The 57,671-nt window shown below is 36.9% G+C and carries 51 protein-coding genes and 1 pseudogene; 36 read left to right on the top strand and 16 right to left on the bottom strand.

Annotation, left to right across the window (positions count from 1 at the left end):
- Positions 1–18: 18 nt before the first annotated feature.
- Together trpB and KH893_RS06685 are read right to left on the bottom strand one after the other, a co-directional pair.
- Positions 19–1,209, bottom strand: a complete 1,191-nt coding sequence (gene trpB / locus KH893_RS06690) for a tryptophan synthase subunit beta (protein WP_281165382.1) — start codon at positions 1,207–1,209, stop codon at positions 19–21.
- A gap of 309 nt (positions 1,210–1,518) precedes the next feature.
- Entirely contained in the window at positions 1,519–1,992 is a 474-nt protein-coding gene (locus KH893_RS06685; protein ID WP_281165381.1) for a nucleoside 2-deoxyribosyltransferase, read from the bottom strand.
- 132 nt (positions 1,993–2,124) lie between these two features.
- On the opposite strand from KH893_RS06685, the gene KH893_RS06680 reads away from it, so the two are divergent.
- The 4 genes from KH893_RS06680 to KH893_RS06665 all read left to right on the top strand — a co-directional run bounded on the left by KH893_RS06680 (position 2,125) and on the right by KH893_RS06665 (position 4,904).
- Positions 2,125–2,865 (top strand): deoxynucleoside kinase, encoded by a 741-nt coding sequence (locus KH893_RS06680; RefSeq protein ID WP_281165380.1) that lies wholly within the window; start codon positions 2,125–2,127, stop codon positions 2,863–2,865.
- Between the two features lie 110 nt (positions 2,866–2,975).
- Positions 2,976–3,911: a CPBP family intramembrane glutamic endopeptidase gene (locus KH893_RS06675; RefSeq protein WP_281165379.1), complete on the top strand. Its 936-nt coding sequence runs from the start codon at positions 2,976–2,978 to the stop codon at positions 3,909–3,911.
- Between the two features lie 20 nt (positions 3,912–3,931).
- Positions 3,932–4,390, top strand: coding sequence for a universal stress protein (locus KH893_RS06670; RefSeq protein WP_281165378.1), 459 nt, complete (start codon positions 3,932–3,934; stop codon positions 4,388–4,390).
- 52 nt (positions 4,391–4,442) lie between these two features.
- Positions 4,443–4,904: a YbaK/EbsC family protein gene (locus KH893_RS06665; protein ID WP_281165377.1), complete on the top strand. Its 462-nt coding sequence runs from the start codon at positions 4,443–4,445 to the stop codon at positions 4,902–4,904.
- A gap of 118 nt (positions 4,905–5,022) precedes the next feature.
- On the opposite strand, the gene KH893_RS06660 is transcribed toward KH893_RS06665, so the two are convergent.
- Together KH893_RS06660 and KH893_RS06655 are read right to left on the bottom strand one after the other, a co-directional pair.
- A complete protein-coding gene (locus KH893_RS06660; RefSeq protein ID WP_281165376.1) occupies positions 5,023–5,943 on the bottom strand; it encodes an L-lactate dehydrogenase in 921 nt (306 codons plus the stop codon).
- Positions 5,944–6,055: 112 nt separating this feature from the next.
- A complete protein-coding gene (locus KH893_RS06655; RefSeq protein WP_281165375.1) occupies positions 6,056–7,141 on the bottom strand; it encodes a PTS sugar transporter subunit IIC in 1,086 nt (361 codons plus the stop codon).
- 768 nt (positions 7,142–7,909) lie between these two features.
- On the opposite strand from KH893_RS06655, the gene mnmE reads away from it, so the two are divergent.
- The 9 genes from mnmE to KH893_RS06610 all read left to right on the top strand — a co-directional run bounded on the left by mnmE (position 7,910) and on the right by KH893_RS06610 (position 19,395).
- Positions 7,910–9,301, top strand: coding sequence for a tRNA uridine-5-carboxymethylaminomethyl(34) synthesis GTPase MnmE (mnmE, locus tag KH893_RS06650; RefSeq protein WP_281165374.1), 1,392 nt, complete (start codon positions 7,910–7,912; stop codon positions 9,299–9,301).
- Positions 9,302–9,324: 23 nt separating this feature from the next.
- Positions 9,325–11,232 carry a tRNA uridine-5-carboxymethylaminomethyl(34) synthesis enzyme MnmG gene (mnmG, locus tag KH893_RS06645; protein ID WP_281165373.1) on the top strand — a complete coding sequence of 636 codons (1,908 nt, stop codon included), beginning with the start codon at positions 9,325–9,327 and terminating at the stop codon, positions 11,230–11,232.
- 293 nt (positions 11,233–11,525) lie between these two features.
- Positions 11,526–12,632 carry a pyruvate dehydrogenase (acetyl-transferring) E1 component subunit alpha gene (gene pdhA, locus KH893_RS06640; protein ID WP_281165372.1) on the top strand — a complete coding sequence of 369 codons (1,107 nt, stop codon included), beginning with the start codon at positions 11,526–11,528 and terminating at the stop codon, positions 12,630–12,632.
- Positions 12,629–13,606 (top strand): alpha-ketoacid dehydrogenase subunit beta, encoded by a 978-nt coding sequence (locus tag KH893_RS06635; RefSeq protein WP_281165371.1) that lies wholly within the window; start codon positions 12,629–12,631, stop codon positions 13,604–13,606. Before pdhA ends, KH893_RS06635 begins: the two co-directional genes overlap by 4 nt.
- A 17-nt stretch (positions 13,607–13,623) precedes the next feature.
- Positions 13,624–14,922 (top strand): dihydrolipoamide acetyltransferase family protein, encoded by a 1,299-nt coding sequence (locus KH893_RS06630; RefSeq protein WP_281165370.1) that lies wholly within the window; start codon positions 13,624–13,626, stop codon positions 14,920–14,922.
- Between the two features lie 6 nt (positions 14,923–14,928).
- On the top strand, positions 14,929–16,332 hold the full coding sequence (lpdA, locus tag KH893_RS06625) for a dihydrolipoyl dehydrogenase (RefSeq protein WP_281165369.1): 1,404 nt from the start codon (positions 14,929–14,931) through the stop codon (positions 16,330–16,332).
- Positions 16,333–16,356: 24 nt separating this feature from the next.
- A complete protein-coding gene (lplA, locus tag KH893_RS06620) occupies positions 16,357–17,370 on the top strand; it encodes a lipoate--protein ligase (protein WP_281165368.1) in 1,014 nt (337 codons plus the stop codon).
- A 72-nt stretch (positions 17,371–17,442) separates the two neighbouring features.
- Positions 17,443–18,567, top strand: coding sequence for an SGNH/GDSL hydrolase family protein (locus KH893_RS06615; RefSeq protein ID WP_281165367.1), 1,125 nt, complete (start codon positions 17,443–17,445; stop codon positions 18,565–18,567).
- A 54-nt stretch (positions 18,568–18,621) separates the two neighbouring features.
- Entirely contained in the window at positions 18,622–19,395 is a 774-nt protein-coding gene (locus tag KH893_RS06610) for an epoxyqueuosine reductase QueH (RefSeq protein ID WP_281165366.1), read from the top strand.
- Between the two features lie 260 nt (positions 19,396–19,655).
- Here the strand turns inward: KH893_RS06610 and KH893_RS06605 are convergent, their stop codons facing one another.
- On the bottom strand, positions 19,656–21,029 hold the full coding sequence (locus tag KH893_RS06605) for a DHA2 family efflux MFS transporter permease subunit (RefSeq protein ID WP_281165365.1): 1,374 nt from the start codon (positions 21,027–21,029) through the stop codon (positions 19,656–19,658).
- A 280-nt stretch (positions 21,030–21,309) separates the two neighbouring features.
- Here KH893_RS06605 and KH893_RS06600 point away from each other — a divergent pair, with 280 nt between their 5' ends.
- From KH893_RS06600 to KH893_RS06580, 5 genes and pseudogenes are all read left to right on the top strand, one after another.
- Positions 21,310–21,579, top strand: a complete 270-nt coding sequence (locus KH893_RS06600) for an ACT domain-containing protein (protein WP_281165364.1) — start codon at positions 21,310–21,312, stop codon at positions 21,577–21,579.
- Positions 21,580–21,593: 14 nt separating this feature from the next.
- On the top strand, positions 21,594–22,937 hold the full coding sequence (locus KH893_RS06595) for a PFL family protein (protein WP_281165363.1): 1,344 nt from the start codon (positions 21,594–21,596) through the stop codon (positions 22,935–22,937).
- Between the two features lie 272 nt (positions 22,938–23,209).
- Positions 23,210–23,937: pseudogene (locus KH893_RS06590) on the top strand (DeoR/GlpR family DNA-binding transcription regulator).
- A complete protein-coding gene (gene pfkB, locus KH893_RS06585; protein WP_281165362.1) occupies positions 23,934–24,854 on the top strand; it encodes a 1-phosphofructokinase in 921 nt (306 codons plus the stop codon). Before KH893_RS06590 ends, pfkB begins: the two are co-directional and overlap by 4 nt.
- 33 nt (positions 24,855–24,887) lie before the next feature.
- Positions 24,888–26,819, top strand: a complete 1,932-nt coding sequence (locus KH893_RS06580) for a PTS fructose transporter subunit IIABC (RefSeq protein WP_281165361.1) — start codon at positions 24,888–24,890, stop codon at positions 26,817–26,819.
- Between the two features lie 167 nt (positions 26,820–26,986).
- Here KH893_RS06580 and KH893_RS06575 read toward each other — a convergent pair whose 3' ends face one another.
- Together KH893_RS06575 and thrC are read right to left on the bottom strand one after the other, a co-directional pair.
- Complete coding sequence (locus tag KH893_RS06575; protein WP_010581119.1) at positions 26,987–27,439, bottom strand: Lrp/AsnC family transcriptional regulator; 453 nt, start codon at positions 27,437–27,439, stop codon at positions 26,987–26,989.
- Positions 27,440–27,536: 97 nt separating this feature from the next.
- Entirely contained in the window at positions 27,537–29,024 is a 1,488-nt protein-coding gene (gene thrC / locus KH893_RS06570; protein ID WP_281165360.1) for a threonine synthase, read from the bottom strand.
- A gap of 191 nt (positions 29,025–29,215) precedes the next feature.
- On the opposite strand from thrC, the gene KH893_RS06565 reads away from it, so the two are divergent.
- The 12 genes from KH893_RS06565 to KH893_RS06510 all read left to right on the top strand — a co-directional run bounded on the left by KH893_RS06565 (position 29,216) and on the right by KH893_RS06510 (position 42,577).
- Positions 29,216–30,499 carry a homoserine dehydrogenase gene (locus KH893_RS06565; RefSeq protein ID WP_281165359.1) on the top strand — a complete coding sequence of 428 codons (1,284 nt, stop codon included), beginning with the start codon at positions 29,216–29,218 and terminating at the stop codon, positions 30,497–30,499.
- A 17-nt stretch (positions 30,500–30,516) separates the two neighbouring features.
- Positions 30,517–31,392, top strand: a complete 876-nt coding sequence (thrB, locus tag KH893_RS06560; protein WP_281165358.1) for a homoserine kinase — start codon at positions 30,517–30,519, stop codon at positions 31,390–31,392.
- Positions 31,393–31,589: 197 nt separating this feature from the next.
- Positions 31,590–32,237, top strand: a complete 648-nt coding sequence (locus tag KH893_RS06555) for a sugar transferase (RefSeq protein ID WP_281165357.1) — start codon at positions 31,590–31,592, stop codon at positions 32,235–32,237.
- 30 nt (positions 32,238–32,267) lie between these two features.
- A complete protein-coding gene (locus KH893_RS06550; RefSeq protein ID WP_281165356.1) occupies positions 32,268–33,047 on the top strand; it encodes a DUF4422 domain-containing protein in 780 nt (259 codons plus the stop codon).
- Between the two features lie 30 nt (positions 33,048–33,077).
- Complete coding sequence (gene glf / locus KH893_RS06545; protein ID WP_281165355.1) at positions 33,078–34,196, top strand: UDP-galactopyranose mutase; 1,119 nt, start codon at positions 33,078–33,080, stop codon at positions 34,194–34,196.
- Between the two features lie 172 nt (positions 34,197–34,368).
- Complete coding sequence (locus KH893_RS06540; protein WP_281165354.1) at positions 34,369–34,590, top strand: hypothetical protein; 222 nt, start codon at positions 34,369–34,371, stop codon at positions 34,588–34,590.
- 42 nt (positions 34,591–34,632) lie between these two features.
- Positions 34,633–36,249 (top strand): APC family permease, encoded by a 1,617-nt coding sequence (locus KH893_RS06535; protein WP_281165353.1) that lies wholly within the window; start codon positions 34,633–34,635, stop codon positions 36,247–36,249.
- Between the two features lie 132 nt (positions 36,250–36,381).
- A complete protein-coding gene (locus KH893_RS06530; protein ID WP_281165352.1) occupies positions 36,382–37,602 on the top strand; it encodes a hypothetical protein in 1,221 nt (406 codons plus the stop codon).
- A gap of 43 nt (positions 37,603–37,645) precedes the next feature.
- Positions 37,646–38,644: a glycosyltransferase gene (locus KH893_RS06525; RefSeq protein WP_486606292.1), complete on the top strand. Its 999-nt coding sequence runs from the start codon at positions 37,646–37,648 to the stop codon at positions 38,642–38,644.
- Between the two features lie 35 nt (positions 38,645–38,679).
- Complete coding sequence (locus KH893_RS06520) at positions 38,680–39,840, top strand: glycoside hydrolase family protein (protein WP_281165350.1); 1,161 nt, start codon at positions 38,680–38,682, stop codon at positions 39,838–39,840.
- A 252-nt stretch (positions 39,841–40,092) separates the two neighbouring features.
- Entirely contained in the window at positions 40,093–41,520 is a 1,428-nt protein-coding gene (locus KH893_RS06515) for an oligosaccharide flippase family protein (protein WP_281165349.1), read from the top strand.
- A 55-nt stretch (positions 41,521–41,575) separates the two neighbouring features.
- Positions 41,576–42,577: a glycosyltransferase family 2 protein gene (locus KH893_RS06510; protein ID WP_281165348.1), complete on the top strand. Its 1,002-nt coding sequence runs from the start codon at positions 41,576–41,578 to the stop codon at positions 42,575–42,577.
- 3 nt (positions 42,578–42,580) lie between these two features.
- Here KH893_RS06510 and KH893_RS06505 read toward each other — a convergent pair whose 3' ends face one another.
- Positions 42,581–43,339, bottom strand: a complete 759-nt coding sequence (locus KH893_RS06505) for a glycosyltransferase (protein WP_281165347.1) — start codon at positions 43,337–43,339, stop codon at positions 42,581–42,583.
- Between the two features lie 106 nt (positions 43,340–43,445).
- Positions 43,446–44,312, bottom strand: coding sequence for a DegV family protein (locus KH893_RS06500; RefSeq protein WP_281165346.1), 867 nt, complete (start codon positions 44,310–44,312; stop codon positions 43,446–43,448).
- A 449-nt stretch (positions 44,313–44,761) separates the two neighbouring features.
- Here KH893_RS06500 and KH893_RS06495 point away from each other — a divergent pair, with 449 nt between their 5' ends.
- Positions 44,762–45,622, top strand: a complete 861-nt coding sequence (locus KH893_RS06495; RefSeq protein WP_281165345.1) for a fructosamine kinase family protein — start codon at positions 44,762–44,764, stop codon at positions 45,620–45,622.
- Positions 45,623–45,688: 66 nt separating this feature from the next.
- On the opposite strand, the gene KH893_RS06490 is transcribed toward KH893_RS06495, so the two are convergent.
- From KH893_RS06490 to KH893_RS06475, 4 genes are all read right to left on the bottom strand, one after another.
- Positions 45,689–46,396 carry a LutC/YkgG family protein gene (locus KH893_RS06490; RefSeq protein ID WP_281165344.1) on the bottom strand — a complete coding sequence of 236 codons (708 nt, stop codon included), beginning with the start codon at positions 46,394–46,396 and terminating at the stop codon, positions 45,689–45,691.
- Positions 46,386–47,879 (bottom strand): LutB/LldF family L-lactate oxidation iron-sulfur protein, encoded by a 1,494-nt coding sequence (locus KH893_RS06485; protein WP_281165343.1) that lies wholly within the window; start codon positions 47,877–47,879, stop codon positions 46,386–46,388. The genes KH893_RS06490 and KH893_RS06485 overlap by 11 nt, the downstream gene beginning before the upstream one ends.
- A gap of 15 nt (positions 47,880–47,894) precedes the next feature.
- Positions 47,895–48,662 carry a (Fe-S)-binding protein gene (locus KH893_RS06480; RefSeq protein ID WP_281165342.1) on the bottom strand — a complete coding sequence of 256 codons (768 nt, stop codon included), beginning with the start codon at positions 48,660–48,662 and terminating at the stop codon, positions 47,895–47,897.
- A 261-nt stretch (positions 48,663–48,923) separates the two neighbouring features.
- Positions 48,924–49,478 carry an NADPH-dependent FMN reductase gene (locus KH893_RS06475; protein ID WP_281165341.1) on the bottom strand — a complete coding sequence of 185 codons (555 nt, stop codon included), beginning with the start codon at positions 49,476–49,478 and terminating at the stop codon, positions 48,924–48,926.
- 347 nt (positions 49,479–49,825) lie between these two features.
- Here KH893_RS06475 and KH893_RS06470 point away from each other — a divergent pair, with 347 nt between their 5' ends.
- The 4 genes from KH893_RS06470 (at position 49,826) to KH893_RS06455 (ending at position 53,057) form a co-directional block, all read left to right on the top strand.
- On the top strand, positions 49,826–50,887 hold the full coding sequence (locus KH893_RS06470) for an LLM class flavin-dependent oxidoreductase (protein ID WP_281165340.1): 1,062 nt from the start codon (positions 49,826–49,828) through the stop codon (positions 50,885–50,887).
- Positions 50,884–51,525 (top strand): NADPH-dependent F420 reductase, encoded by a 642-nt coding sequence (locus KH893_RS06465; RefSeq protein WP_281165339.1) that lies wholly within the window; start codon positions 50,884–50,886, stop codon positions 51,523–51,525. The genes KH893_RS06470 and KH893_RS06465 overlap by 4 nt, the downstream gene beginning before the upstream one ends.
- Before the next feature lie 154 nt (positions 51,526–51,679).
- Positions 51,680–52,357 (top strand): VIT1/CCC1 transporter family protein, encoded by a 678-nt coding sequence (locus KH893_RS06460; protein ID WP_281165338.1) that lies wholly within the window; start codon positions 51,680–51,682, stop codon positions 52,355–52,357.
- 4 nt (positions 52,358–52,361) lie between these two features.
- Positions 52,362–53,057 carry a VIT1/CCC1 transporter family protein gene (locus tag KH893_RS06455; protein WP_281165337.1) on the top strand — a complete coding sequence of 232 codons (696 nt, stop codon included), beginning with the start codon at positions 52,362–52,364 and terminating at the stop codon, positions 53,055–53,057.
- 105 nt (positions 53,058–53,162) lie between these two features.
- Here KH893_RS06455 and KH893_RS06450 read toward each other — a convergent pair whose 3' ends face one another.
- Complete coding sequence (locus tag KH893_RS06450) at positions 53,163–53,924, bottom strand: tyrosine-protein phosphatase (RefSeq protein ID WP_281165336.1); 762 nt, start codon at positions 53,922–53,924, stop codon at positions 53,163–53,165.
- A gap of 49 nt (positions 53,925–53,973) precedes the next feature.
- Positions 53,974–54,666 carry an aspartate/glutamate racemase family protein gene (locus KH893_RS06445; RefSeq protein WP_281165335.1) on the bottom strand — a complete coding sequence of 231 codons (693 nt, stop codon included), beginning with the start codon at positions 54,664–54,666 and terminating at the stop codon, positions 53,974–53,976.
- A gap of 346 nt (positions 54,667–55,012) precedes the next feature.
- Here KH893_RS06445 and glpK point away from each other — a divergent pair, with 346 nt between their 5' ends.
- Positions 55,013–56,527, top strand: a complete 1,515-nt coding sequence (gene glpK, locus KH893_RS06440; RefSeq protein WP_281165334.1) for a glycerol kinase GlpK — start codon at positions 55,013–55,015, stop codon at positions 56,525–56,527.
- Between the two features lie 160 nt (positions 56,528–56,687).
- Here glpK and KH893_RS06435 read toward each other — a convergent pair.
- Positions 56,688–57,671, bottom strand: a 984-nt coding sequence (locus KH893_RS06435) for an IS110 family RNA-guided transposase (RefSeq protein WP_281165333.1), incomplete at its 5' end; no start/stop codon positions are given.

The raw sequence follows: 57,671 nt of genomic DNA, 5'->3' as shown, positions 1-57,671 counted from the left end.
TTCAGCTTAGTTTGGAAATTAAATCTTCCTTCCTAGATAATGTGCAACCTGGTTGACATCTTTGTCACCACGACCGGAAATGTTGATAATCACGATTTGTTCAGGATTCATTTTTGGCACCATTTTAACAGCTTGGGCCACAGCATGAGAGCTTTCCAAAGCAGGGATGATTCCTTCTGTTTTCGATAACAAGACGAAAGCATCTACAGCTTCTTGATCGGTAATTGGGTAATATTCAGCACGTTTAGCATCTTTTAAATAAGAATGCTCGGGACCAACACCGGGATAATCAAGGCCGGCTGAAATTGAGTAAGCTGGCAAGACATTTCCTTGATCGTCTTGCAAAACATAAGAACGCATACCGTCAGAGATGCCAATCTTGCCATTAGTCATAGTTGCGGCATTTTCGGGGGTATTGACGCCTTTACCGGCCGCCTCAGCTCCAATCAGCCGGACTTGCGAATCGGCAATGAATTCTGCAAAAGCACCAATAGCATTTGAACCGCCACCGACGCAAGCAATTACTGCATCTGGCAAGCGGCTTTCTTTTTCTAAAATTTGCTTTTTGGCTTCACGACTGATTACACTTTGAAAGTCTTTGACCATCATTGGATAGGGGTATGGGCCGACTGCTGAGCCTAAGACATAATATGTGTCAGCTAAATGCTGGGAAAAGTAGGCAAAAGCAGCATCGACAGCATTTTTTAAAGTTCCATTGCCGGCATGAACAGCGTGAACTTTAGCTCCAAGCAGATTCATTCGAAAAACATTTAGTTTTTGGCGCTCGACATCCTCAGCACCCATGAAGATTTCACATTCCATCCCAAATTTAGCAGCAGCAGCAGCGGTTGCAACACCATGCTGGCCAGCACCAGTTTCAGCAATAACTTTATTTTTGCCCATTCGTTTGGCTAGTAAAATTTGACCTAGAACGTTATTTAATTTATGGGCACCCAGATGATTTAAATCTTCACGCTTGAGATAAATCTTGGCACCTTTTAAATATTTAGTCAGCGATTCTGCAAAGTACAGAGGAGTTGGCCGACCTGAGTAGTCTTTAAGATAATAAGCCAATTCTTGTCGAAACTGAGGATCATCCTTAAATTGATTATAAGCTGTTGCAACTTGATTCAAAGCTTCTTTAACTTGATCAGGTACAAATTGACCACCAAATTCACCAAAGAATCCTGTTTTTGTTTGTTCTGTCATACTAGACACTCCTTTTATAATTTTTACTGTTGAGGTAGAGAGTCTAGTCAGATAAAAAAAGTTGACACACATCACTACGACGGTGTCAACTTGGTAAAATACCCAATTCCGTAAATAGAAGACCCCGGCATAGACTCTCTAAAAATCAAAATTTGATTCTAGCGAGTCACAGCCGTTAATTATGACGTTACTCGCTTAACTATGCCAAAGTTGCCAGTTTTTACGTGAAAATGTCATTTTTGTCTTCCTTTCTATCTTTGATGCTCTTATTATTAATGACTTCTTATTAAAAGTCAAGCAAAAGTTAATTTAAATGACCGGACGTTTAGCTGGTTTAGATTTAAGGTCATTAAAATTGTAACTACTTAATTCTTGTAAACCATTTTGACTAGCATCAAAATAAGCTGTTAAGCTTTGGGCAATCATTAAATTGAGATTCTTTTGTGGGTCAAATTGAATCACCACAATTGGCGTGTGATTTGCAAAAGCCACGCCAATTTCAAACATCGTACCCGAATCGCCTTCGTTATCACCAGTTTCTAATTTATAGTCCAAAATTGCAACGAGAACATCAGCTCGATAAATTTGACGAATATCAGAAGCAAAAACATATTGCTGCCAAGCACGACTGCCAAATTTTTCTTCTTCAAATTGGTGTTCTTGCGGTAAAAAAATGTTTTTCGAATCAATAGTGGAATTTTTTTCGAGTGCGGTTTTAACCAGTTGAATTCGTTGCTGTTGTTGATCACTAAAAAAAGGTGCTGCTAGATAAATTTTATTCACTTTACCAACCTCACTTTGAATTTATAAGATAACAAATTTATCATACTATACTTAACAAGCTAATGCTTTATTTTTTTGCTTAGGCAGCGTATGATGATAAATGGTCAATTAAGAAAGGATGGAGCAGTTATTTTGATCACATTATCTGGAATTATTGGTTCAGGCAAGTCAAGTTTAACGGGAATTTTGGCTAAAGAACTAGGAACTAACGCATTTTTTGAGCCAGTTGAAGATAATCCGGTTTTGCCACTGTTTTATAAGGGAAATGAAATAGCTGCCCAAAAAAGAGCAGCTGGAGATTTAGAAGCGACCAATCCATATGCCTATTTGTTGCAAACATATTTTTTAAATCGTCGTTTTAAGATGATCAAAGAAGCCATGCAAAATGATAACGATATTCTAGATCGATCAATTTATGAAGATCAGATATTTATGAAAATGAATACCGATTTGGGAAATGCCACCCAAGTTGAATATCAGATTTATAAAAGCTTGTTGGACAATATGATGGAAGAGCTACCTTATGCAGCAAAGAAAAAATCACCGGATTTGATGATCACGATTAAAGTATCTTATGAAACGATGATTCAGCGGATCAATAAACGAGGACGTAAATACGAGTTAGTTACGAAGGATCCTTCATTGGTTGTCTATTATCAGCGGTTATTAAAATATTATGATCGATGGATGAAGAGCTATGACCTTTCACCGCAATTGATTATTGATGGTGATCGATTTGATTTTGTAAGAAATCAATTAGATCGGGTTCAGGTACTCGAGAAAATTGAAAAGAAACTTTTAACATTAGGCAAGATTTCAAATGATCAAGCTGAAAAACTATTTCATCAACATCAACAAGAAATAAAAGCTTAAGGATCAGCAGGGGAAAGTTAATTACCCCTGCTTTTTGGTTTTTTATCAATAAACGACTAGCCTCAGGACCTAAAAAATATTATACTTTTATTAAAACTGAGGTGGAAATTTTGCAATGGATTAAACGTATTTTTAATAAGAAAAGTTTCTTGCAAAAAAAAATCACTAAAATTGTTGGGATAACACTGATTTATTATCTAATTTTTCAAGTTAGTGCCAGCGGAGTTTTTCTTTTTTTAAAGCGCTTTTTAAATTGGCCGCTTCATCGTTTGAATCAAAGTGGCTGGCCGTATTTAGTAGCAATTTTATTTGGTTTTATTTTTATTGTTTTGACTTCTTCAAAACAAGATTGGCGAAGGTATTGGCAAGTTGGGTCCCGAAAAATGACTGGCAAAACTTTTTTTAGCTTAATTGCAATTTTGTTAACTGGCCAAATCGTAGCAAGTCTTTTTGCCCAGCTTCTAGAAAGCATTTTTCAACTTTTCGGTCTGAGTGTCTTAGAACAGTTAAAAGATGCGACCCAACAGAGTGAGAGTTTCTCAATGCTGTTGTATGCTGCTGTTTTTGGCCCTTTGATTGAAGAATTAGTTTTTCGCGGTTTTGTTTTGAAAAACTTAGACAAAATTAATTCAGTCTTAGCAGTTTTGGGTTCAGCTTATTTGTTTGGCTTATACCATGTTAATTTTGTTCAGAGTCCATTTGCCTTTTTGATTGGATTAGTTTTAGGATACACTGCATTAACTTATGGCCTTTTTTGGTCGCTGCTCCTGCATATATTTAATAACTTTGTTTTAGGGGATTTCTTAAATCAGATTTTACGTTTATTGCCAACAATAGTGGCTAATGAAATCAGTAGCGGGCTAATTTTATTCGGCGGGATAATGGGGATCTTAATTCTTTTAGCGAAAAAGCAACTGATTAAAGATTGGTTTTCAAAGATTAAACTTTCTCGCAAGTTTATTAAGCTATATTTTGGTAATCATTTGGTGATCCTGATCACTGTCAGTGTCATTATTATGGCTTGTCTAAGTCTGAGTCGAGTCTAATTAGAGAGAAGGAAAACAATATGATAAATTATCAACGTATTTTAGTGCCAATTGACGGGTCAAAAGGTGCAAAAATTGCCTTAAATAAAGCAATCAGAATCGCTAAAGAAAATTATGCTCATTTGGATGTTTTAAAGGTAATGGATATAAACTCATTGGATTTGGGTAATCCAGGTATGATTTTAGATGGCGAGCAAGTTTATCAATTGGAACAATCTAATGAGTCCTATTTAACAAAGCTTAATGAAGAACTGGTAAAAAAATACGCTTTGAATTCAAAGCAGTTTCAGGTGCATTTACGCTTTGGCAATCCTAAAGTGGTCATTGTTCAAGACTTTCAGCCAGAATACCAAAATGATTTGATCATTATTGGTTCAACTGGAAAAAACTTCTTAGAGCGATTGGTCATGGGATCAGTTGCGGCATTTGTGGTTCGCGAAGCAAAATGTGATGTGTTACTAGCTCGCAGTGAGAAATAAGTATTAAAATATAATTGTAACTTAATTTGGTTTTAGTTTAGGGGGAGTTTTAATGTCATTTGCAAAAGTCAAAGCTTATTTTGAAAGTCAGCAATTAGCAGATAAATTGTTTCGCTTACCAGCTTCTGGAGCAACGGTTGCTGAGGCTGCTGAAACATTGGATATTTTGCCTGAGCAGGTCGCTAAGACCTTAGCTTTTAAAGTTAACGGTCAGCCATTGGTCGTGGTAATGGCTGGGGATGCTAGGATCGATAATCATAATTTCAAGTCTGAATTTGGCGCTCGGCCGCGTATGATACCGGCTGATCAAGTTAATGGCTTAATTGGTCATGAGGTTGGCGGTGTTTGCCCGTTTGCTTTAAACTCAGGCGTAGATGTTTATATTGATCAGAGTTTGGAAAATGATCCTGAAGTTTTTCCAGCGGCCGGAGATCAGTTTCATGCAGCTCGTTTAACATTGCCTGAGTTGCTTAGTTTAAGCCATTATCAACGCTGGGTCAAAGTAACAAAATAAAAACTATTTGACATTAGTTGAATAAAAGTCAAAAGGAACAGGTTCAGACAATTTCGTCTGAACCTGTTCCTTTTGACTGGATTCGCTATTTTATAAATGAAAATGCCCACACAGATAATTACAAAGTAGCGAATTTTTCTTTGATTGTGGAAGCTGAATTTGCTAATTTTGCTTCTTCTTCAGCGGTCAGTGGAACGTCAATGACTTCCTCGACCCCATTTTTTCCGATAATTGCCGGTTGACCAATGTATGAATCGTACTTCTGATTATAATAAGAACAAGGACACATTAGATGAGCATCATCTAGAACAGCTCGACTGAGTTTGATCGCACAAGTGGCAATTGCATAACTGGTATAGCCTTTACCAGCGTATACATCCCAGCCTCCAGCTTTAACATGTTCTTCTAGTTCCGATAATGGCAGGTTTTTCTTTTTAGCAAGCGGTAGCAAATCTAAACCGTTGACTTTAACTGTTGACCAAGCAATAAATTGTGAATTGCCATGTTCACCAAAAACATAACCACTTATATTCTTGGGATCAACGTCAAATTGTTCAGCGACAACTCGCTGCATTCTAGCGGTATCTAAGAAGGTTCCGGTTGCCATTACTTGTGATTGCGGCAAGCCAATTTCTTTTTGCAGGTATTGAGCAATCGCATCACAGGGATTCATTGTATCAATTAGTACGCCGTGAAATCCACTAGCTTTGATTTTTGGAGCAATATCTTTAACGATTTCACGAGTATCATTAAATTCAGCCCAACGATTATTTCCAGTTTGATTTTTCAAAGCTAAAATATTACCGGCAGTTACAAATAAAATGTCAGTATCTGCTAGTTCGTTGTAATCTTGAATCTTAATTTTTGGTCGGGTTTCTAGCCGAGCTGTTGCATCTTGCAAATCGAGCTGTTCTGCTCGAGCCTTTTTTTCATCCTTATCGATTAGTACTAGTTCGTCCGCATCACCTTTAGTTACTAGAGCGAAGGCAACAGTTGAACCAACATGGCCAACACCTAGAACAGCATATTTTCTTCCCATGAATAATCCGTCTCCTTAATTTGTTCATCTGATATTAAAAAATTTCAAAGTCATTCAATTATCTGATATTAAATAAATTTTATTTCCCCTATGAAATAAAATTAAATGCTCACTAAACAATTTCCAAATGCAGTTGGTTGTCTTTGATCAAACCAGCTTTTTTCATCATGCCATAAGTGACTAATGAAATGGCAGCTGGCAAAACCACACCAGTAAACATATAAACTGCAAATGATCCCCATCCTTGAGCAGCATATGCTAATGGTGCAATAAATGAGTTCAATCCTAAGCCAGCTAATTTATAAGTTGAACGAAAACCAAACAAAATAATGGCAACTGGAGCACAGATAATCGCTGACAACAATGAAGGAACTAACAATAATGGATTGACTAGCAAGTTTGGAAATTGAACTTTAGGAGTCATTACACCTTGAGCAATATTAGCCCCTAGGTTATTTTGACGAAATGACATTGCTGTGAAAGCTACGAATTGTGAAGTTGTTCCAATCAAAGCTGCTGCTGAAGAGATTGGATCAAGTGTTAAAGCAATTGCTAAGGCAGCTGATGAAGCTGGTGTCATTAAGAACAAGGCCCAGACCAATGAAACAGCGATTGAACCCACAAATGGATTAACTTGCATACTTTTAGCAATCAAAGCACTCACTTTTAACAATAATGGTGTTGTAACAGCAGCTAAGCCTAAGCCACAGATACCACCGATCAAAGTGGCAGCTAAAGGTACCAGCATCATATCTAGAGGTGTCTTACCAGTTAAGTATTTACCAACTAAAGCCGCAATTAGGCCAGCTAAAACAGCACTTACTGGCTGACCGGTTGAAATCACCGCACTGCCAGCAGCTTGAGCAAGAGTTGAACCAGTTGCAGTAGTTCCGTTAACGGCAGCATTAGTAAAATGAACAGCATTCGCTCCAACAGTTGATGAAATCATGGCACTAAAAATAACTAATGAATTAGTGTTAAGCTGTGAAGCAATTGCAACGCCTAAAGCTGGAGCTAGCAAATCATTAGCCATAATCCCAACTTGATAAAGTGCATTCCAGTGAATAAATGAAGCTAGAGTTTGGATCAGCAAGCCAATCCCCAAAGTAACCAGAATAGCATTCGCAATGGCCGCGCATACTCGATAGGCGTATTCTTTAACAGTTACATTGTGGTCAGATTGAGTAGTATTTTCCATAGAAAGAACTCCTTTTGTAATTGTTTTAAAATATGATGTAGTAGTAGTTAAAATTATGATACGTTGAAGCTGTATAAAAAATAAGAAATGAAGAATTATTCCCCCTTTAAATTAAAAGTTGATGGCAATTGAAATGTAATAAAAAAGCACCCATCATTTTTAAATAAAACGATGGATGCATATAATAAAAAAATTCCATCGCCTTAAATTAATTTCTTAAGCGCGATGGATTCAAATCTCAATTACATACTAACTAGCCGAGACATTGAATAGCACATCGCGCGTGCTAATAATGACTAGGCTCACTAGGTATTCAACTACGATTGTGTTGAAATTAGGTTGACAACTTCGCAACATGCTATTCGACTCCCTTCAAATTAGACTCAACTTTTACTTGATACTCATTATTATAATGGCAAAAATTAAAATTGCAAGGTTTTTTTAATGAAATTTTTATTTTTTCATAAATTTAATTGAAAAAACTTTGAAAACAGTGTGTGTTTAAAGTGCAATCCTTTGGGCGAAAATTAGAACTAGACAAACTGCCAAGATCAAACAATTTTTAAAAGGATAGAAAGCAAAATTGGGTTTAGATTGCTGGAGTTTGACATTTTAGAAATTTGCAAGTATATTAGAGTCAATCATTCTTATCTTAATTGATAAAGTAGTCAAAGTGCTTTATCCACGCGATTAATTATTTATTCCGTGGACTAGCGCTTTTTTTCTTGTCTAAAACTAAATAAAATAATTTTATAGGGGGTTTTATAAATGAATGAGGTTACAGAATTTGATACGATTGCTGCAATTTCAACACCTCCTGGCGAAGGAGCAATTTCAATTGTGCGGCTTAGTGGTCAAACAGCGGTTACAATCGCGCAAAAGATTTTTAAAGGAAAGAATTTAACCAAGGTTCCAAGTCATACGATTAATTACGGACATATTGTTGATCCTGAAAATACGCAGGAAATCGATGAAGTAATGGTTTCGGTTATGCGAGCTCCTAAGACTTTTACGCGAGAGGATATAGTAGAGATCAATTGTCATGGTGGAATCGTTGCAACCAATCAGATTTTGCAGTTAGTACTTAGTAATGGAGCACGACTAGCTGAGCCTGGCGAATTTACTAAACGGGCTTTTTTACATGGCAGAATTGATTTATCGCAGGCTGAAGCAGTGATGGATTTAATTCGCGCTAAAACTGATCGGTCAATGAAGGTTGCTTTAAACCAATTAGATGGAAGCTTGGGGCATTTGATCAAACATTTTCGACAGGATATTTTAAATGTGCTAGCTCAAGTTGAGGTCAATATTGATTATCCTGAGTATGATGATGCTGAAGTGATGACTGCAAAATTATTACAAGAAAAAGCAACTGATTTACGGGCGCGAATCACGCAGCTTTTAGCAACCGCTAAACAAGGGAAGGTTTTAAGAGAGGGGTTGTCAACAGCGATTGTTGGTCGGCCTAATGTTGGTAAATCAAGCTTATTGAACCACTTATTACATGAAGAAAAAGCAATTGTAACTGATGTGGCAGGCACAACACGTGATGTAATCGAAGAATATGCCAATGTTAATGGTGTTCCACTTAAGCTGATCGATACGGCTGGAATTCGTCAAACCGAAGATAAAGTTGAAAAGATAGGTGTTCAGCGTTCTAAGAAAGCAATCGACCAAGCAGATTTGGTAATGGTGATTTTAGATGGCAGCCAAGTACTGACAACTGAGGATCGGCAGCTGCTAGCACTGACAGCTGATAAAAAACGTTTGATTATTGTAAATAAAGCTGATTTGCCGCAACAGTTGCCGGAAACAACTTTAAAAGAACTAGTTGGTGAACAAACAACTGTTTTGCAAGCTTCGGTTTTGAAAAACCAAGGCCTTGATCAATTGGAAAAAGCGATCGCAAATTTGTTTTTTGCAGGGATTGAAAATAGTCAAACCACAGTTTTAGTCACTAATGCTCGTCACATTGCACTTTTGCAACAAGCTAAACAAGCTTTGAATGATGTATTACAAGGATTAGCTGCGGGAATGCCAGTTGATTTAGTTCAAACTGATATGACGACTTGTTGGGAGCTATTAGGAGAAATTACTGGTGATAGCTATCAGGATGAGCTATTAGATCAGTTATTCAGCCAATTTTGTCTAGGAAAGTAATAATTATAAAATAGGAGATCAAAATGGAAGTCAAGCAATATCAAGGACAGAATTATGATGTGATCGTAGTTGGAGCTGGACATGCTGGTTGTGAGGCTGCACTAGCAGCAGCGCGGATGGGCAATGAAACATTGCTGATCACAATCAATTTAGAAATGACGGCCTTTATGCCATGTAACCCGTCGATTGGCGGTCCGGCCAAAGGAATCGTTGTGCGTGAGGTTGACGCACTTGGTGGTGAAATGGGCCGTAACATTGATAAGACATATGTTCAAATGCGAATGTTGAATACGGGTAAAGGTCCAGCTGTCAGGGCATTGCGAGCTCAGGCTGACAAACGAATGTACTCAATTGAAATGAAGCATACTTTAGAAAAACAGCCGCATTTGACTTTACGGCAAGCAATTGTTGATGATTTAATGGTTGAAGACGGCGTAATTAAAGGTGTGATTACTAACACCGGTGCACACTATGGTGCTAAAAGTGTAGTTCTAACTACAGGAACAGCCGCTCGGGGTAAAATTATTATTGGTGAATTAACCTATTCATCAGGTCCAAATAATACCCAACCAGCTAAAAAATTATCTGGCAATCTGGAAAAACTAGGCTTTGAACTGAAACGCTTCAAAACTGGTACTCCACCGCGCGTTAATGGACAAACGATCAATTATGCTGAAACTGAAGAACAACCTGGTGATCAAGAGCCTAACCATTTTAGTTTTGAAAGTAAAGATGAAGACTACATTCCACCTAAAAATCAATTGTCTTGTTGGCTGACTTATACCAATGAAAAGACACATCAAATTATTCGTGATAATTTAGACCGTGCACCAATGTTTTCCGGAATCATTAAGGGTGTCGGGCCTCGGTATTGTCCGTCAATAGAAGATAAGGTTGTTCGGTTTGCTGATAAACCGCGACACCAGATTTTCATTGAACCAGAAGGAAGACAGACGGCTGAATACTATCTGGATGGTTTATCAACATCAATGCCAGAAGAAATTCAACTCAGGATTGCCCATTCAGTAAAGGGTTTGGAGCAAGCTAAGTTAATGCGTCCAGGTTATGCAATTGAATATGATATTGTTTCACCATACCAATTAAGACCAACTTTAGAAACTAAGTTAGTCAAAGGCTTATATACAGCTGGTCAGACAAATGGCACATCAGGATATGAAGAGGCCGCGGGTCAAGGCGTATTAGCTGGCATCAATGCTGGCTTGCATGCTTTAGGAAAAAAAGAGCTGGTTTTAAAGCGCAGTGATGCTTATATAGGAGTAATGGTTGACGATTTGGTAACTAAAGGAACAAATGAGCCATATCGTTTATTGACATCACGTGCCGAGTATCGTTTGATTTTGCGGCATGACAATGCTGATTTACGTTTGATAGAGATTGGTCATCGGATTGGTTTGATTTCGGAAGAGCGTTACCAAAAGTTTTTAAAGAAAAAACAGGCTATTGAAGCTGAAAAACAGCGATTACAGACAATTCGACTTAAACCGAATCAGCAAGTCAATGAATTCTTAAGTCAGCATGGATCAACTCCATTAAAAGATGGAGTTTTGGCAAGTGAATTTTTGCGGCGGCCAGAGGTAAGCTATCAAGATTTGCAAAAATTTATTCCTGCGCCAGCGCAGCCACTTGACCAACGAGTAATTGAGCAAGTTGAAATTCAATTTAAATATGCTGGCTACATTAAAAAGGCTTATCAAAAAATTGATCGGCTTAAGAAAATGGAAGCTAAAAAAATTCCAACTAAAATCGACTATGATGCGATTGATGGTTTAGCTACTGAAGCACGGCAGAAACTAAAGAAAATTCAACCGGAAACTTTAGCTCAGGCTAGTCGCATTAGCGGAGTTAATCCAGCTGATATGGCTATTTTAGCTGTTTATATTGAACAGGGAAGAATTGCTAAAGTTAATTAAATTTTAGGCAAAATTACTTTAATGAAAAAAATATATTAAAGTAGTTTTGTTTTTTTATTCACAAAAAAGACTTTTTTTTATTAAAAAAGTCTTTTTAACAAATCATAATCAAGTATAATATGAAAAATTAAATGTTCAAAAAATCACGATGTTTAAAATCAAATAAAATTGCTTTAAAATAGTAATGTAAGCGGTTTATGAAACTCAATAAAATAGCATTTTAATAGATGCTAAAGATTTTTTCGGTATAATCAAAGTAGTTGGAATTTTTAAAATTTAAGGAGGTTAGACTAATGTCTCAAAAACTGATTGATTTTTCAACGGTAGAGCAGCAAGCTGCTGAGTTTAAAACAATTAGGCTGCTAGATACAGATGGTAAGTTACTTCAGGAAGGTTTTGATGATATTTTAACTGATGAAGAACTGCAAGAGCTTTTTCATCAAATGATCTGGTCACGCACACTGGATGATAGATCCACTAAGCTAAATCGTCAAGGACGGTTGGGCTTCTATGCGCCAACAGCTGGTGAAGAAGCTAGTCAGATAGCTTCAAATTTTGCAATGAAAAAGACTGATTTTTTATTACCAGCCTATCGTGATGTTCCACAGTTAGTTTTACATGGCCTGCCACTTTACAAAGCTTTTCTCTGGTCGATTGGTCACGTTGAAGGCAATAAATATCCGCAAGATTTTCCAGCGCTACCCCCACAAATTATTATTGGTGCTCAATATGTTCAAGCTGCAGGTGTGGCGTTAGGTATCAAATTAAAAGGTGAAGACCAAGTTGCCTTCACATACACTGGTGATGGTGGTACTTCTCAAGGTGACTTTTATGAAGGAATCAACTTTGCTGGAGCCTTTAAAGCACCTGCAATTTTTGTTGTTCAGAATAATGGTTTCGCGATTTCAGTGCCGCGTAACAAACAAACTGCCGCTAAAACATTGGCGCAAAAAGCTGTCGCTGCAGGTATTCCTGGCATCCAAGTGGACGGAATGGATGCACTAGCGGTTTATGAAACAATGAAAGAAGCGCGTGAATATGTAACCGCTGGTAAGGGACCAGTTTTAATTGAAACACTGACCTATCGTTATGGACCGCATACACTTTCAGGCGATGATCCTAAGCGTTATCGGACCAAGAAAAGTGATGAACCTTGGCATCATAAGGATCCATTGATTAGAATGCGCAAGTACTTGACTGCAAAAGGACTTTGGAGTCAAGCTCAAGAGGATCAATGGGTAACAGCTGCTAAAACGGAAATTAATGAGGCAATTGATCAGGTAGAGAAATTACCCAAACAAAAAATTAGTGAGTATTTAAAGAATACGTTTGTTGATCTGCCAAACAGTTTACAATCAGCCGTGGCAGAATATGAAGAAAAGGAGGGCACGCTAAAATGAGTCAAAAAACGATGATCAAAGCAATAACTGATGCACTAGATGAAGAATTATCACATGACGACCGAGTTTTGATCTTTGGTGAAGATATTGGTAAAAATGGTGGTGTTTTCCGAGCGACTGAGGATTTGCAAGCAAAGTACGGTGAGCAGCGAGTTTTTGATACTCCATTAGCCGAATCAGGGATCATTGGCTTATCAACTGGTTTAGCATTAAAGGGATTTCGACCAGTTCCAGAAATTCAATTTTTTGGCTTTTTGTTTGAAGCGATGGATGAAATAGCTGGTCAGCTTTCACGAATCAGATTCAGATTAGGCGGAACACGGAAGATGCCAATCACGATTCGTGCTCCTTTTGGTGGTGGTGTTCACACTCCCGAGTTGCATGCTGATAGCTTAGAAGGTCTGATTGCTCAGATACCGGGTTTACGAGTCGTTGTGCCAAGCAATCCTTATGATGCTAAAGGGCTTTTAATTTCCGCGATTCGTTCTGATGATCCAGTTTTCTTTCTGGAACATATGAAACTTTATCGTTCAATTAAACAGGAAGTCCCAGAACAAGCTTATACGGTTCCTTTAGATCAGGCAGCAGTTGCTAAAGAAGGCAGTGATTTAACTTTGATCTCATATGGTTATATGGTTCAAGAATGTTTAAAGGCAAGTGAGGAATTAGCTAAGGAAGGCATCAAAGCTGAAGTGGTCGATTTAAGAACAATTTCACCACTTGATGAAACAACGATTCTAACTTCAATTAAAAAAACTAGTCGAGTAGTTATTGTCCAAGAAGCACAAAGGCAAGCTGGTGTTGCAGCCCAAGTCGCATCTTTAATTGCTGAAAAAGGAATTCTATATTTAAGTGCACCAGTTGGGCAAGTTGCCGCACCTAATACTCCTTATCCGTTTAGTGATGCTGAAGAAGATTGGTTGCCAAATCAAGAGCAGATTGTTACCAAGGCTAAAGAGATTTTGACATATTAATTTAGGAGGCAAAATAAATGGGCATTTATCAATTTAAATTACCTGATATTGGCGAGGGAATGTCAGAAGGAACAGTTGCCAAATGGTATGTAAAACCTGGCGATCAATTAAAGGAAGATGATGATCTGCTTGAAATTGAAAATGATAAATCAGTCGAAGAAATTCCTTCTCCGGTAACAGGAACAGTAAAACAAATTTTAGTAGCTGAAGGTCAAACAGCGACAGTGGGGCAAGTTCTAGTTGAGTTTGAATCTGAGCAAGAAAACTCGGCAACAGCTGAAAAGTCGGAACCTAAAGCTCAAACACCATCATCACCCACAGGAGTTAAGTTGGAAACAGTGGTCGCCAAAGAGCCAGTTCAACCACAGTCAGGTAAAGTCAACGTTGGAGCTCCCAATACGAGCCTGCCGGTTTTAGCTATGCCAGCTGTTCGGACATACGCTCGGCAAAATAATGTTGATCTGACAAAAGTTAAGGGCACAGGCAGTCATGGTCACGTTGTTAAAGCTGATGTTGATCAGTTCTTGCAAGGAAAAGGAAATAAGACAACCGCAATTGATGAAAAGACCGAATCGGCATTTGCGCCTGCTAGTTCAACTCCGGCGGATGCTTTATGGCCGCAAACGCGAGAAAAGATGTCATCAATTCGCAAGGCAACTGCTAAGGCAATGATTCGCAGCAAGCAGAACATTCCACATGTTACCGTCTTTGATGAAGCAGTGGTTGATCAATTATGGAAACATCGAAAGAAATACAAAGAATTGGCTGCTAAACGGGAAGTTCACCTGACCTTCTTGGCTTATGTTGTTAAGGCACTAGCATTAGTTATGAAGGAATTTCCGATCTTGAATTCGCAAGTGGATCTAGAAAATCAAGAGATCATTTACAACGACTACATTAATATTGGTATTGCTACGGATACCGATCATGGCTTATTTGTTCCTAACGTTAAACATGCCGATCAGTTGAGCTTATTTGATATTGCCCGGGAAATATCTGAAAATACTCAAAAGGCGAAAGCTGGAAAATTAATTAGTAGAGATATGAAATATACGGGAATGTCAATCACCAATATTGGTTCAATTGGCGGAGGTTTCTTTACTCCAGTCATCAATTGGCCAGAAGTGGCAATTTTAGGCTTAGGACGAATCATCAAAGCACCAATGGTTGTTGAGGATCAGCTGCAAATTGCTTATGTGATGAAATTATCATTATCATTTGATCATCGAGTGATTGATGGAGCCACTGCTCAACGTGCATTGAATCGTTTAAAAGAGTTGTTGGAGGATCCAGAACTTTTATTGATGGAAGGGTGAAAAACAATGGTAGTTGGTGATTTTGCGATTGATCTAGATACTGTCGTCGTTGGCGCTGGCCCAGGTGGTTATGTCGCAGCAATCCGAGCAGCTGAAAAAGGTCAAAAGGTAACAGTAATTGAACGCGAGTTTATTGGGGGGGTGTGCCTAAACGTTGGTTGTATTCCTTCAAAGGCCTTGATTGAAGCGGCTCATCGTTATCAGCGCGCGATGAATTCCACCAAAATGGGATTAAGAGTAACTGCAGCCACTTTAGATTTTAAACAAACACAAACTTGGAAAAAAAGTGTGGTTGATAAATTAACAGGCGGAGTTGCCAGTCTTTTTAAAAAGCATAAAATTGATGTAATTTGGGGCAGTGCCTTTTTAAAAAATGCTCATTCTTTAAGAGTTATTAAGAAGGATTCAGCTCAAACTTATACTTTTAAGAATTTGATTTTGGCAACTGGAAGTCGTCCAATTGAAATTCCTAACTTTAAATTTTTAGGTAGAGTTATAGACTCAACTGGGGCACTTGATTTGCAAGCAGTTCCTAAAAATTTGGTTGTGGTTGGAGGTGGCTATATTGGTTGTGAACTGGCTTCAGCCTACGCTAACTTGGGAGCACATGTTTCAATTTTAGAAGGCAGTGATCGAATTTTAGCTAATTACGAGCCAGATTTAGTTTCAGTAATCGAACATCATTTTAGTCAGCAGAAGGTTGATATTTATACGAAAGCAATGGCAAAAAAGGCCGAACAAAATGATCAACAAGTTACAGTTACGTTTGAAGTAGCTGGTGAAGAAAAGAAAATTGCAGCTGATTACTGTGTAGTTTGTGTTGGTCGTAAGCCAAATACGCATGAAATGGGTTTAGAACATGTTGGCATTCAAATAGATCAAAGAGGTTTAATTAAGGTTGATGCTCAAAGTCGCACAACAGTACCAAATATTTTTGCAATTGGTGATATTGTACCTGGTCCAGCTTTAGCTCACAAAGCAAGTTATGAAGGTAAAATTGCAGCTGAAGCAATTTCGGGGTCAAAGGCAGTGATTGATTATCGGGCAATGCCGGCGGTTTGTTATACTGATAGTGCAATTGCAACAACTGGTTTAACTTTAAAAGAGGCCAAGGAACGTGACTTGGATGCTGCTAAAGCTCAGTTTCCTTTTGCAGCTAATGGACGAGCAATTTCGATGGATAGTGCAACTGGATTTGTCCGCTTAATTTTTGAGAAGTCTAGTCGAGAGTTATTAGGAGCTCAAATGGTTGGCCCCCATGTTAGTGATTTAATTTCTGAGTTGACCCTAGCAATTGAAACCGGGGCAACAATTGATGATTTAGCTTTGACGATTCATCCACATCCAAGCATTAGTGAAGCAGTTTTGGATGCAGCTGATGTTGGAGTCGGGTTGCCAACTAATATTTAAAAAGGTGTAAGGGAAGTAGTATAGATGCAATATTTAGCAATGAAGAGTTTTGATATCCGCCGCAATTTAGCAACGGAACAATATTTAATGAATAGCGATCAAATTGAATTGCCAATGGTTTTGTTTTATATCGAAAAGCCATGCGTAATCGTTGGTCGTAATCAAAATACAGTTGAAGAAATCGATCAAAAATATTGCCGAGAACATCAAGTAACTGTGACCCGCCGTTTATCTGGGGGAGGTGCAATGTATCAAGATTTAGGTAATCTGTGTTTTAGTTTTATTGTTTCTGCTCAAGAACAGCGTTTTGGTGATTTTAAAACGATGGTTGCTCCAATTGTTAAAGCTTTGCATGAAATGGGAGTAACTGGAGCTCAAGTGACCGGTAGGAATGATATCGTTGTTGATGGGAAAAAATTCTCTGGTAACGCGATGTATACCAGAAATGGGAAAACTTTTTCTCACGGGACTTTAATGCTGGATGTTGATACTTCTGAAGTGGCAAAAGCTTTACATGTGCCAGAAGATAAAATTAAGTCCAAAGGAATCAAATCAGTTCGTAGTCGAGTAACAAATTTACGACCTTATCTTGCACCAAGATATCAGCAAATAACAACTGAAGAGTTTCGAGATCAATTGATTATGAGATTGCTGGGAGTTTCAGAGATGAAAGCTGCTCGAGAGTTTGAGTACCAGTTAACGCCAGCAGATCAGGAACAAATTGAATTGCTGCAGCAAAAATATTATAACAATTGGGATTGGGTCTACGGACAGTCTCCTGAATATACGGTTCAAAAACGGAAACATTTTACTAACGGCACGATCGATGCTCGTTTGTTGGTTAAACAAGGAAAAATTAAACAAATTAAATTTTATGGTGATTTCTTTGGAACAGCTAATGTTGCTGATTTAGAAAAGCAACTGCAAGGTTTAATCTATCAAGCAGCACCAATTGATCAAAAGCTTTCGCAGGTTGATTTAGACCAGTATTTTAAAGGAATCCCGCGCAAAGAAATAATTAAATTGTTAGTTGATTAGCAAATAAAAGTATTGATCATCAACTGGTCAGTACTTTTATTTTGATTTCTCAATTGTGAAAGGAATTTTTAAATGAACTGGCAGCCAATTTGGTATCATCAAAATGTGAACTTTTCATCACTACCAGTCAAAGCTAAAGCATTGACGGAAATAATTCAAATTAATTGTAATCTTAGCGGTGAGAAGATTCGCGTTGTTTTAACTAATCAATTTGGACAAGAACCACTGATTTTTGAAAAAGTTGAAGTAGCCTTGGATCCAATGTTCCACGTGAAACAACAGCTTGCTTTTCAAGGGTTAAAGATTTTCACAATCCCAGTTGGCCAACAAATCATTAGTGATGATTGTCATATTAAAGTTACAATCGGTTGTAAATTGTTTTTTAGGTTGACTGTCAGCCAGCCGCAACAGTATTGTGACTTTTTAAGTACTTATGATTCAAGCTTGACAAATGCTGCTTTCATCCGGCAATATGATCGCTATCCTAGACTAAATCAAACCTTGACCGCTCGTCATGGCTGGTTTTGCTTACAAGAAGTAGATTTATGGACCGCAGCACTACCAAAAGTGATTGAATTTACGGGAGATTCATTGGCAGAAATGGGTCTGATTTCAGCTAGTTTGGATTATCTACTGCAAGCGCGGTATCCTGGTCGCTACCTTGTTTTGAATTCCGGAATTGCAGGCAACCGATTTTTACAAAATGCTCCTCAAGATGAAGCAATTTTTCAAACTTTTGGTGAGGCTTTAATTACTCGATTGCCGAAACGACTTAAAAAAGTAAAACCTAAATATGTAGTTTGTTTTGCTGGAATCAATGATTTACTATTGCCGTTGATCAGCTTGGCAGCTCGACAAACTCAATTTGATGCAAAAAGTTTTGTGGAACGGGTGACAAGCTTTGAGTATGATCTTAGGCAAGCAGGGAGTCAGCTGATTTTTAGTGATCTCTTACCATTTAAACTTAGTCATGGTCAAAAAAAACATCCAGCAGATCAGTGGTCTCAGCAGCAGCGAATTTTACTTAATCGACAGTTGGACCAATTTAATTGGATTTTTCAAGCTTCAAAGACCGCAATTGCTCAGCAGCAACATTTGGTACCTGAATATGATTTGGGAGATCATTTGCATGTAAATAAAGCTGGTGGACAGCTTTTAGCGCAGAAATTGTTTGAAAAAGTTATCACAGATTGTTAAGTTGATTGAGCGGGTATATACTTAAAGTATAATTTTGAAATGAAGGGTAATTGGATGATTGATTTACACCAAATTTTGGATAAAATGAATCCTAATCAAAAAATAAATTATGATCGAATTATGCAGAAAATGATTCGAAATTGGCAGTTGAACGGGCAACGACCAAATATTTTATTACATAGTTGTTGTGCTCCGTGTAGCACCTATACATTGGAATGCCTAACAAAGTATGCCGAAGTAACAATTTATTATGCAAATTCAAATATCCATCCGCGAGCTGAATATCAGCGACGTAAATATGTTCAGCAGAAATTTATTCATGATTTTAATCGAAAGACCACCAATCATGTTCAATTTATTGCTGCACCTTATCGACCACAGGAGTATTTTGAAAATGTTCGTGGCCTGGAAAGGGAACCAGAGGGAGGCCAGCGTTGCCGAGCTTGTTTTACCTACCGGCTTGATTTAGTGGCTGCTAAGGCGGTTGAACTTGGATTTGATTACTTTGGTAGTACTTTAACGATCAGCCCGCACAAGAATTCTCAAGTGATCAATCGTGTTGGCATTGATGTTCAAAACTTTTATACGACTAAGTACTTACCGAGTGATTTCAAAAAAAATAATGGTTATCACCGATCGATTGAAATGAGTCACGAATACAACCTTTATCGACAATGCTATTGCGGATGTATCTTTGCAGCTAAAGCTCAAGAAATCAATTTGCCGAAGATTCGCCAAGAAGCACTTGACTTCTTAAAGGGTAAAGATGGTGACCGTGAATTTCCTGAAATTCGTTTTGTTTACGATCACCAGGAAGTTAAAGAATAGTTAGTTTAAATTCATAAAAAAGCAGCCAAATCAATGGCTGTTTTTTTATGATTAAATCAAGATTCTAACTGGGAATTTTGATTACTAGTTAAGCTAAGCAATCATTAGAACTGGTGCAAGTAAAATGACTAAAACATGCAAAAAGTTTTGGCAATTAACTTAATAACTACAAGTCAGTTCGGTTGGTAATAGCGGCATTGGCAAATAGTTTATTTTAGTTTGAACTGTTAAAAGAATTAGAGTTAACTATTTTACAAGCATTAGTTCAAACTATTTTTGTTGATCTTTGGTTGATGAGTTAAATAAATTTGGAAAACAGCAATTAAAGTCAAAATTAAAAAGAAAGTAAACATAATTGACCAATGAATACCGCGCGTCAATGAAGTTGGCAGATCAGCAATAACGACCATTATTGTTGTTGAAATTGAACCAGCCACTTGGCGCAAAGTGTTGTTTAAGGCAGTTGCATGACTAATATCCAAGGGAGCAACCTTAATAAAGGCCTCGGACATTGCTGGAGAAAAGACACAGGAATTGCCAATCATCCGGAACATGTAGGCGACAACAATTATCCAAGTAGGGGTTTGTTTGGTCATCAACGCTAGTGGCAAAGCACCTATGATCATCAACAGGGCACCACTAAAAATTAGTTTTTTAGGGCCATGTGTATCATAGTAACGTCCAGCCCAAGCAGCAAATAAAGCATTTGCAAATGCTCCTGGCAATAAGATCAAACCAGCTTGCATGCTGGTTAGGCCTTTTACATTTTCAACAAAAATTGGCAAAATTTGTTCTGTTCCGATTAAAACCATAAAAGCTAACATGCCAATTAAAGTCATAAGTGAAAAGGAACGTAATTTAACGATTCGAATTTTTAATAACGGTTGTTTTAATTTTAATTGACGACGACAAAAAACATAAACAAGGATTGATCCAACGATTAAAGAACACCAACCACCAACCGGACTTTGTTTGAAAGTTGTTAAACTTGATAAGGCTAATCCGGAACCAACTAAAGATAAAAAAACCGAAGGCAAATCAATTTTAATTGGCTGTGGCTGAGAAAAGTTTGGAAAAGTTACTAGACCAATGATCCATAGAATAATGAACAATGGAAGAAACAGAATAAATAAGTAATGCCACGAAAAGAAATTGAGAATCAATCCAGAAATAGTTGGTCCAAGTGCAGGTCCGGAAGCAACAACTAAACCGGACATTCCCAAAATGGTGCCTCTTTTTTCTGGTGGAAAAATGATGACCAAAGCAGTCATTTGAAAGGACATTAAAATACCGCCGGCGACTGCTTGCAGCAAACGCGCCAATAATAAAGACAAAAAAGAATTTGCAATACAGCCTAAAAACGTGCCCATAATAAATAAACCGGTTGTTGCTAAAAACAAAGAACGGTTGGAAAATTTCTCATACAAATTGGAAGAAAGCGGAGTAACTATTCCAATAATTAAAATATAGCCAGTCGTTAACCACTGAACTTGCGTCAAAGGAACTTGGAGATCATGCTGAATGACGGGGAGTGCAGTTACCATCATGGTTTGACTTGTTAAAGCTAAAAAAGAGGCAATCAATAAGACAGCTGTAACGATTGTTCTTTTTTTATGACTCATTTGAAATGACATAATAGAACCTACTCTCTAGCAATTTTGTGATACTTAATTTATGGTAATGATATTTAAGCCATAATTCAAGTAACTGAAAAATAAAACGAACTATTTTTAAATTATTGATTAAATAATTCACTATTATTTATCTTTGCAGAAACAACTGTTGCAGGAAAAGTATTGATACTGTGAGGGATTAATCAACATCTTGGCTTCTTTAAATTTTTAAGGCTCAATTGCGAAATAATTCGTAAAAGGCTATACTTAATTTTAAATTAGGATAATGGAGGTGTCTGGATTGAAAGCAATCTTGACAACGATTGGCAAAGATCAGGTGGGAATTATTGCAGGAGTCAGTCAGTTCTTAGCAGCAAAAAGCATTAATATTCTGGATGTTTCGCAAACCATTATGGATGGGTACTTTACAATGATGATGATGGTCGAAATCAAAGACGAGGAGCTTGATTTTTCAGTTTTAACAGCAGGTTTAAATGATTTAGGGCAAAAGCTCGGTGTTGAAATTAAAATTCGGCGGGCGGAGATTTATCAGGCGATGCATCAATTGTAAGAGGAGTAGGCTAAATGGAAACAAATAAAATTATCGAAACGATCCATATGATTGCGGATGAAAATCTTGATGTGCGTACGATCACAATGGGTATTTCGCTGCTTGATTGTATTGATAGTGATAGTGATCGAGCGTGTCAGAAAATCTATCAAAAAATTACTACGAAAGCTGCTAATTTAGTTAAAGTTGGACAGCAAATTGAAGCTGAATATGGGATTCCAATCATTAATAAAAGAATCTCGGTTACTCCGATTTCTTTAATTGCAGCAGCTTCAAATGATGAAGACTATTTCAAATATGCGCAAGCTTTGGATAAAGCGGCTAAAGCAGTCGGAGTCAATTTTATTGGTGGTTTTTCAGCATTAGTTCAAAAAGGCTACCAAACTGGTGATCTTAAGTTGATTAAATCGCTGCCGCGGGTTTTAGCTGAAACAGATCTTGTTTGTTGTTCGGTCAATGTTGGTTCTACTCGAAGTGGAATCAATATGGATGCTGTTGCGGACATGGGGAAAATCATCAAGCAGGCTGCAGAAAGATCAGTAGTTGCAAACACTAAATTGGTTGTTTTTTGCAATGCAGTTGAAGATAATCCTTTTATGGCTGGAGCTTTTCATGGTGTCGGTGAAGGCGATACAATTATTAACGTTGGTGTTAGCGGACCAGGCGTTGTTAAACATGCACTTGAAAAAGTTAAAGGTCAGCCACTAGATGTTGTTGCTGAAACAATCAAGAAAACGGCTTTCAAGGTTACTCGAATGGGACAATTAGTTGGATCGATTGCGTCTGAAAGACTGCAGGTCCCCTTTGGAATCGTTGATTTATCATTAGCACCAACGCCAGCCGTAGGTGATTCAGTTGCTCAGATTTTGGAAGAAATTGGTGTCGGAAAAGTTGGTACTCATGGTACCACTGCCGCTTTGGCTTTATTGAATGACGCAGTTAAAAAGGGCGGCATTATGGCTTGCAGTCGAGTTGGTGGTTTATCGGGAGCATTTATTCCAGTATCTGAAGATGCAGAAATGATCGCAGGTGTCCAGGCTGGATCGCTTAATATTGAAAAATTAGAAGCAATGACAGCCGTTTGCTCGGTTGGACTGGATATGATCCCGATACCAGGTGATACGCCAGCTGAAACAATTTCTGCAATGATTGCTGATGAAGCAGCAATTGGAATGATCAACAATAAGACAACGGCGGTTCGAGTTTTACCGGTCAAAGGTAAAAAGGTTGGTGAAATGGTTGAGTTTGGTGGCTTGATGGGTTATGCTCCTGTAATGGCAGTTAATTCAGCTTCATCAAAAAACTTGATTAATCGCGGGGGTTCTATCCCAGCACCTATTCATAGTTTTAAAAATTAGCTAATAATTTTAAAAGGTGACAAAAACTGTCATGATTCTTTGACAGTTTTTGTCACCTTTTTGATTGATTTTGAAATAATATAGCGTTAAACTGCTTTTGGATGATTAGCTTGGGTAGTTATTTATTGAATATTAGACTTGGTTCCAATCAAAGTCAGTCAAATATTTAAAAGTAATTGAATATTTATGGAAGAATTTGATTGATTTTTACGGATTGCCATGCTAAGATAATTTAGGAGGTTTTGTAAGTGCTTGCAGAAAAACGGCAACAAATGGTATTAGCGTTTTTGAAGAAAAAAAACATTTTAAATTTGCAAGATATCTGTAATTTGACTGGTTGTTCAGAGTCCTCAGCACGCCGTGATCTACAACGGTTGGAAAGTCAAGGAGTACTGATTAGAATCCATGGAGGAGCCAAATTAAAAAATTCATTGCAGCAGGAACCTGACATGGTCAGAAAGGTTTCTAAAAACATCGAGCAAAAAAAGATGATTGCTAAATATGCAGCTGGTTTGATTCAGTCTGAAGATGTTATTTATCTTGATGCTGGAACTTCAACTTTAGCAATGATCCCTTTTTTATCACCTAATATGCATTTGACAGTAGTTACTAATGGAGTCTTACATGCTTCTGTATTGGCAGATCAAGGGATCAGAACGATTTTGATTGGTGGTGAGCTAAAGAGACGAAAGCAATTGTTGGTATTGAAACGGTTAAATCATTAATGAAGTATCGTTTCAATAAAGTTTTTTTAGGGATGAATGGAGTCCATCTAAAATATGGATATACAACTCCAGATCCAGATGAAGCGTCAGTCAAAACGGTTGCCAGTCAGCAAGGAGATCAAACCTTTGTTTTAGTTGATGATTCAAAGTTTGGTCAGATTTCATTTGTGAAGGTTGGTGATTTAGCAATTGCAAAAATCATTACAAATCAATTAACACCAAAGATTTTTACTCAATATAGCGGACAAACAACTATTCAGGAGGTCACACAATGATTTATACGGTAACAGTCAATCCTTCAACTGATTATATCGTGCAGCTAAAAGAATTAACTTTGGGTCAAGTAAACCGAATGGCTTATGATACAAAGTTGCCAGGTGGAAAAGGAATCAATGTTTCGAGGATTTTGAAGGAATTAGAGCAACCAAATACCGCTTGGGGATTTATTGGAGGATTTACTGGTAAGTTTGTTGAAGGACGATTACAACAACAAAACTTGCAAACAGATTTTACTGAGATTTCAGCGGATACGCGGATCAATGTAAAAATTAAAGCTCAAAATGAAACAGAGATCAATGGTCAAGGACCTAAAGTTTCTGACGCAGAGGTTGCAAAATTTAAAGATAAGTTTTCAGTTTTACATGCCGGTGATGTGGTGATTTTGTCAGGAAGCTTACTTCCTAACTTGAGTTCAGATTTTTATTTTGAACTAATTGAACTGATCAAAGCGCACCAAGCAGAATTTGTTATTGATACTACCGGAGAAAGTTTACTAAAAACTCTTAAAGAGCAGCCGTTGGTCGTTAAGCCAAATCACCATGAATTAGCGGAATTATTTGGTGTTAAATTTGATGGCTTAAAGGATATTGCCCTTTATGGTCAAAAATTGCTTGAAAAAGGTGCTAAACATGTTTTGATTTCAATGGCTGGTGATGGGGGACTGTTGATAACCCCCACCAAGACATATTACAGCCCAGCTCCTAAGGGCAAAGTCATTAATTCAGTTGGGGCAGGTGATTCAATGATCGGTGGTTTTGTGGGGACTTACGCTGCCACGCATAACTCGTTGGAAAGTTTTAAATACGGGTTAGCTTGTGGAAGTGCTACAGCCTTTTCTGAAGACTTAGCCGATCGTAAGAAAATCTCTGAGATTTTACCGCAAATTAAGATTCAGGAATTTAAACTTGATTAATTATTCAAATTTGATATATGAGGAAGTGTAATTATGAATATTCGTGATCTATTAATCAAAGATGCCATGATTATGGATTTGAAAGCTTCAACTAAGGAAGCTGCCATTAATGAAATGGTTCATCAATATCATCTGGCTGGTGTAATTGATGATGAGGAGCTTTATAAAAAAGATATTTTAGCTCGTGAAGCAGAATCAACGACCGGGATTGGTGATGGGATTGCTATGCCGCACGCACGGGACAAAGCAGTTAAAAAGGCCGCTGTATTATTTGCTAAAAGTAAGCAAGGGGTTGACTACAACTCGCTTGACGGTCAGCCAGTTAATTTATTCTTTATGATTGCTGCCCCAGCAGGTGCCAACAATACACATTTACAAGCTTTGGCAGCACTTTCGAGTTTGCTGATTGATCCAAAATTGGTTGCTGCTTTGAAGCAGGCTCAAACACCAGAAGAGGTTCAACAACTTTTTGCTGATGCTCAAGCTCAAAAGGAAGCTAAGGAAAATCAAAAGTCAACAACTGCGCAAGCAAGTTCGACTACCCGACCTTTTATTGTTGCAGTAACTGCTTGTCCAACTGGAATAGCTCATACTTATATGGCAGAAGAATCGTTGAAAAAAACTGCTGAAGCAATGAATGTCGATATTAAAGTTGAAACAAATGGTTCTGAAGGAGTTAAACATCAATTAACAGCTGATGAAATCAAAAAAGCTTCTGGCGTAATTATTGCAGCTGATAAAAAAGTTGAAATGGCACGTTTTAATGGTAAGCCTTTATTGAATCGGCCAGTAATTGATGGAATTAAAAAAGCTGATGAATTGATTGAAAAAGCAGTTAAAGGTAATGCACCTGTTTATCATCAAGATGTAACTGCCGAAGCAGAAGAGGAAACTTCCAATAATTCGGTTTGGTCAGAAATTTACAAAGACCTAATGAATGGTATTTCTCATATGCTGCCATTTGTCGTTGGTGGTGGTATTTTAATGGCTTTGTCATTTATGGTTGAGCAATACATGGGTGGTTCAAAGTCGATAGGTTTTATTTTTCTAAATAATGCTGGTAATTTGGCCTTTGCCTTCATGATTCCAGTTTTGGCAGGTTATATTGCTGAATCAATTGGTGATCGTCCTGCATTGATGCCAGGTTTTGTTGGTGGCTTTATGGCAACTGTTTATAGTGGCTCATTTGGTGGTGCCTATGTAGCTAATGTAATGACTAATGCCAAAAGTTCCGCTGGTTTCTTAGGCGGGATCGCCGCTGGTTTTATTGCTGGATATTTAACCTTATTTTTAAAGAAGATTTTTGCTAAATTGCCTAAATCATTAGAAGGTATGAAACCAATGCTTCTATATCCGATTTTTGGCTTAGTATTAGTAGCGTTGATCATGTTCTTCATTGTCAACCCAATTTTTTCGGTTATTAATTCAGGTGTAACGGCATTTTTGAATCATATGGGAACTGGTAATGCAATTGTTTTAGGAATTGTTTTAGGTGGTATGATGTCAATTGATATGGGTGGCCCATTTAACAAAGCCGCTTATGTCTTTGCTGTTGCAGCTTTTACGTCAACTAAAAATGGCGATTTAATGGCTGCCGTTATGGCTGGTGGGATGGTTCCGCCGTTTGCTACTGCGATTGCTACTGCATTTTGGCCAAAGAAATTTACTGATGATGAGCGAAAAGCTGGAATTACTAACTGGGTCTTAGGCTTCTCATTTATTACTGAAGGAGCTATTCCGTTTGCTACCGCTGATCCGCTGAGAGTTTTAACAAGTTGTATTTTAGGTTCAGCAATAGCTGGGGGATTGACTCAATGGTGGCATGTTAGTGTTCCTGCTCCGCATGGTGGCTTCTGGGTAACACCATTGGCAAGTAATCCATTTGGTTATATCATTGCCATTGTGATTGGTTCAATTATTGCCGGTGTAATTTTGGGTAAATGGAAGCCAGTTAAAAATAAGTAATAAAGATGATTTTTAGAGCTTAAAAAAGGCGTCATTCGTTTTATTCCTAGCGAATGATGCTTTTTTATTTTGTAAGCAAATAGCAACAGTAAAATAGAAAAGCCCACACCAATTTGAGGTGGATTTGTGATCACAACCACAATATGATATTTCCTGGGAAATGGCGATTAGAAATAATTTTCAGTTGGGGTTAATTCTAATGGACGTCTTTCAACACTAGTTGAGAAAACAATTTGGGTCTTAGTTTCTCCAAAACGTTGAATATCATTAATAAAATTATCTAAAGCTTTAGTTGTTTTAAAGTAACAAGTAATAATCTGTGAGTAGCTGCCAGTGACACAATCGCAAGCAACTACATTACCGACTGACTTGATATATGGATAAAAAGCCTCTTTATCTTTTGGTGATAGCCTTAAACTAACATAAGCTTTAATTGGGTAACCAAGCAATTTATAATCAATCTGCGTTTGGTAATTGGTGATGATACCTCGTTCTTCCAAATGCGTCAAACGAGTTGAAACCGCCGGAGCGGAAATAAAACAAATATCAGCCAGCTTTTTTAATGAAATTCGTGCATCCTTTTGTAAAGTTGAAACAATTTTCAAATCAATTTCATCCATTTGTTGATCCCTCCAAGCATTTCTATGTAATATAATATAACATAATTGTTTGATAAACGCACAATTAAAACTTAAAAATTCAACTTTGAGAAAGATTTTAATCGATTACTTTTAAAATCGCTGTTTGCATTTGATTTGGCTCCAGAATCTGACGTTCTTGCGGCTGTTTTTCTAAAAGTTGTTTAATTGTTGATGGATAAGGAACCTTGAGTATTTGGCGCAACTGTTGTAAGTCGGTTAAATCCTGAAGTTGACCAGCTTTATTGTCAGTTATAGCAGATAAAACAACTTTTGGAAACTTAAATGGACTGGCAGTTGAAACAATGATCATCGGTTGACCATTAGTATCTTTGAATCTCCTAGCAACATGAGACGCAACCGCTGTATGTGGATCAATAGCGGTTCGGCTAGCTTTAAAAACATGGGCAATTTCATGACTAGTAGCCGATTCATCAGCATAACCAGCTGAAAAATCTTTAGCCAAAGCGGCTTGCATTGCTGGAGTAATTTTATAAGCACCAGTTTGCTGCAGTTGTTGCATTAGATCAGCAGTCATAACCGGATCACTACCAGTTAAATAAAATAGTAATCGTTCTAAGTTACTGGAAACTAAAATATCCATTGAAGGCGATGAAGTTACATAGAAAGGTCGGTTTTTATCATAGATGCCAGTTTGAAAGAAATCTGTCAACACCTTGTTTTTATTAGAAGCACAAATTAGGTGAGTAATTGGCAACCCCATTTTCTTGGCATAGTAACCGGCTAAAATATCTCCAAAGTTTCCGGTTGGTACACTGAAGTTAACTGGCTGACCACTAATTAATTGCTGTTTAGCCAATAGTTGTCCATAGGCATAGAAATAATAAACAATTTGTGGGAATAGGCGGCCAATATTAATTGAATTAGCCGAGGATAACTGATAGTTTAAATTTGCCAATTGTTGTTTGAAGGCTTGATCGTTAAAAATATTTTTAACATTTGTTTGAGCACGATCGAAGTTCCCATTGATTCCAAACACATAGGTATTTGATTCTTCTTGCGTGAGCATTTGGCGTTCTTGAATAGGGCTAACACCAGCCTGTGGATAAAAAACAATAATTTTCGTATTTGGGACATTCGCAAAGCCTGCCATTGCAGCTTTGCCAGTATCACCCGAAGTAGCGGTTAGGATCAGGACTTTTTTATGTGAATGATTTTTTTGAGCCGCAGTGGTCATAAGATGTGGCAATAATTGTAAAGCAATATCTTTAAAAGCGATCGTTGGTCCATGAAATAATTCAAGATAAAAAGCACCATCGTGAAAAACAAGAGGTGCAATTGCTGGATCATCAAAGTTTTTTCCATAAGCGGCAGTGATACAGTCATGCAACTCAATTTCAGAAAAGTCAGTTAAAAAAAGACGTAACACCTTAAACGCTAATTCTTGGTATGACATATTTGCTAATTCTGTTAATGCAAAGTCTATTGTAGGGATTCGGTCGGGAACGTAAAGCCCGCCGTCAGGACTTAATCCTTGTAGGATCGCTTGAGAAGCAGTAATTTTATTTTTGTTGATATCTCGAGTGCTATGGTAAAAAACAGCCATGCTAGGAACAACCTCCTTAATCATTCTCTAATAATTTTGATCTTAAAGGAAGAATACCATAAATTTGCTTACAATAGTAGTTAGATTTACGAGTGTTCTGGTTGAAACAGATTAAAGTAATTTATTTTATAGTAAAAAAAATGAAAGATCTATGATAAAATGATTTCAATGATTAAATCTGGGAGGCAATTATGCAAGTCATCAAAATTGGAGTTCTTGGTTTGGGAACGGTTGGTAGCGGAGTGGTTCGTTTACTTCGTGATCATCAAAACAAAATATCCAGTATTACCGGGCGCAAGATTGAAATTAAAACGATCATGGTCCATAATCTGAATAAAAAACGAGATATTGATTTAAGTGGTATTAAATTGACTGATCAAGTGGATGATTTGGTCAACGATCCTGAAATTAAAATTGTGGTTGAAGTGATGGGAACAGTTGAAATAGCTAAAGATTATGTTGAGCGATTGCTAAATGCTGGTAAACATATTATTACAGCTAATAAGGACTTGATAGCGACATACGGTTCAGAATTAACGGAACTTGCTCGGGAAAATGGCTGTGATCTTTTCTATGAGGCGAGTGTCGCAGGAGGAATTCCAATTTTACGAACTATTGTTAATTCCTTTGCGGCTGATCGAATTATTGAGGTAAAAGGGATCGTTAATGGCACAACTAATTATATTTTGACTCAGATGAGCCAGCATCAAGTTTCTTTTGCGGCTGCTTTAAAGAAAGCTCAGGAGCTGGGCTTTGCAGAAGCTGATTCGACTAATGATATTGAAGGAATTGATGCAGCTTATAAGATGATCATTTTGACCTATTTTGCCTTTGGAATGAATATTTCACTTGACCAAGTTAAAGTTAACGGGATTGCTCGAGTTAAATTAGCTGATATTCAGCAAGCCAAAAAACTGGGGTACAATATTAAGTTATTAGGGATTGCTAAACTGATTAATGATCGGGTTGATGTTTCAGTTGGCCCAGTTCTAGTACCTGAGGATCAGCCGTTGGCAGCTGTTCAAAATGAAAATAATGCCGTTTTGGTTACTGGTGCAGCTGTTGGTGAGACGATGTTTTATGGCCCAGGTGCAGGTGAATTGCCAACTGCTAATAGTGTTTTAAGCGATATCATTGCGGTAACTAAAGACATTGTTTTGAAGACAACTGGTAGTAGATTTAATGATTATCGGCGTGATTTGAAACAAGCTCAGCCAACAGATGTTTGCTATTCGTACTACTTTTCTTTAAGGGTTAAAGATCGGCCAGGTCAAATGCTGAAAATTACTCAGGCAATGACCAAAGCTAATGCTAGTTTTCATTTGATTATTCAGACTGAATTAGATCAAGACAATGCTCGGGTAGTCATGACAACTCATAAAATGTCGGAGGCTCAAGAAAATCAAGTAGTCAAAGCGTTGACAGCACTTGATGGAGTTGAAGTAATCGCCGCTTATAAAGTTTTGCCAAACTAATTTAAGAGGGGTCAAAGATGAAATATGAGATAAAAGTCCCGGCAACGAGTGCTAATTTAGGACCTGGATTTGATTCGATCGGAATCGCAGTTTCATTATATTTGCAAGTCGATATTTTAGAAAAAGCTGATAATTGGCGAGTTAAACATCAGCTAGGTCCAGAAATTCCTTGTGATGAACGCAATTTAATGATTAAAACGGCCTTAAATTTAGCACCACAAATCAAACCGCATCATTTGCAAGTTAAATCTGACATTCCATTAGCTCGGGGGTTAGGCAGCAGTTCTTCGGCAATCATTGCTGGAATTGAGATAGCTAATTTGTTGGGCAATTTGAATTTAACTCGTGATCAAAAATTGCAAGTTGCTACTAAAATTGAGAGGCATCCCGACAATGTTGCGCCAGCCATTTTGGGCGATTTAGTAATTTCTTCTTTTGATCAGCTAAAAGTTACCAGTATCAAAGTACATTTTCCAGAATTGGTAATGATGGCTTTTGTTCCGCCAACGGAATTATTGACAACTGCTAGCCGGAAAGTTTTACCTTCAAGTCTTGATTTTAAACAGGCAGTCTATGCCAGCAGTGTTGGGAATGCTTTAGTGGCGGCAATTTTAACTAACAACTTAACGAAGGTCAGCGAGCTGATTGAACATGATCAGTTTCACGAACAAGCTCGTGCTGCTTTAGTACCGCATTTAAAGCAATTGCGTAAATTAGGACATCAAGCTGGAGCAATTGGTACCTATTTAAGTGGGGCTGGTCCAACAGTTATGACCCTTATCCAACAAGAAAAACAACAAAACTTTATTGATTTAGTCAATCAAAGTCAGCTTGTCGGTAATTTATACAACTTGCGGGTTCAACGAACTGGAACAACAGTTAGCAAATTCTGAGTATATAGTTTAAATTTTTTTAAAAGACTGCGTAATTTTATTAAGGGCGGTCTTTTCTTTATGGACTGTTAAATATTGAAAATTTATTCAAGCGATAAGTGCTTAATTGTAAAAAAATATGATTGGTAGTATAATTTAGTCTATATGTGAGGACTAATTAACTAAATTAAAAGAAAAACTTTTGGACGGGAGAAAAAATGAGTCAGAATCAAAATACCGTGCAAGAGAAGCGATTATATCTTTTCTTTAAACGGATAATTGATATTATCGTTTCACTTGTTGCTCTTTTTTGTATGATTCCGTTATTCTTGCTACTGTTTATTACCTATCATTTTGGTCATGATCGCGGTCCCTTGTTTTATAAACAAGAAAGAGTTGGAAAAAATGGTCAAAAATTCTTAATTTATAAGTTCAGATCAATGATCGTTGATGCTGAGTCCAAACTACGTGCCAACCCCGAGCTATATCAAGAGTATCTAAAAAATAATTACAAAATTCCTGCTGAAAATGATCCGCGAATTACTAATTTAGGAAGATTTTTGCGTAGGACATCAATTGATGAATTGCCGCAATTTATCAATATCTTAAAGGGAGAAATGAGTTTAATTGGTCCACGGCCAATTATTGAAGAAGAGCTTCGTGAATATGGTGATCGGGTGGATAAATTGCTGTCAGTAACCCCTGGTGCAATGGGGTATTGGCAGGCATCGGGACGTAGCAATATTGGCTATCCCAAACGTTGTGATTATGAACTATATTACGTAGATCATGCATCATTTATTTTTGACTTAAAGATCCTTTTTAAAAATATTATCAGTATTTTTAAGGGTGAGGGTGCATATTGATTTTTATCAAAATGAAAGTGGGTTTGTTCTTTGAAAGCTGAAATCTACATTGTTAGCCATAAACCCGTTAAAGTTCCCCGTGACAAAATGTACTTGCCGCTACAAGTTGGTACAAGTCCGGAAAATTTTAAGGGGTTTTGTCGTGATAACACTGGTGACAATATTTCTAGCAAGAATCCGAATTATTGTGAATTAACTGCCCAATATTGGGCATGGAAAAATCGGCAAGTGGATGTCAAGGGATTAGTCCATTATCGCCGTTATTTTTCTAATGGTAAGAGTAATTTCTTTAAAAGTTATGAAGGAAAGTTTGCTGATATTATGACATCAAAAACTTTACAAAAGCTTTTAGAAAAAGCTCCATTAATTTTACCCAAGAAACGGGATTACTTTATTGAGACTTCATGGTCACATTATGAGCATGTACATCATATTAAAGATTTGAAAATTACTAGACAAATAATCGCGGCTAAGTTTCCCGACTATTTACCTTCGTTTGACAAAATGTTGCAGAAAAAAGCAGTGCATATGTTTAATATGCTGATTGCGCGGGCTGATATTTTTGATGAGTATACCCAGTGGTTGTTTCAAATCTTGCCAGAAGTTGAAAAAAAAGTTGATATTAGCGATTATACCCCTTATGAGAAACGCATTTTTGGCTTTATTGGAGAGATTTTGTTGGATGTTTGGGTCGATAAAAATCAAATACCCTACACTGAAGTTCCAGTCATGTTTATGGGAAAACAGCATTGGGTGAAAAAAGTTGCGAGTTTTCTTTATCGGAAATTTAGAGGGAAATCGGTCAGTTAGATATTTTAATTTAAATATGAGGTGGGGAACTTGAAAAATTATTTAGTAGTTGGAGCTGGTTTATTTGGTGCCACGTTTGCTTACGAAGCAGCTAAACGTGGCAATCGGGTCAAAGTCATCGAAAAACGTGATCATTTGGCCGGTAATATCTATACCAAAGAAGTTGATGGTATTCAAGTCCATCAATATGGTGCGCATATCTTCCATACTTCGAATAAAAAGCTTTGGGATTATGTTCAGCAGTTTGCGGAGTTTAATCGTTACACTAATTCGCCAATCGCTAATTATCAGGGTGAAATTTTTAACTTGCCGTTTAACATGAATACCTTTAATAAGCTCTGGGGTGTTGTTACTCCGCAGGAAGCACTGGCTAAGATCAATCAGCAGCGAGCAGTTTTAAAAGGCAAAAGACCCGAAAATCTGGAAGAACAGGCAATTTCTTTAGTTGGAACTGATATTTATCAGAAACTAATCAAGGGCTACACCGAAAAGCAGTGGGGACGGCCAGCAACAGAATTACCGGCTTTTATCATTCGGCGATTGCCAGTTCGACTGACTTATGATAATAACTATTTTAATGATTTATATCAAGGAATTCCGATTGGTGGCTATACGCAAATCGTAGAAAAAATGCTAGCTAGTGATTTGATTACAGTTGAGACTCGAGTGGACTTTTTTGACCAACAAGCGGAATTCCTACGGAACTATGATCGAATCATCTTTACTGGTATGATCGATCAATACTTTGCTTATCGTTATGGTGAACTGGAATATCGTAGTTTAAAGTTTGAAACTGAAGAACTTGATCAGGGGAACTATCAAGGTAATGCGGTTGTCAATTATACTGATGCTGCGACACCGTATACGCGAATCATTGAACACAAGCACTTTGAATTTGGTAAAGGTGATCAGGATAAGACTGTGATCACGCGTGAATATCCGAAGACGTGGCAGCGTGGTGATGAGCCGTATTATCCAGTCAATAATGCCAAGAACAACGCTTTGTATAAGAAATATAAGGAGCTAGCTGATCAAGAAGCTAAAAAAGTGATTTTTGGTGGACGCTTAGGTCAATATCGCTATTACAACATGGACCAAGTGATTGGTGCCGCATTGGTGACTGTCGCCAAGGAATTTGAAAATGAGTAAATAAAAAACTCCGGACAATAATTGTTCGGAGCATTTTCATTTACCATAGGGGGAGTAAATGAAATTATTTAATATCAGATTACTCTTGTATCATAGCTTACAATTGTGAACTTTTTGTGAACTTTTTTTAAAGATTTGTTAAAGAGAAAAGCAAAATATAGTGGAAAGATTAATGAAATTAAAAGAAAATTTTTTACAGGGCACTTTGTTGCTGATCAATTACAGTGAACCAACCGTAATCTATCATAAATTTAATTTGTTGATGGCAGCTTTAGTGGCCAAATGGATGACTGTTATTCAGCAGCTGTTTGCAGTGAAAATATTAAAGAAAAAGAATTTGCAGGGGCTGATACTTGATAGATCGCTTGATAAACCCCCAGAATTTTTAGACTAGTATAGTTAATAACTTTCTAGCTTTTTAAAAAGGATGGTAAAAATGGATAATTTATCAGGTGCAAGTTCAAAACATTATATTAGCTGGCCGGTCTTGGCATTAATGTGTTTTGTAACGGTGATCGGTTTCGATGATTTAATTTATAATTTTAAAAACCAAGGAATGGGTGTTATTACTTCCTGGATTTTAATGCTCTTCTTGTATGTAATCCCTTATTCATTAATGGTTGGCCAATTAGGCTCAATCTTCAATCATGAAGGCGGTGGTTTAAGCTCATGGATTAGGGGGACTAATGGGGAATTTTTGGGTTATTTTACTGCTTGGACATATTGGGCAGCTTCAATTCCTTATGTAGTTGACACCGCTAATTCAATTGTTGTTGGCATCGGCTGGGCATTAACTGGCAATAGCAAGTTTCAAGATTCAATTTCAAACAGTGAGTTTGCGCTTTGGACTTTGCTAACTTTTGCAGTTTTCATTTTAGTTCAATCGCGTTTTAAGCGTTCTCTGGAGTTATTAAGCACGATCGGTGGAATTGCGATGTTTGGGATGACGGTTTTATTTGTCATTATGTCGCTTTCCTCACTAGCAATAGGCGGACATATTGCGACCCAGCCGATGAATTTAGGAGCAATCGTGCCTAAATTTGATTTGAAGTATCTCACGACAGTTGGTTTGTTGATTTATGCGGTAAATGGTTGCGAGTTGATTGCTCCTTTTGTTACTAAAATGAAAAAACCACAAACTGACTTTCCCAAATCAATGATTACTTTAGCTGCTATGACAGCATTTTTAACAATTTTTGGTTCATTTTCATTGGGGATCTTTTTTGATGCTCATCACTTACCAAATGACCTAAAAATGAATGGTTCTTATTATGCTTTTCAGGCTTTGGGGCAGCAATATCACGTTGGTAATTTATTTATGTACCTTTTTGCTTGGACAGAAGTCTTCTATTTAGTAGCCTTGTTAGCAGTTTTATTGGATGCCATGACGCGGATGCTGATCTCTGATACAGGCGAGCGTTATATGCCGCGCTTTTTGCGAAAGACCAATGCTGATGGCTTGCCAGTTAACGGTTATTTATTAACTTGCTTCTTATCCGGTTTTATTTTGTTATTAGGAATCTTCTTACCGGATATGAATGATATTTTCAACTGGTTATTAAACTTGAATGGGATTATTTCACCTGGTGTTACTTGCTGGATCTTTTATGCTTTTATGCGTGTTCGTCGTAATTCGGCTAAGTATCCTTCGAGCTATGTTTTCATTAAAAATGATAAACTAGCTTGGTTCGTTGGCTTTTGGGCGTTGGCAGTTACTGCGATTGCTACCATTTTTGGAGTAGCCCCGCAAGACGTTAAAGAATTCAGTTCGGTTTGGTGGTATGAATTAATAATTAATATCGTGGCGATTACCATTTTGATTGGTTTAGGAGCGATTTTGCCATCAATTACCAGACGAGAGGATCAGTATGGACAGGCTTTTTCCAAACTTCAATGGCTTGTAATGTTCAGTGTGGTTATCGTTGCGATTGTTTTGGGTGTTTTTTTAGGTGGCACTTCACTGAGTTATCGGGGTTGGTTGATTGCAATCGAGGCATTGATTGCTTTAATGATTATCTGGTTGATTTCGCGGTGGCATCCTTTGAAAAGGTAGAATTTTTTTGAGGTTGATCTTTAAACAATTAATTAATATAATTTCAAACTAGTTGGTTGCTGAAAATGTTATAATTTAAAATTAGGACAGTTATTATTTTTTATAAGAAGTTTAAATTTAGGGGGAAAAATTTTGGATATCCTTGCTGTTAGAGATTATTGGATCAATAAATTAAAAATTCCTTTAGCTGCTAGCGAGTGGCTGTTTTGGAGTTCATTTGTGCTTTTACTCATTACCCAATTTTCGCAAGGGACAATGTTTATTTTGTATTATCCCTCCGCTTCATTTCCGTATCGCTTATTAATGATCGCTGGTTTAATTGCTGGAATAAAAATTTTTTTATTTAATCATTTTAAAAATTTTGATGAAGCATTGTTATTTATTTTATTAGGACTATTGATCTTAGTCGGTTGTCAGCAAGCAAATGATTGGAATTTTATATATTACTACTTAGTGATCTTAGCAAGCCAAGGAGTAGATTTTAAAAAAGTTATCAAAGTGTTTTTGATGATTATAATTACTGGTATATTAATAGCAGTTATTTCCTCTAGCTTAGGAATCATAATGAATTTAACCAATAGTCGAACTGGCGATCCAGGAGTTCGATTTGCATTAGGAATGGTTTATCCGACTGATTTTGCTGCTCGTGCGTTTTATCTGCAGTTGTTTTATGTTGTTTACCGAAAATTTCATCTCAGCTTACCTGAACTGATTGCTTGTCTTGGTTTTACAATGACCATTTATTTTTTAACTGATACTCGTCTAGATCTAGTTTTAATGTTATTAACGTTAATAATGTCAGCTTTTTATAAACATATAATTCGATTTATAAAATCAATTGGTAGTAATTATCTTTCAATCTTTGGGGTTTTAAGTATCCTAGTAATTATCGCTCTTACATATTTATATCAGCCGAATAGTTTTATATTTAAGGTATTTAATAAAGTTTTATCTGGAAGACTTGAATATGGACACACAGCCTTTGTTAAATATAACGTGACGATGTTTGGACAGTTTGTTCAACAAAATGGTAATGGTGGGATTCATCACGGTTGGTTTGATTACTTTTTTATTGATTGCAGTTTTTTAAGAATTTTAATGATGAATGGTTTTTTTTCCTTTGTGATATTGATCATCGCCCTATGTTATCTATCTAATAAGTTCATGAAGGAAAATTATTATTGCTTGGAACTGGCTTTAATTTTAATTATTGTTAGTTCGTTAATTGATCAACACTTAATAGAGATTTCTTTTAACATTTTGTTTATGGCAACGTATGCCAATTTAAATGAATTTAGGGAGCATAAAAGTATTTTTGCTCGAAACAAGATTTTAAGTTTCAAGAGTAATTAATTTAATTATTTTTGAAACACGAAAGTTATTTGAGGAGCGTTTCATGATAAATTATATAATTAGTTCCAACGACCCAGGCGCTATGGGAGGAAGCAAAGCAAAAGAAGATATCATTAAGTTTTCAAGTCAAGCTGGTTTTATTTCGATTAAAGTAAATCCGTACCATACCAATAAAATTGCAAAGTTTTATTATACTAGGGTTGAATTGGCAAAGATTTTTAAAAACCAAGCTGAAATCAATAATGTAATTTTACAGTATCCAATTCCGTCAAATTATATGCTGAAAAAAATTGTTATCGCTTTGAAAAAAAAAATCAAAGGGAAACTGGTGATCTGGATTCATGACATCCAAGGATTGCAAAGTACTGAAAATGATCATGCTCAGTGGGAAATAAACATATTTAATACGGCAGATATTTTGGTCGTTCATAATGAAAAAATGAAGCTTTGGCTGGTTGAGCATGGTGTCACAACTAAGCAAATAGTTCTTGGAATTTTTGATTATGATAATCCACAGCCTGTTCAACCAGAAATTCCCTATAATAAAACTTTATGTTTTGCTGGAAATTTATTTAAATCGGGTTTTTTATCAAAATTGAATATTCAGACCAAAATATTTGTTTATGGGCCTAATATGCCCAAAAAACACAGTGAAAATATTATTCCAGCAGGACAGTTTTCACCTGAGGAACTAAGTAAACATTTAAAGCAGAACTTTGGCTTAATTTGGGATGGACCTGATCCTCATTCCTGTCAAGGCACTTTTGGTCAGTACTTGTTATATAATAATCCGCATAAAACTTCTTTATATATCAGCTCTGGTATTCCAATAATAATTTGGGATCAAGCTGCTCTTGCAAGTTTTGTCCTTGAGAATGAAATTGGTTTTACGGTGTCTGATCTGAGTGAAATAGATAATAAATTAGGCGAAATAACAATTGATGAATATAAAGTGATGAAACAAAATGTTGTCAAAATGGCATGTAAACTTCGAATGGGTTATTATACACATCAAATTATTGAAAAGATTTTAGCTTGTTAACGGATAGTTTATAAATACTCAAAGAAGATAATATTTTGAAAAATAAAATTATATTGCTATTCATATTAATTTGTTTAGCTTTTATTGGCTTGTTTAGTTGGTTGAATAACAAGGAGTATCGTATCACGGTTCGCTTCACTGATGAAAAGGGGACTTTATTACGAGCAAACAGTGAAACTTTTTATGCTAAGCCATACAGGTTACTAAGTAGAAGTAAATTGGAAGAGTTGGTTCCGGGTTATGTACCAGTTAAGAAATTCATCTTCTTTAAAAAGCCAACCCAAAAATTAACAATAAAATTTAAACCAAACAATTTTGATCAAGAAGTTAAAAAGTTTAAGAATGCAAAATATGTTGCAGCAACTTTCCAACCAATGACGGTTACAGCGAATAATGGATTTCAATCTGATCCTTATAATACTTCACGTACCTATAATGGAACTAAAACAGGTAAGGATAGTTTACGTTTGATTTATTCAAATGATAGTAAAAATTGGGAAAAGCTGAACATTAGTTATCCTAGGTTGAATGTTCGTGATCCAAGCATTGCAAAAATCAATGGTTATTGGTACATTGTCTATACAAAAGGGCTCATAAGGACCAGGAATTTTAAAAAGTGGGAAAAAATGTCATGGCCACATTCCAAAATGTTTGCAAATCATTTTGAATGGGCACCTGAATTTTTTAAAGATAAAAAAGGTCGGTATCATATTATAATGGCTGGAAATTCAGTTTTAACGCATAATTTTCAATTGTATATTTCAGATTTTGATTGTAAAAATGGTCAAATCAAGAACAATTGGAAAGCAATTAAGGGATACGACTTTCCTTCTAACATGATTGACGGGAATCTTACTTATTTTCATGGAAGGTATGTTTTATTTTATAAGAATGAAGATGTAGCTAAAAATAAACTTACGATGGCAGTTTCAAAAAATTATTTAGGTCCATATACATCACAGACGTTAAATGTGGATTTGAACTCCTATACTTCTGCAGAGGGATTAGAGGCAGTTTTTTTTAAAAAGAGTATTCGATTATACGTTGATCCTTATATTATAAATAACAAAAATCAATCTATGTATAATGGTGTCCATTATACTGAAGAAAAGTATGGTACAAATAACTGGTCGAGTTTAAAAGCTATTAAAGCACCGTTTATTGTTCGTCATTTTGGAATATTAAGGAATAAATAGTGGTTTTGGCTGTTAACTCAATTATTGTTTTGGCAATAATCTATAGCAAGAAATTGTAGTGGCAAAGTTTAAGAATTATTAAAATTAATTTTTATTTGAAAGTTTAAATATCAGTTTAGCATATTGTATAATTAGTTGTTTATTAATTGCATATTAAGTGTTTAAGAAATTTTAGTTTAGGTATTAAAGAACATAAATATGCAATTAGCCAACTGTCTAATCGTGATACAAGAATTCGAGGGAAATTTTTTCATGAAAGTTATTCGTAATTATTTATATAATGCTAGCTACCAGCTCTTATTGGTTTTATTGCCACTAGTCACTGCGACTTACATAAGTAGAGTTTTGGGCAATGCTGGTGTTGGTATCAATGCATATACGAGTTCAATTATTTCTTACTTTGTCCTTTTTGCCAATGTAGGGATTAATTTATATGGTAATCGACAAATTGCGTATTTACGCAATGATCGAAAAAAAATGTCACAAGCCTTTTGGGAAATTATATTGTTAAGAACTATGACAGTAGGGTTAACTTTCATAGTATTTTTATGTTATCTGCCTTTTAGCAAAAATTCTCTTTATATGATATTTCAATCCATTAACTTAGTAGCTGTTTTTTTTGATATATCTTGGTTATACATGGGTATTGAGGATTTCAAAAAGACAGTTGTTCGCAATGCCGCTGTCAAGATTTTATCATTAATTGCTATTTTGGTGTTTGTTAGGAATAAGGGAGATCTTGGAATTTATATAATTATTTTAGGCTTAGGAACATTATTAGGAAATGTTACTTTATGGCTGTTCTTAAAAGAAACCGTAGTTAAAATTTCTTTTAGGAACCTTCATCCTTTTCATCATTTCAGATCATCACTAATCCTTTTTATTCCACAGGTTGCTGTTAATATATACGCGGTTTTGAATAAGACAATGTTGGGATATATGACAGGAACGGTTAATTCTGGCTATTATAATAATTCTGATACCATAATCAAAACAGTTTTGGCTATAGCTACAGCAACCGGTACGGTGATGTTACCTCACGTGGCAAATGCATTTGCTAATGGTCAAAGGGAAAAGGTTAATCAAATGCTTTATGATTCATTTGATTTTATTTCATTTTTGAGTGTTGCAATGATGTTTGGCTTAGCCGGACTCGCTCTGCATTTAGGGCCATATTTTTATGGGGTTGGATTCACTCCAGTTGGCGAGGCAATGTTATTTGAAACACCGGTAGTTGTTTTAATTGCTTGGAGCAATGCAGTGGGTAATCAGTATTTGTTGCCAACCAATCATACAAAAGAATATACTGCTTCAGTAACAATAGGAGCAATTGCCAATGTTGTTATTAATTTCCCATTAATTAAATACTGGGGACTAAATGGTGCGATAATTGCAACTGTTATTTCGGAAGCTTGTGTTACTGGTTATCAGTTCTGGGTAATCAGAGATAGAATTGAATTTAAAAAATTATTTTTGAATGTTCCTAAATATTTTTTAGCAGGAATAGCAATGTTTATTCCAGTTTTCAAGCTAAATACAAGCTTACATACGAGTGTTCTGTCGATCTTTTTTGAAGTTGTTCTAGGAATTCTAATTTACTTTGGAATGATTTTTATTTTAAAACCCACAATATTGAATAAAGCTAACGAGATTTTTATGATTTGGAAAAAGAATAAGTGAAATTCTCACGGATAGTTGGTATTTTTGAATAAATCATTATGGAGGATGAGTTTTAATGAAGATTTCGGTTGCAATAGCAACGTATAATGGTGAACATTTTATTGAAAGACAATTGGAATCGATTAAATGTCAAACACAGCTTCCTGATGAAGTTATCATTTGTGATGATTGCTCCCAAGATGGTACAGTTGAAATCGTAAAAAATTATATTAGAAAAAGTAAGCTTTTAAATTGGAAAATTGAAATAAACAGGACAAATCTTGGATATAAAAAGAACTTTTTTCAGTTGCTTACCAAAGTTACTGGGGATCTTATTTTTTTATCAGATCAGGATGATCACTGGAAACCAAATAAGATTGAAGTTATGGCAAAAACTATTCAACAAAATCCATCATTAGGAACATTAAATTCAGCAATTAGCCTAATTGATCAAAATTCGCAACCAGTTGAAGTAGCTCTTAAACCTAACTTTTATAATGCTAATTTTTTGCATTCTACTAAACCATTGCAGAACTTAAATTTTTTTGGACTAGATAATATTCTTCAGCGTAATATTTCACCAGGTTGTTCAATGTGCATAACACGAAAAATTTGTGACGATTTTATCTTATTATATGATTATTCTTTGCCACATGATTGGTTTTTGAATTTGTTATCGTCAATTGATAATGGCTGTGGCTTTTTGAATGAGCCATTGATAGACTACCGGATTCATTCCCAAAATACACTTGGTCTTTCTGTTGATCCCGGATCTGCAGGCAAAATAAAAATTTTTGAGAATTTAAGAAAAAGCAAGATTAATGAGTTTTCTAACTTAATAGAAGCTTTTGGTACCATTTCTCAATATTTTTCACTTTCTGAAAGTAGGAAGAAGCATATTAATGATTATTTACATGCCCGGCGTGGATTTTATCAACAGCAAAATCTTCGTGCGCTAATACAATTACGCCGTTTCCCTGAATATTATCAAACTGCAACTTTTAAAGGGAGATTGTGGGACTTACTGATTGCAATTCATTTAAAGAATTTTTTTTACAAAGTTATGAAACACATTTAAAAGTTATTTAACTTTTAAATGTAAAACTTGTTTTATCCAACGATTCATCAGCCAATAATTAACATAGACTTTGGCCATTAACCCTCTTGTCGGCCACATTTTGACTGTTGTGTTGATTCTGGGTACTTGGTTTTTGTATTTTTTTATTAAATGTTTTAAGTGAATGTAATATTGATAATTTTCAGATTTTCCATCAGAGGTATGCCAAATATGAGCAGGAACAACGTAATTTTCAAATTTCTGAGAACTTGCTAAAAGACATTCCTCAACAGCATATAAGTGCCATCCTTTCTCAGCTGAAAAAGGATGCAATTTCCAAAAGCTGCTACTTAAAATGAAGAAACATTCGTCTACTGTTTGAACTTTGGCTGGTTCACTTATTTTTTCACCAACATGAATAGGTGGGTTACCATGGACGATTGTTGATAAAATAATTCGATTTTTATTAATTAAGTTAAATGGACTCCCAGCTATTCCAACCACTCCTGCTGTTGAAACTTCAGAAAGATAATTAGCAATATTATGTAATGCTAAAGGATCTAAAAATCGAATATCAGGATGACAAAAGATTAAAAATTTGCCTTTTGCTTTTTGAGCTGCTGAGTTATAAGCTTCGCGTGCTGATTGGTATTCTTGATGGCAATTATCAATTTTTAGTAATTCATAATCAATTTTGATTTGAGATGAGAGACTTTTCTTAAAGTCAGCAAACATCTGCTGATTATTGACAATCGTTATTAATGAAAATTTTGGTGTATCCATCAATTTTCCTCACAATCTAATTTTTTTATAAGCAACAATAAATATCTTAACTCAATAATTTAAATTTGTCTCAAAATAAAAGCAAATTCTAAAAGAATTTGCTTTTTTAATCAGCATCAGGTTTTTCTGACAAGGTTATTACGCCAACAGCATTTAAGCCAGTATGAGTCATAATGATGGGACTAGTTAAACGAGCTAAATAACCAATTTGCTCGCTATTTGTTGGTAAGATAATCTGTTTTAATCGAGAAAGAAATTTTGGATCGGTACCGACATTTGATAAAGATAGATCCTGAATCGGGTTATTTTGAGTTTGATGACGAGCGGCAATCTGCTCACAAAACTTAAGAAAGGTTTTACGACTGCGTCCTTTCATAACCACATCTAAGCTTTGATTATTAAGCTGAACGACGACCTTTAAATTAATTAATTTAGTCAATGCTCCGGCAAAACGACTGATTCGACCACCTTTGACTAAACAATCTAGATTGTCGATCAAAACATTGATTCGAGTTCGATGATAAATAGTCTGACAATGTTCAACTATTTCAGCTACTGATTTTCCGGCTTGAGCATCTTGAGCAGCTGCAAGTACCTGAAAAGCTAGACCACGATCGGTTGATTTACTATTAATAACGGTAACCTTAGCTTCACTCATGCTGACAGCTGTCTGAGCAGTTGAGTAAGTACCACTTAATACATCAGATAAAACAATCGCAATTATTTGGCTGCCATCAGCCCCTAAGCGATTATAAGCTTCTACAAATCTTCCGAGCGGTGGTTGGCTAGTTTTAGGATAATTACCTGCCTGTAAATTTTCAATTAGTTCCTGACGAGTGATTTCCTCGCCATCGACATAAGTGTGACCATTAATTTCTACTGATAATGGGATGATCGTAATATTATATTTTTGAATTTCTTCATCAGTTAATTGAACTGATGAATCAGTCAAAATTTTGATGGATGTTGTCATTAGAATTGCTCCTTAAAAAGATATACAATATATTCACTCAAGTTAATTATACTATTAATGGTTTTTAAGTCAATCAAACATAAACTTGAAGTCTAGATGCAAATCTTTACCTGCTATAATTATAACAAAAAAACTTTTGGATTACGAGTGTTCTTATTTTAAGGCAAGAAAAAAACTGAAGCAAGAAAATTTTGCTCCAGCTATTGACCATAAAAAATTGGGGGGTTTTTATGGTCATCCGTAAGATAAATACGGTTAAAAAGGGAAAGAAATGAAAAGTTTTATCAGGTTACAATTAACACTATAAAGGGAAAGTGTGAATAAATTATGAATTAAAGGTTGGCTTTTTTTTAAAAATTTCCAAAGAAAAAGTTAATCTCGCTAAAGTCAATTTTTTGAAGATTATTCGCTGAGCTTCTATAATCTAAGTAAGAAAGAAGATGCTATAAATGGACCAAAAATGGCTAGCTCAATTACCGATTGAGAAAATAATAACTTGGCAGCCAGTTGGCGGTGGGGATGTCAATCAAGCTTTTCATTTGCAAACTGCTCAACAAGACTTCTTTTTGCTAGTTCAATCGAAAACGGATGCTAGTTTTTACCAAGGGGAAATTGCTGGCTTGAAGGACTTTCAATTTGCTAGAATCAAGGCACCACGGGTAATTGCTAACGGTCAAATTAACGGTGACGCATACTTGCTATTAGATTATTTGTCGCTGACCCGCTCAGGAGATCAGCGACTTTTAGGAAAACAAGTAGCTAGATTACACCAAGTAGCTAGTCCAAACGGCAAATTTGGCTATCAATTCCCGTATGCAGGCACCAGTATTTCATTTGCAAATACTTGGACTGATAACTGGAGCGACCTATTTTTGAAACAGCGGTTAGATCGGTTGGCTCAGCATTTGCAGAAGAAGAGTTTTTGGCATCAGCCACAAATCCAACTCTATCAGCGGGCTAGACAAGTGATAGCAGCTGAGTTAGCCGTTCATCAAAGCCAACCAGTGCTGTTGCATGGTGACTTTTGGGCAGGAAATTTTGCTTTTTCGGCTGACGGTCAACCAGTCCTAATCGATCCAGCTGTTTTATATGGAGACCGAGAATTTGACATCGGAATCACAACAGTTTTTGGTGGTTTTACGCCGGATTTTTACCAAGCTTATCAGCATGATTTACCTTTGACAAAGGGGTATCAGCAACGATTAAACTTTTATCGACTATACTATTTAATGGTTCATTTGGATAAATTTGGATTGAGCTATGCAGCCAGCGTTATGAATCTACTTACGGCGATTATTAAAAATTGTTAAAAGCAAGTATTAAAAATACTCTCAAATCAAAGCACCTAACCTTGATTTGAGAGTCTTTTAGTACTTTTAAAGGTCTTCAACAACAACATAGGTCATATCAAGCGGACCATGTACACCGACAACTAGTACCATTTCGATATCACCAGAATTAGAAGGCCCAGTGATCAAATTAATATTGGAGGTTTTAAGTTGGCCATTCGAAAATTTTTCAGCATATGCAACCATTGCTTGGCGGCTGCGTGGGACGATTTTACTTTTCGGGACGATACTTAAATAATGAGTTGGCAAAAAGTGAAAAGCCCGACCTTGTCCCGGGGTAGTTGCAACGGCAATCGTACCAGATTCTGCCAATAGGAAATCAGCAAAACCAATAGCACCATCAGCGTCTTGAGCACGTTGGATATTTTCCTTACGAGGAGCTTGCGGAATCCAATAGTTGGTTGTCACGCCGGTATCCTTTTGCCAATCAGTTAATTTGAATTTTTCCCACACATCAGTAGTTGGTAGGATCAGCTGCTGGATGTTTTTGTGTTGAACATACTTTCTTAATAAATCAGCTAAGCAAACAGTTGTGGTTGTTTCAAAGTCAACATGTACAACTTCACTGCTTTTTTTAGCAATTTGCAAAAGTTGATCTTGCGTCTTGCCAGAAAGAGTTGCCTCAGGCAGATTATTTAAAGGCTTAAAGGGATGATCGGCCAGTTGGTGCCTTGGTCGCCCAGCTTTAGTAGCAATACTATTTAAGAAGTCCTCACGATTTTGTTTATCCATCAATTTCACCGTCCTTGTGAGCTGCTTTTCTGGCTGCCTCATGTCTTTTATACCAGCTGCGGAAGTTTTCAGAATGTTTAGCTGGCCGTGGCAGTGAACGAACATCTGTCCAACCCTTAGCTAAACTTGGCGCTTTTTCAATGTGACCAAACTGATACATGTTTTCAACGGAAGTTTTGCTTCTTCTGGAAAGCGGAGCCGAGCCAAGGTAGGCACCACCTAAAGCAATCTTAAAGAGGATCGGTTTAGCAGTTCCAACACCAGCAACTTTCATCAAAGTGTTATTGAAACTGTGATCAATTTTCATTTTGTCGATCATTACTTCGCGATGCTTGATCAGCAATTTATGTAGCGGAATTTTGACTGGGCAAGTGGCGGTGCAGGCTGCGTTAAGACTGCAAGCAAACGGTAAATCACCAAATTTATCATAACCACCAATTACTGGAGACAAAACTGCACCGATTGGGCCAGGGTAGATTGAACCATAACCGTGACCACCAATATGCCGATAAACTGGACAAACATTCAAACATGAACCGCAACGGATGCATTGCAAAACTGGTTCAAACTCAGTCCCCAAAGCATTGGAACGGCCATTGTCTAAAATAACAACATAAAAGTCTTTTGGGCCATCACTTTCACCAGCAACTTGTGGTCCAGCGAAAGTACAATAACTTGTCAACTTTTGGCCAACAGCGCTACGAGACAGCAAATTATCCATAACTTCAGCTTCTTTGAGGCTTGGGACGATTCGTTCCATTCCCATGACTACAACTTGAGTTTCAGGGATCGCCATTGTTAAATCAGCATTGCCTTCATTAGTTACTAAGTTGATCATTCCTTGGTCTGCAATAGCAAAGTTGCAGCCGGTAATTCCCAAGTCGGCCTTTAAAAATGACTCCCTTAAATAATGTCGAGCAAACTTAGCCATTTCGCCGGGTTCGTTGCTGCCCTTGTAACCCAGCTTCTGAAAAATTTTCTGAATTTGATTACGATTCTTATGCAAGGTTGGGAAAACAATATGTGTCGGCTCATCCCAGTCATCTTCTTCCAAAATAAATTCAGCTAAGTCAGTCTCTAAAACAGAAGTATCGGGGATCTTCAGCAATTCTTTATCCAAGTTGATTTCAGTTGTGACCATTGATTTAGATTTGACGATTTTATGAGCATGTTTTTTTTCAGCGATTTTTTTAATATAATCAGTGGCTTCTTGATCAGTTTTGGCAAAAAAAACATGACCACCGCGCTTTTCAACATTATTGCTGAATTCTTCCAGATAATCTGGCAAATATTTGATTACATGCTGGCGAATCTGTTCACCCAGATTACGCCAGTCCTCCCAATTACCCAGTTCTTGACGGGCTGCCGGACGTTTCTCCCACTGAGCATCTTGGGCTTTGGCAACAGAAGCTTGCATAAATTTATCTTCTTCGGCTTCTTTGACGCGGGTTAAAAAGGGTTCTTTGTTAGTTGAAATTGCTGCCATATTACTTACCTCCCCTTAAACATTTGCTGGTTGATCAGCAAAACGAATCCGACTCGGGTCAACATTATGATTTAAGACCTCAGCAATATGCATAATTTTTATTTTTTCATTTCGTCGACTGAAACGCCCAGCAATATTCATTAAACATGATGGATCAGCACTGATTAAAACAGCTGCGTGAGTGCTCATAATATCATTGACCTTTTCATCAACCATTTGTTTTGAAATTTCAGGCTGTTTAACAGAAAAAGTTCCCCCAAAACCACAGCAATTTTCAACGTGTGGCAAAGGTATCATTTTTAAACCTTTAACTTCAGCCAAAAGCGCATAAGGGGCGGTCTTTTCTCCTAATAAGCGTGTCATGTGACATGAACGATGATAGGTTGCAATAGCATCTAACTGAGCCCCAGCATTTCTGACACCTAAAATTCGGTATAGAAATTGTGAAAATTCATAAGTTTTATTTGCTAGTTCGCCCGCCTTATCTGCATAATCAGGATCGTCTTTCAATAGTTCTTGATAACCGCGCAGCATTGCAACACAGGAGCCAGCTGGTCCAACAATATAATCAGCATCGGCTCCTAAAAGAGCATCAGCCTCATTATGAAAGACTTTTTGACTGTCTTTACGATAACCGCTATTGTAAGTCGGTTGGCCGCAACAGATTTGTTGAGTTGGAAAGCAAGTTTCGCAACCAAATCGCTCTAAAACTTCAACCATTGCTTTGCCGACATTCGGAAACATTAAATCAACAACGCAAGTCGAAAAAATTGCTACTTTCACTAAAAACACCTCCATTTAAGGTAGAATCAATTAATTAACCAGCTAGATTGCAAAAACTCTAAAGTTGATTTTTAAAAAATAATTCAAGGTTATTATAGCGCATTTTATTTTAAATTAGAACGCTCAAAATCTATTGCCAAGAAGTTAATCGATGATGGTTTCGGTAAAACTTTTGCGGATCGGCAACCAAAACAATTAAAGCGGGTTTTTAAGGCAAAAAAAATAGAGTCGGAAAACAATAATTCCCGACTCCTAGCCAACTTAAGCTAATTTGTTGATGAAATCAGCGAAGGTCTGCATTGCTCCACCAAGGAATTTAAGTGTCCCTTCATTGGTGATCTTCAAGTTATCATCTAACAGGTTAGTAACGTTGCCAATATATAATTCAGGTTGCTGAATAGTTGGCATATTCAAGAAAACTAGCGACTGGCGTAAGTGATGGTTAGCACCGAAACCACTAATTGCACCTGGAGAAACACTTAAAATGATTGCTGGTTTCTTATCCCAAATACTTTGACCATATGGACGTGAGCCAACATCGATAGCATTTTTCAAACCGCCTGGAACAGAACGATTATATTCTGGGGTAGCAAAAATAACAGCGTCAACGGTTTTCATTGCATTCCGGAAATCAGTCCAACTTGTTGGAATCCGATTTTCATCATCAAGATCCGGGTTGTACAGATCCAATTTGCTAATATCGATACTTTTAACTTCAAAACCTGCTGGCAATTGTGCAGCCATTTGTTCAGCAACCGCTCTGGTAAATGAGTTCTTACGCAAGCTGCCAACGATTAATCCAACTGTTTTTGTCATTTAATACACTCCTTACTTTTTGTAAGCTCTAAGCTTTATTTACAGTATACCACTTGTTACAAAAAAAACAACATTTATGGCTAAAAAAACTTCACAGCAGTTTGGGGGAACTGACTGTGAAGAAAAAGGGAGTAGAGAAAGATATGAATTTTAGTCTTGGCGTTTATTTATCTTTCAAGACTATGTTTTTAATATACCGACAAAAATTGAAGAAATTATGAATAATCATTAATGCTTAAATGACCTTTTTAGAAAAATAATCTTAAGCTGAACCCATTGACAGATTAACGTCGGATTGAGTATATTTAATTTGCTAACTTACAATAAATAAGTAAAGAGGTTGAAATATGAAAAATATCGATCCGCAAAAAATTATTTTTGGTTTAGATTCTTTTGGTGATATTCCTTTTGACCAGCAAGAGAGACCTGTTTCTCAAGCTAAAGCAATTCGCCAAGTAATCAAAGAAGGTATCTTAGCTGATCAGTTGGGCCTGGGAGTAATTGCTCTAGGTGAACATCATCGTAGCGATTATGCGATTTCCAGTCCAGATGTGGTCTTAGCAGCTTTGGCAACTCGAACTAAGCAAATAACTTTAGCTTCTGGGGTAACCGTTCTTAGCTCCGACGATCCGGTTCGGGTCTTTGAAAGGTTTGCAACTTTAGATGCAATTTCTAATGGTCGAGCAGAAGTCGTTTTGGGCCGAGGATCATTTACCGAATCATTCCCATTATACGGTTACAATTTACGTGATTATGATTTGCTGTTTGAAGAAAAATTAAATCTTTTTGACCAGTTGTTAAAGGAAAAACCAGTTACTTGGTCTGGCAAAACGCGAGCAGCCTTGCAACAGGCAGATGTTTTTCCAAAGACAGAAAGTGGGCACTTAGCGGTTCGGATTGCCGTTGGCGGCACGCCAGCTTCAGTGGTCCGAACTGCTCGGTATAATTTCCCGCTGACCTTAGCAATCATTGGCGGTAAGCCGGAACGCTTTTTGCCATATGTCAAACTGTATCAAAAAGCCACTGAGCAATTTGCTACGCAGCTGCATCCTTTGGCTATCCATTCACATGGAGTGATTGCTGAAACTGATGAAGCAGCTTTCAGCTTAGCTTGGAAGTATTTGCGGCAAAGTTTCGTTAAGCTTGGTCATGAACGGGGCTGGGCACCGATGTCAGCTGCTCAGTTTAAATTTGAAATCGAATCTGGTTCATTTTATGTTGGTTCACCGCAAACTGTTGCTAAACGTTTGGCCGCGACTATTAATCAATTAGGTGCTGGCCGCTTTGAGCTGGTTTACGGTGCGGGTGGCTTACCAGCTGAGGAACGGTTAAAAATGATTGAATTATATGCTACCCAGGTTGTACCGCAAGTTCGGGAGTTACTAATGGAGGGTCAGAAACAAAAGTGAAAATTGGAATTATTGGTGCTGGGAAATTAGGGACTGTTTTAGGACAGTTAGCTTTGAAAGCTGGATATCAAGTCCTAATTGCTGGTTCTGCTACGCCAGAGAAAATTGAATTGACAGTGGCGGTCCTATTGCCAGGAGCAGCTGCTGTAACGACACAACAGGCTGCTAGGCAGGCAGACTTGGTTATTTTGGCACTTCCCTTGAGCCATTATAAGCAATTAGACAAAACAGACTTTGCTGGCAAGATTGTGATTGATGCAACTAATTATTGGCGACCGACTGACGGTTTGTTAGCGGAAGTTTTGACTCCTGGCTTAACCAGCAGCGAACAGATTCAACACCATTTGTCAGCTAGTCAAGTAGTTAAAGCTTTAAATCATATTGGCTACCATGAACTGTTGGAGGCACCTCGTCCACAAGGCAATCCTAACCGAAAAGCAGTTGCCATTGCTGCTAATCAGCCAATAGCTTTAGCGAGCGTTAAAAAATTTGTCGATTCACTAGGGTTTGATCCATTAGTGATTGGATCTTTAGCGCAAGGGAAATTATTACAGCCGGGTAGTCCAGCTTTCGGAGCAGATGTTACTAAAGCAGAATTAAAAGTCATTTTAGAAACTTATGCTAAGAAAATTAATTGAAAATTTAAGTAAACTAGTAAGCAGATTTGCAATCGTTATCTTAGATTGCAAATCTGCTTTTATTAGCTAACTAATTGGTTTGGACTTTACATCTTGTTTTGATTAGAATATAATATTTACTAAATTATAATATTTCTAAATTAGAGGGAAACTAATGAAAAATAGAAGCTTAGCTCAAAAAGTAAATGTGATGCGGGCAGCTGTGATGGGAGCTAACGATGGAATCTTATCGGTTGCTGGGATCGTTATTGGAGTAGCCGGAGCCACAACTAGTAATTATGCGGTTTTTCTAGCTGGAATTTCCGGGATGCTAGCTGGGACGGTTTCTATGGCGATGGGTGAATATGTTTCCGTCAACACGCAAAAAGATTCACAAAAAAAAGCGGTGATTGAGCAAAAACTATCATTAGAAAATGACTTTGAAAAACAATTTGAATTTGTTAAACAGCGTTATCTTGACCAGGGGATCAAAGAAGAATTAGCCGAAAAAGCAACCAGTGAAATGATGGGAAAAGATCCATTAGTAACAGTTGTGCGGGAAAAGTATGGTTTTGATCCGCAGCAATTTACTAGTCCATATGCTGCAGCGTTAGCTTCAATGATTTCTTTTCCGCTCGGATCAGTTTTGCCTTTAGCGGCAATTTTATTATTCCCAGCATCGACAAGGATCTTAGCAACCTTTTTAGCAGTGATGATTGCTTTAGTGATAACTGGCTGGATAGCGGCTGTTTTAGGCCATGCTAATTGGAAGCATGGGATAGCTCGCAATGTGATTTCCGGTGCTTTGACGATGATGGTTACGTATGTGATTGGTGTTTTAATTGGAAGGTGAAGAGATGGACAAAAGAATTTTAAAACAACAAAGCAAACCATCCTTGGAAGATAAGTTAAACACCTTGCGAGCTGGAGTTTTAGGTTCAAATGACGGTATTTTAACAGTAGTCGGTGTTCTCTTCAGTGTCGCGGTTGCGACCACGAATCAGTTTACGATTTTTATTGCTGGGTTGGCAGATTTGCTAGCTTGTGCCTTTTCGATGGCTTCAGGAGAATATGCTTCCGTTAGTGCTCAGCGTGACACGGAAAAAGCAGCGGTTATGACTGAAAAAGAACTGCTGAAAACCGACTTTGCGGTTGAACTGAATGAAGTAGTTAAGTTCTATCAAGCTAAAGGGGTTTCTAAAGAAACAGCGCAACAAATTGCTGAAGATTTAATGCACCGAAAGCCACTGGAAACGATCATTGATGTTAAATATAATTTGAAATTAGGCCGTTATTTTAATCCTTGGAATGCTGCATTTTCTTCGTTATTCTCAGCGTCAGCCGGGGGAATTTTTCCACTCGCGGCCATGACCTTAAGCCCGGATGGCTTCAAGTGGATCGCAACAATTTTAGCAGTTTGTCTCTCAGTTTCATTGACTGGTTATCTAAGTGCACGTTTAGGCAACGGATTAACGAAAGTTGCAATTTTTCGGAACCTAATTGTTGGGATCGTTACAATGATCATTCATTATACAGTTGGAATTATGTTGTAATTTTAAAGATGAGATACTAAAAGCCATGAAATTAAGCTTCTCTATATGGGATAGAGGAAGTTGATTTCATGGCTTTTTAAAATGGATCATTTTAAAAATGCCTGCTTATTCAAGATAAGTAGCTTGAAATTTGGCTTGATAATCAGCTGGCAGATTAAGACCGTTAACCAGATAATTGTCAAAGTTGCCAAAGTTTTCGGTGATTTGATCAAAAGCATGTTTTAAATATTCAGCTTTGACTGACAAAGAAATTTCTAGCTCCTTTAATTTTTCAGGGCTTAGTTTATTAGCAAAATAATTTAAAATTTCCTGATTAGCTTTTTGACGTGCTTGGTTGGTTTTAAGGTAGTCATCGAAAATGTCATCATCGGCAACACCGGCGATTTTCAATAAGAAAGCTGCTGCTAACCCAGTCCGATCTTTTCCAGCAAAACAGTGGAAGAGCAGCGGTTTGTGCAAAGACAAGGCTTCTAATAAAAAATTATGCAATCCCTGTTGAGCCGACTTGCTGAGCACTAATTCAGCATAGACTTTAAACATGTAATTTTCCATGTGTGGATTAATGACCATGTTTTTAAGACTCGGATTTGCTTGTGCTGGAGTGCTTAAAAGACTGATATTTTCATAGGTTGCTTGAGCAATTTTTGAGTCTGGACGATTTTCGATTTCGGTTGGCCGTCGAAAGTCAAAGATTTTTTTGATTGCCAGCTCATGACTTAAAAAATCGGTAGCTTCTTTAGATAAATTATAAAGCTCTCCGCTTCGAAAAAAAATTCCCGTTTTTAGCTGGCCCGCAGATGTTCGATATCCGCCAATATCACGCAGGTTGGTAATCTTGACCTGTGAAAAATTTTGCTGCTGGTTCAAAAGATCAACTCCTATTAGGGACGATTATTTATATTTGACTAGATGTTACTTAGTTTTCCATTTTAGCTAATAATTTATTGACGTGTAAAGCTACTGTATCATAAATTGTAATTTGCTGACAATCAGTTTGATTTAATAATCTTGGCAATTCAGTGCAGCCTAAAATGATGCCTTGGACATTTTCTTTAGCCTTTAGCTCAGCAATGATTTGTAAAATTACCTGTTTACTTGCAGGATTAAAAATGTTTTCTTCAAGTTCAGTTGTAATAATTTGGTGAATAGTTTGAATTTGATGGGAAGCAGGAGCAATAACTTCAATACCTTGTTTAGCTAAACCATGAAAATAAAAAGGTAATTTCATAGTCATTTTAGTTCCTAAAAGTGCAACTTTTTTTTGCTGATGATTCTTAATGGCTTCACCGACTGGATCAAGGATACTAATTAATGGAATCGGTGATGCTGCTTGAAGTTCATCAAAAATCATATGGGGAGTATTGGCAGTCAAAGCTGCATATTCTGCACCAGCTGCAGTTAAATTCTCGATACTAGTTTCAAGTTGACGAAACAGTTTTGCGCGATCATTTTGTTCTTCAAGCTTTAATAATTCAAAAACGTCTAGGCTGTCGATCACAATTGGCGGACAGCTTTGAGGATGGTCCTGCTGAAAGCCGGCAATGAGTTTTTGATAATAGTCGATCGTTGAAACAGGTCCCATCCCACCAATTAATCCAAGTTTTTTCATGTTTATTTACACCACTTCTAAAAGTACTTCCAAATCATTATACACTTATTTAAATGTTAAATGAACTGTGTAGTAAACAACAAGTAACGGGAAAGTTTCAAATTTTGGTTGATAATGAACAAATTGGTTGTGCACTTAATAAAGAAATAATTGAGCTTTGAGAGCATTTATAACTATTGGTATAGTTTGTGAAATTAAAGGTGATTGAAATTATTATTCACGGTATACTACTGATAGAACCACATTTTTACTTTTAACTTTACGAACAAAAGTCCAAATAGCTTGCATTAATTGCCAATTGGTATATGGTTAAATAGTAAGCGCTAACATTAAAGGAGGAAGTTTGATGAATGGTGAAAAATATATTCTAACGATTGATGAAGGAACAACTAGTACACGAGCTTTGATTATTGATCATCAAGGCAAGAAAGTCGCTGATGCTCAACGTGAATTTCCCCAATATTTTCCGCATCCCGGCTGGGTTGAACATAATGCTAATGAAATTTGGAATGCTGTTTTATCGACGATCGCCAATGCGTTTATTTCATCAGGAATCCAGCCTTCCCAAATTGCTGGCGTCGGAATTACTAATCAGCGTGAAACAACGGTAGTTTGGGACAAAAAAACTGGTTTACCAATTTACAATGCGATTGTCTGGCAGTCAAGGCAAACTAATGAGCTTGCCCAGCAGCTGAAAAAAGCGGGTTATGATCAAATGATTCACGAAAAAACTGGGCTCTTGATTGATCCATATTTTTCGGCCACTAAGATTCGCTGGATATTGGATCGTGTTCCAGGTGCTCAAAAACGAGCTGAAAATGGCGAATTGCTGTTTGGAACGATCGATACTTGGCTTTCCTGGAAATTATCAGGTGAACGCATTCACGTAACCGATTATAGCAATGCTAGTCGGACGATGTTATTTAATATTCATACCTTAACTTGGGATGCTGAGATCCTCAAAATTTTAAGGATCCCGAAAGTTATGCTTCCTGAAGTTCGAGGAAATTCGGAAGTTTACGGTCAAACGGCCCATTATCATTTTTATGGCAGTGAGGTGCCAATTGCGGGGATGGCAGGTGATCAACAAAGTGCCTTATTTGGCCAATTAGCCTTAAAATCCGGGATGGTTAAAAATACTTATGGGACTGGTTCCTTTATTGTTATGAATACCGGTGAGAAACCGATCATGTCAGCCAATAATTTATTGACAACAGTTGCTTATGGAATTAACGGCAAAGTCAACTATGCTTTGGAAGGCTCAGTATTTGTCTCTGGCTCAGCGATTCAGTGGCTGCGTGACTCAATGCATTTGATTGATAGTGCCCCTGCATCAGAAGAGGCAGCACTGCAATCAACGAGTCAGGATGAAGTCTATGTTGTTCCGGCTTTTACCGGCTTAGGAGCACCATATTGGGATGCTGATGCTCGTGGAGCCGTCTTTGGCTTAACGCGCGGTACAAACCGAAATGATTTTATTAAAGCCGTGTTGCAATCACTAGCTTATCAGACTCGTGATGTAGTCGATACCATGTATCAAGACACTAAGATCAAAATCCCAGTTCTGCGGGTTGATGGTGGGGCAGCGATGAATAATTACTTGATGCAATTTCAAGCAGACATTTTAAATACCCCAATCGAACGTGCAGCTGATGTCGAAACTACTGCAATGGGAGCGGCCTTCTTGGCTGGGTTGGCAGTTGGTTTTTGGGACAATCCTGATGAACTGAAACAGATTTTCAAAATCGGTCAGAAATTTCTACCACAAATGGATAAACAGCAACAGCAGAAATTGTATACTGGCTGGCAGCATGCCGTCAAGGCAACAATAAGTTTCAAATATTTGAATGGTAGTAAATGACTAATTTTACAAGACATGTGGTTATAAGTCAAGATGAATTTTAGTTCTTTGAAAACTGAATATGCTTGTTGAAAACCTGAAAAGCGTACACTAACTAAGCCTTTGAAAAATGAATTTTTTTCAAAGATAGAAAAACGTTTTTAAAAATGAATTTTCTTAGCTATACCAGTTCTTCTTTCTGATAAATTTGGTGTCTACTGAGCAGTGTGTAAATCACCCTAATTAATTTTCGTGCTGTTAGTGCGAGAGCGCGCTTGCGCGGTGATCGGATGGCTTCAGAATACTTTTTTTGATAATACGTTCGCATCGTATCGTCATAACGAATTACTGAACCGGCAGCTTCGATTAAGTAATAACGTAGATAATTATCTCCTGAGTGAGTCATAGGTGTTTGATCACCTTTGAAATTTCCTGATTGATGTTGGCGCCAGGCTAAACCTGCGTACTTTGCCAGTTTGGTTTCGTCGCTGAAACGCTCTATTTGGCCGACTTCAGCGATGATACCTGCGCTGTAAACTTGTCCGATTCCGGGGATTGATTCTAGTATTTGACTTTCAGGCAAAATAGTAATAACTTTCTCAATCGATTTATCCAGTTGTTTAATAAGTCCTTGGTAATTACGGATCTCATTAGCGTAAACTGATAAAACAATGTCGACTGAATCAGCTAAAACTTTGTCTAAACGATAAGACCCACGGATTGCTTTTTGTAGCGCTTTGGCTAATTTCTCAGGCTGGGCAAATTTGCCATGTCCTTTCTTATTCAACAGTTCTGCTAAATCTTTCAAGGGCATCTGGGCTAATTCATCGATTGTCAATTTACCGGTAATCAGATCAAACATTGTTGCACTGAAAACTGAAGAGTTTTCAAGTGCCCCAGTTGCTAGCTTATTTACTTTGTAATAAAGATTTTCAAGAAAATGTTGCTTTGCTCGCGTCAAACTCTTGGTAATTTCAAAGCGTGATCGTGTTAACCGCTGTAGTGCTTGGTATTCTTCTTGTTTGACAATTCCAACGAAATAGCGGCCAATGCTTAGATAATCCGCAATATAATAAGCATCTATTCGATCCGTTTTATTATCTTCGAAAACATCTTTATAGCGCTTAGTGCTTCGCGGATTGATGACTACTACTTGAAGTTTGAG

It is taken from the genome of Liquorilactobacillus sicerae, assembly GCF_029916425.1.
Taxonomy (GTDB): domain Bacteria; phylum Bacillota; class Bacilli; order Lactobacillales; family Lactobacillaceae; genus Liquorilactobacillus; species Liquorilactobacillus sicerae.
Note: the sequence above shows the minus strand (reverse complement) of the source record. Positions and strands in the feature narration are given on the sequence as shown.

Coding starts and splice junctions, on each gene's coding strand:
- KH893_RS06525 (WP_486606292.1), top strand. CDS start 37,646: ATGATAAATTATATAATTAGTTCCAACGACCCAGGCGCTATGGGAGGA.
- KH893_RS06500 (WP_281165346.1), bottom strand. CDS start 44,312: ATGACAACATCCATCAAAATTTTGACTGATTCATCAGTTCAATTAACT.
- KH893_RS06555 (WP_281165357.1), top strand. CDS start 31,590: ATGAGTCAGAATCAAAATACCGTGCAAGAGAAGCGATTATATCTTTTC.
- KH893_RS06535 (WP_281165353.1), top strand. CDS start 34,633: ATGGATAATTTATCAGGTGCAAGTTCAAAACATTATATTAGCTGGCCG.
- KH893_RS06630 (WP_281165370.1), top strand. CDS start 13,624: ATGGGCATTTATCAATTTAAATTACCTGATATTGGCGAGGGAATGTCA.
- KH893_RS06615 (WP_281165367.1), top strand. CDS start 17,443: ATGAACTGGCAGCCAATTTGGTATCATCAAAATGTGAACTTTTCATCA.
- KH893_RS06670 (WP_281165378.1), top strand. CDS start 3,932: ATGATAAATTATCAACGTATTTTAGTGCCAATTGACGGGTCAAAAGGT.
- KH893_RS06595 (WP_281165363.1), top strand. CDS start 21,594: ATGGAAACAAATAAAATTATCGAAACGATCCATATGATTGCGGATGAA.
- KH893_RS06605 (WP_281165365.1), bottom strand. CDS start 21,029: ATGTCATTTCAAATGAGTCATAAAAAAAGAACAATCGTTACAGCTGTC.
- pdhA (WP_281165372.1), top strand. CDS start 11,526: ATGTCTCAAAAACTGATTGATTTTTCAACGGTAGAGCAGCAAGCTGCT.
- KH893_RS06635 (WP_281165371.1), top strand. CDS start 12,629: ATGAGTCAAAAAACGATGATCAAAGCAATAACTGATGCACTAGATGAA.
- KH893_RS06495 (WP_281165345.1), top strand. CDS start 44,762: ATGGACCAAAAATGGCTAGCTCAATTACCGATTGAGAAAATAATAACT.
- glpK (WP_281165334.1), top strand. CDS start 55,013: ATGAATGGTGAAAAATATATTCTAACGATTGATGAAGGAACAACTAGT.
- KH893_RS06580 (WP_281165361.1), top strand. CDS start 24,888: ATGAATATTCGTGATCTATTAATCAAAGATGCCATGATTATGGATTTG.
- KH893_RS06470 (WP_281165340.1), top strand. CDS start 49,826: ATGAAAAATATCGATCCGCAAAAAATTATTTTTGGTTTAGATTCTTTT.
- mnmG (WP_281165373.1), top strand. CDS start 9,325: ATGGAAGTCAAGCAATATCAAGGACAGAATTATGATGTGATCGTAGTT.
- lpdA (WP_281165369.1), top strand. CDS start 14,929: ATGGTAGTTGGTGATTTTGCGATTGATCTAGATACTGTCGTCGTTGGC.
- thrC (WP_281165360.1), bottom strand. CDS start 29,024: ATGGCTGTTTTTTACCATAGCACTCGAGATATCAACAAAAATAAAATT.
- lplA (WP_281165368.1), top strand. CDS start 16,357: ATGCAATATTTAGCAATGAAGAGTTTTGATATCCGCCGCAATTTAGCA.
- KH893_RS06455 (WP_281165337.1), top strand. CDS start 52,362: ATGGACAAAAGAATTTTAAAACAACAAAGCAAACCATCCTTGGAAGAT.
- KH893_RS06475 (WP_281165341.1), bottom strand. CDS start 49,478: ATGACAAAAACAGTTGGATTAATCGTTGGCAGCTTGCGTAAGAACTCA.
- KH893_RS06565 (WP_281165359.1), top strand. CDS start 29,216: ATGCAAGTCATCAAAATTGGAGTTCTTGGTTTGGGAACGGTTGGTAGC.
- pfkB (WP_281165362.1), top strand. CDS start 23,934: ATGATTTATACGGTAACAGTCAATCCTTCAACTGATTATATCGTGCAG.
- KH893_RS06460 (WP_281165338.1), top strand. CDS start 51,680: ATGAAAAATAGAAGCTTAGCTCAAAAAGTAAATGTGATGCGGGCAGCT.
- KH893_RS06515 (WP_281165349.1), top strand. CDS start 40,093: ATGAAAGTTATTCGTAATTATTTATATAATGCTAGCTACCAGCTCTTA.
- KH893_RS06540 (WP_281165354.1), top strand. CDS start 34,369: ATGAAATTAAAAGAAAATTTTTTACAGGGCACTTTGTTGCTGATCAAT.
- trpB (WP_281165382.1), bottom strand. CDS start 1,209: ATGACAGAACAAACAAAAACAGGATTCTTTGGTGAATTTGGTGGTCAA.
- KH893_RS06665 (WP_281165377.1), top strand. CDS start 4,443: ATGTCATTTGCAAAAGTCAAAGCTTATTTTGAAAGTCAGCAATTAGCA.
- KH893_RS06445 (WP_281165335.1), bottom strand. CDS start 54,666: ATGAAAAAACTTGGATTAATTGGTGGGATGGGACCTGTTTCAACGATC.
- KH893_RS06505 (WP_281165347.1), bottom strand. CDS start 43,339: ATGGATACACCAAAATTTTCATTAATAACGATTGTCAATAATCAGCAG.
- mnmE (WP_281165374.1), top strand. CDS start 7,910: ATGAATGAGGTTACAGAATTTGATACGATTGCTGCAATTTCAACACCT.
- thrB (WP_281165358.1), top strand. CDS start 30,517: ATGAAATATGAGATAAAAGTCCCGGCAACGAGTGCTAATTTAGGACCT.
- KH893_RS06655 (WP_281165375.1), bottom strand. CDS start 7,141: ATGGAAAATACTACTCAATCTGACCACAATGTAACTGTTAAAGAATAC.
- KH893_RS06575 (WP_010581119.1), bottom strand. CDS start 27,439: ATGGATGAAATTGATTTGAAAATTGTTTCAACTTTACAAAAGGATGCA.
- KH893_RS06485 (WP_281165343.1), bottom strand. CDS start 47,879: ATGGCAGCAATTTCAACTAACAAAGAACCCTTTTTAACCCGCGTCAAA.
- KH893_RS06660 (WP_281165376.1), bottom strand. CDS start 5,943: ATGGGAAGAAAATATGCTGTTCTAGGTGTTGGCCATGTTGGTTCAACT.
- KH893_RS06510 (WP_281165348.1), top strand. CDS start 41,576: ATGAAGATTTCGGTTGCAATAGCAACGTATAATGGTGAACATTTTATT.
- KH893_RS06610 (WP_281165366.1), top strand. CDS start 18,622: ATGATTGATTTACACCAAATTTTGGATAAAATGAATCCTAATCAAAAA.